General features: G+C 70.0%; 44 protein-coding genes. 27 read left to right on the top strand and 17 right to left on the bottom strand.

The window, feature by feature from the left end; all coding sequences use genetic code 11:
- Positions 1–23: 23 nt before the first annotated feature.
- The gene (locus ACWGPE_RS02200; RefSeq protein WP_231429859.1) at positions 24–704 is read right to left on the bottom strand and encodes a DUF305 domain-containing protein; all 681 of its coding nucleotides are present in this window, start codon (positions 702–704) and stop codon (positions 24–26) included.
- A 152-nt stretch (positions 705–856) separates the two neighbouring features.
- Entirely contained in the window at positions 857–1924 is a 1068-nt protein-coding gene (locus ACWGPE_RS02205) for a LacI family DNA-binding transcriptional regulator (RefSeq protein ID WP_452048018.1), read from the bottom strand.
- Between the two features lie 228 nt (positions 1925–2152).
- Between ACWGPE_RS02205 and ACWGPE_RS02210 the strand changes: the two genes are divergently transcribed.
- The 5 genes from ACWGPE_RS02210 (at position 2153) to ACWGPE_RS02230 (ending at position 6992) form a co-directional block, all read left to right on the top strand.
- The gene (locus ACWGPE_RS02210) at positions 2153–3016 is read left to right on the top strand and encodes an ABC transporter substrate-binding protein (protein WP_452048019.1); all 864 of its coding nucleotides are present in this window, start codon (positions 2153–2155) and stop codon (positions 3014–3016) included.
- An 84-nt stretch (positions 3017–3100) separates the two neighbouring features.
- Entirely contained in the window at positions 3101–3889 is a 789-nt protein-coding gene (locus ACWGPE_RS02215) for an amino acid ABC transporter permease (RefSeq protein WP_231429861.1), read from the top strand.
- Positions 3886–4656 carry an amino acid ABC transporter ATP-binding protein gene (locus ACWGPE_RS02220; protein WP_231429862.1) on the top strand — a complete coding sequence of 257 codons (771 nt, stop codon included), beginning with the start codon at positions 3886–3888 and terminating at the stop codon, positions 4654–4656. The genes ACWGPE_RS02215 and ACWGPE_RS02220 overlap by 4 nt, the downstream gene beginning before the upstream one ends.
- Complete coding sequence (locus ACWGPE_RS02225; RefSeq protein WP_231429863.1) at positions 4656–5732, top strand: Gfo/Idh/MocA family protein; 1077 nt, start codon at positions 4656–4658, stop codon at positions 5730–5732. The genes ACWGPE_RS02220 and ACWGPE_RS02225 overlap by 1 nt, the downstream gene beginning before the upstream one ends.
- A gap of 84 nt (positions 5733–5816) precedes the next feature.
- Positions 5817–6992, top strand: coding sequence for an NAD(P)/FAD-dependent oxidoreductase (locus ACWGPE_RS02230; RefSeq protein ID WP_452048020.1), 1176 nt, complete (start codon positions 5817–5819; stop codon positions 6990–6992).
- A gap of 448 nt (positions 6993–7440) precedes the next feature.
- On the opposite strand, the gene ACWGPE_RS02235 is transcribed toward ACWGPE_RS02230, so the two are convergent.
- Genes ACWGPE_RS02235 through ACWGPE_RS02250 form a run of 4 tightly spaced genes read right to left on the bottom strand, consistent with a single transcriptional unit; the run spans position 7441 to position 11567 of the window.
- Entirely contained in the window at positions 7441–8445 is a 1005-nt protein-coding gene (locus tag ACWGPE_RS02235) for a TIM barrel protein (RefSeq protein WP_452048021.1), read from the bottom strand.
- On the bottom strand, positions 8442–9275 hold the full coding sequence (locus ACWGPE_RS02240) for a carbohydrate ABC transporter permease (protein ID WP_231429866.1): 834 nt from the start codon (positions 9273–9275) through the stop codon (positions 8442–8444). The genes ACWGPE_RS02235 and ACWGPE_RS02240 overlap by 4 nt, the downstream gene beginning before the upstream one ends.
- Positions 9275–10198 (bottom strand): carbohydrate ABC transporter permease, encoded by a 924-nt coding sequence (locus tag ACWGPE_RS02245; protein ID WP_255679847.1) that lies wholly within the window; start codon positions 10196–10198, stop codon positions 9275–9277. Before ACWGPE_RS02245 ends, ACWGPE_RS02240 begins: the two co-directional genes overlap by 1 nt.
- 49 nt (positions 10199–10247) lie before the next feature.
- Entirely contained in the window at positions 10248–11567 is a 1320-nt protein-coding gene (locus ACWGPE_RS02250) for an ABC transporter substrate-binding protein (protein ID WP_452048022.1), read from the bottom strand.
- 287 nt (positions 11568–11854) lie between these two features.
- On the opposite strand from ACWGPE_RS02250, the gene ACWGPE_RS02255 reads away from it, so the two are divergent.
- The 5 genes from ACWGPE_RS02255 (at position 11855) to ACWGPE_RS02275 (ending at position 17777) form a co-directional block, all read left to right on the top strand.
- Positions 11855–12856, top strand: coding sequence for an SIS domain-containing protein (locus tag ACWGPE_RS02255; protein WP_231429869.1), 1002 nt, complete (start codon positions 11855–11857; stop codon positions 12854–12856).
- Between the two features lie 51 nt (positions 12857–12907).
- Positions 12908–13792 (top strand): PfkB family carbohydrate kinase, encoded by an 885-nt coding sequence (locus ACWGPE_RS02260; protein ID WP_231429870.1) that lies wholly within the window; start codon positions 12908–12910, stop codon positions 13790–13792.
- Positions 13793–13820: 28 nt separating this feature from the next.
- Positions 13821–14921 (top strand): LacI family DNA-binding transcriptional regulator, encoded by a 1101-nt coding sequence (locus tag ACWGPE_RS02265; protein ID WP_231429871.1) that lies wholly within the window; start codon positions 13821–13823, stop codon positions 14919–14921.
- Positions 14922–15356: 435 nt separating this feature from the next.
- The gene (locus tag ACWGPE_RS02270; protein WP_231429872.1) at positions 15357–15776 is read left to right on the top strand and encodes a VOC family protein; all 420 of its coding nucleotides are present in this window, start codon (positions 15357–15359) and stop codon (positions 15774–15776) included.
- Between the two features lie 165 nt (positions 15777–15941).
- Positions 15942–17777 (top strand): hypothetical protein, encoded by a 1836-nt coding sequence (locus ACWGPE_RS02275; protein WP_452048023.1) that lies wholly within the window; start codon positions 15942–15944, stop codon positions 17775–17777.
- Between the two features lie 65 nt (positions 17778–17842).
- Here the strand turns inward: ACWGPE_RS02275 and ACWGPE_RS02280 are convergent, their stop codons facing one another.
- Together ACWGPE_RS02280 and ACWGPE_RS02285 are read right to left on the bottom strand one after the other, a co-directional pair.
- Positions 17843–18328, bottom strand: coding sequence for a GNAT family N-acetyltransferase (locus ACWGPE_RS02280; protein ID WP_231429874.1), 486 nt, complete (start codon positions 18326–18328; stop codon positions 17843–17845).
- A 17-nt stretch (positions 18329–18345) separates the two neighbouring features.
- Positions 18346–20802: a glycoside hydrolase family 5 protein gene (locus tag ACWGPE_RS02285; protein ID WP_452048024.1), complete on the bottom strand. Its 2457-nt coding sequence runs from the start codon at positions 20800–20802 to the stop codon at positions 18346–18348.
- Between the two features lie 430 nt (positions 20803–21232).
- Here ACWGPE_RS02285 and ACWGPE_RS02290 point away from each other — a divergent pair, with 430 nt between their 5' ends.
- Positions 21233–22528 carry an ABC transporter substrate-binding protein gene (locus ACWGPE_RS02290; RefSeq protein ID WP_231429876.1) on the top strand — a complete coding sequence of 432 codons (1296 nt, stop codon included), beginning with the start codon at positions 21233–21235 and terminating at the stop codon, positions 22526–22528.
- A gap of 124 nt (positions 22529–22652) precedes the next feature.
- Positions 22653–26468, top strand: a complete 3816-nt coding sequence (locus ACWGPE_RS02295) for a polysaccharide lyase family 8 super-sandwich domain-containing protein (protein WP_452048025.1) — start codon at positions 22653–22655, stop codon at positions 26466–26468.
- A gap of 182 nt (positions 26469–26650) precedes the next feature.
- On the opposite strand, the gene ACWGPE_RS02300 is transcribed toward ACWGPE_RS02295, so the two are convergent.
- The 3 genes from ACWGPE_RS02300 to ACWGPE_RS02310 form a co-directional block, all read right to left on the bottom strand.
- Positions 26651–27667, bottom strand: a complete 1017-nt coding sequence (locus ACWGPE_RS02300) for a glycoside hydrolase family 130 protein (protein ID WP_452048026.1) — start codon at positions 27665–27667, stop codon at positions 26651–26653.
- Positions 27668–27769: 102 nt separating this feature from the next.
- A complete protein-coding gene (locus ACWGPE_RS02305; protein WP_231429879.1) occupies positions 27770–28642 on the bottom strand; it encodes a carbohydrate ABC transporter permease in 873 nt (290 codons plus the stop codon).
- A complete protein-coding gene (locus ACWGPE_RS02310) occupies positions 28639–29580 on the bottom strand; it encodes a carbohydrate ABC transporter permease (protein WP_452048027.1) in 942 nt (313 codons plus the stop codon). The genes ACWGPE_RS02305 and ACWGPE_RS02310 overlap by 4 nt, the downstream gene beginning before the upstream one ends.
- 212 nt (positions 29581–29792) lie before the next feature.
- Between ACWGPE_RS02310 and ACWGPE_RS02315 the strand changes: the two genes are divergently transcribed.
- The 6 genes from ACWGPE_RS02315 to ACWGPE_RS02340 all read left to right on the top strand — a co-directional run bounded on the left by ACWGPE_RS02315 (position 29793) and on the right by ACWGPE_RS02340 (position 43583).
- Complete coding sequence (locus ACWGPE_RS02315) at positions 29793–30905, top strand: LacI family DNA-binding transcriptional regulator (protein ID WP_231429881.1); 1113 nt, start codon at positions 29793–29795, stop codon at positions 30903–30905.
- Positions 30906–30916: 11 nt separating this feature from the next.
- Complete coding sequence (locus ACWGPE_RS02320; RefSeq protein ID WP_231429882.1) at positions 30917–31699, top strand: HAD-IIB family hydrolase; 783 nt, start codon at positions 30917–30919, stop codon at positions 31697–31699.
- A gap of 369 nt (positions 31700–32068) precedes the next feature.
- Positions 32069–33235 carry an RtcB family protein gene (locus tag ACWGPE_RS02325; RefSeq protein ID WP_231429883.1) on the top strand — a complete coding sequence of 389 codons (1167 nt, stop codon included), beginning with the start codon at positions 32069–32071 and terminating at the stop codon, positions 33233–33235.
- 322 nt (positions 33236–33557) lie between these two features.
- Positions 33558–41438 (top strand): DUF7507 domain-containing protein, encoded by a 7881-nt coding sequence (locus ACWGPE_RS02330; protein ID WP_452048028.1) that lies wholly within the window; start codon positions 33558–33560, stop codon positions 41436–41438.
- A gap of 222 nt (positions 41439–41660) precedes the next feature.
- Positions 41661–42977, top strand: coding sequence for an MFS transporter (locus tag ACWGPE_RS02335; RefSeq protein WP_452048029.1), 1317 nt, complete (start codon positions 41661–41663; stop codon positions 42975–42977).
- Positions 42978–43115: 138 nt separating this feature from the next.
- Complete coding sequence (locus ACWGPE_RS02340; protein WP_452048030.1) at positions 43116–43583, top strand: pyridoxamine 5'-phosphate oxidase family protein; 468 nt, start codon at positions 43116–43118, stop codon at positions 43581–43583.
- A gap of 29 nt (positions 43584–43612) precedes the next feature.
- On the opposite strand, the gene ACWGPE_RS02345 is transcribed toward ACWGPE_RS02340, so the two are convergent.
- Complete coding sequence (locus ACWGPE_RS02345) at positions 43613–43822, bottom strand: hypothetical protein (protein ID WP_452048031.1); 210 nt, start codon at positions 43820–43822, stop codon at positions 43613–43615.
- Positions 43823–44212: 390 nt separating this feature from the next.
- Here ACWGPE_RS02345 and ACWGPE_RS02350 point away from each other — a divergent pair, with 390 nt between their 5' ends.
- Complete coding sequence (locus tag ACWGPE_RS02350; protein WP_452048032.1) at positions 44213–45397, top strand: hypothetical protein; 1185 nt, start codon at positions 44213–44215, stop codon at positions 45395–45397.
- A gap of 418 nt (positions 45398–45815) precedes the next feature.
- Here ACWGPE_RS02350 and ACWGPE_RS02355 read toward each other — a convergent pair whose 3' ends face one another.
- From ACWGPE_RS02355 to ACWGPE_RS02365, 3 genes are all read right to left on the bottom strand, one after another.
- The gene (locus tag ACWGPE_RS02355; protein WP_452048033.1) at positions 45816–47474 is read right to left on the bottom strand and encodes an FAD-dependent oxidoreductase; all 1659 of its coding nucleotides are present in this window, start codon (positions 47472–47474) and stop codon (positions 45816–45818) included.
- Positions 47475–47562: 88 nt separating this feature from the next.
- On the bottom strand, positions 47563–47853 hold the full coding sequence (locus tag ACWGPE_RS02360) for a metal-sensitive transcriptional regulator (RefSeq protein WP_452048034.1): 291 nt from the start codon (positions 47851–47853) through the stop codon (positions 47563–47565).
- Between the two features lie 106 nt (positions 47854–47959).
- Positions 47960–48319, bottom strand: a complete 360-nt coding sequence (locus tag ACWGPE_RS02365) for a rhodanese-like domain-containing protein (RefSeq protein WP_452048035.1) — start codon at positions 48317–48319, stop codon at positions 47960–47962.
- 44 nt (positions 48320–48363) lie between these two features.
- On the opposite strand from ACWGPE_RS02365, the gene trxA reads away from it, so the two are divergent.
- The 3 genes from trxA to ACWGPE_RS02380 all read left to right on the top strand — a co-directional run bounded on the left by trxA (position 48364) and on the right by ACWGPE_RS02380 (position 50459).
- Positions 48364–48732, top strand: a complete 369-nt coding sequence (trxA, locus tag ACWGPE_RS02370) for a thioredoxin (protein ID WP_231429893.1) — start codon at positions 48364–48366, stop codon at positions 48730–48732.
- Entirely contained in the window at positions 48729–49004 is a 276-nt protein-coding gene (locus tag ACWGPE_RS02375) for a YgaP family membrane protein (protein WP_255679849.1), read from the top strand. Before trxA ends, ACWGPE_RS02375 begins: the two co-directional genes overlap by 4 nt.
- Before the next feature lie 105 nt (positions 49005–49109).
- Positions 49110–50459: a hypothetical protein gene (locus ACWGPE_RS02380; RefSeq protein WP_231429895.1), complete on the top strand. Its 1350-nt coding sequence runs from the start codon at positions 49110–49112 to the stop codon at positions 50457–50459.
- A gap of 179 nt (positions 50460–50638) precedes the next feature.
- Here the strand turns inward: ACWGPE_RS02380 and ACWGPE_RS02385 are convergent, their stop codons facing one another.
- On the bottom strand, positions 50639–51352 hold the full coding sequence (locus tag ACWGPE_RS02385; protein ID WP_452048036.1) for a hypothetical protein: 714 nt from the start codon (positions 51350–51352) through the stop codon (positions 50639–50641).
- A 573-nt stretch (positions 51353–51925) separates the two neighbouring features.
- Between ACWGPE_RS02385 and ACWGPE_RS02390 the strand changes: the two genes are divergently transcribed.
- The 4 genes from ACWGPE_RS02390 to ACWGPE_RS02405 all read left to right on the top strand — a co-directional run bounded on the left by ACWGPE_RS02390 (position 51926) and on the right by ACWGPE_RS02405 (position 55746).
- Positions 51926–52867 carry a DMT family transporter gene (locus ACWGPE_RS02390; RefSeq protein ID WP_452048037.1) on the top strand — a complete coding sequence of 314 codons (942 nt, stop codon included), beginning with the start codon at positions 51926–51928 and terminating at the stop codon, positions 52865–52867.
- Between the two features lie 63 nt (positions 52868–52930).
- Positions 52931–53323, top strand: a complete 393-nt coding sequence (locus ACWGPE_RS02395; protein WP_376930542.1) for a hypothetical protein — start codon at positions 52931–52933, stop codon at positions 53321–53323.
- Between the two features lie 556 nt (positions 53324–53879).
- Positions 53880–55187, top strand: a complete 1308-nt coding sequence (locus ACWGPE_RS02400; RefSeq protein WP_452048038.1) for an FAD-binding oxidoreductase — start codon at positions 53880–53882, stop codon at positions 55185–55187.
- A gap of 184 nt (positions 55188–55371) precedes the next feature.
- Positions 55372–55746, top strand: coding sequence for a PH domain-containing protein (locus ACWGPE_RS02405; protein WP_452048039.1), 375 nt, complete (start codon positions 55372–55374; stop codon positions 55744–55746).
- A 76-nt stretch (positions 55747–55822) separates the two neighbouring features.
- Here the strand turns inward: ACWGPE_RS02405 and ACWGPE_RS02410 are convergent, their stop codons facing one another.
- On the bottom strand, positions 55823–56881 hold the full coding sequence (locus tag ACWGPE_RS02410) for an Ltp family lipoprotein (protein WP_452048040.1): 1059 nt from the start codon (positions 56879–56881) through the stop codon (positions 55823–55825).
- 225 nt (positions 56882–57106) lie between these two features.
- Here ACWGPE_RS02410 and ACWGPE_RS02415 point away from each other — a divergent pair, with 225 nt between their 5' ends.
- Positions 57107–57631 carry a hypothetical protein gene (locus ACWGPE_RS02415; protein WP_452048041.1) on the top strand — a complete coding sequence of 175 codons (525 nt, stop codon included), beginning with the start codon at positions 57107–57109 and terminating at the stop codon, positions 57629–57631.
- Positions 57632–57671: the final 40 nt, after the last annotated feature.

Here is a 57671-nt window from a genome sequence, read left to right on the forward strand (position 1 = left end):
GTCTCGTCGGTGCCGCCCGTGCCTCAGCCGGTGCGCTCGGCGAGCATCTGCTGCATGCGGGCGATCTCGATGCCCTGGTCCGATTCGACGTGACGGGCGAACTGGTCGGTCGCCGACTCCTGGCCGCCGCCGTCGGCGTAGAGGTCGTCGACCATCTGCACTGCGCCCTCGTGGTGCTGGATCATGTACTCGAGGAACAGCAGGTCGAACTCCTCGCCCGTCGCCGCCTCGAGCTCGGCGAACTGGTCGTCGCTCAGCATGCCGGGCATCGACTCGGCGTCGTGCGCCTCGTGGCCGCTGCCGTCGCCGTTGACGGGCACCGATCGCTCCTGCAGCCACGTCGTGATCTGGGTCTTCTCGTCCTGCTGACTCACCGACATGCGTTCGGCGAGCAGGCGGATGTCGCGGTCGTCGGTGCGATCGTCGACGAGATCGGTCATCTCGATCGCCTGCTGGTGGTGGCGGATCATCGCGAGCATGAACGCCGAGTCGACCTCGGAGAACTCGGGCGACCCGAGGTTCGCCGCCTCGTCGGGGGAGAGCGTGCGGTTCGATTCGCCGGGCGCACCGAGCTGCACGACCGGGCTGGTCGGCTCGGGGGAGTCGGGCCCGGTCGGCGTGCAGGCGGTGAGCGCGACCGCGAGCAGGAGCGGCGAGGCCGCCAGGAGGGCTGTGCGTGCGCTGTAGGGGCGCCGTGTCGTCATCCGCATACCTCGTCTTCGTCGATGGGCAGTGCACTCGCAGGATCGTCCCGCGGCAGTGCGCACGATGTCTCCATCTAACCCCGAGTCGTGTCGACGCGGGAACCGAGCGGTCGATGCGGGTGGCGGGCACGCGGGCGAAGCGCTCCGTGCGCCTACGGCCGGCCGGGAGGTGCGATCGAGCCGCGTTCGACGAGGTGCTGGTCGAGCACCTTCGTCACGGGCGGCGCGCCGTCGCCGCCGATGCGGCGGATGAGCAGCCGCGCGGCCTCCGCGCCGATCTCGTGGATGGGCTGCGCCATGACCGTCACGCCCGGGGTCGTGAGCTCGGTCCAGTCGGCATCATCGAACGCCACGAGCGAGAGCTCGTCGGGGATCGACACGCCGAGGCGTCGTGCGGCCCGGAACGCCGCGAGCGCGACGAGGCTGTCGGAGGCGATGATCGCGGTCGCGGGTTCTGCCGAGCCGAGGATGCGCTGCACGAGCACCTCGACGCCGTCGCGGCGGGCGTTGAGGTGCACGTACTGATCGGCGTTCGGTACGCCCGCCTCGGCGAGCGTCGCCGTGAAACCGTCGACGCGTTCGGCGACCGAGGTCGACGCGAGGGTGTCGCCCAGCCGATAGTCGCCGTCGTGCGCGATCGTGGAGATGAACGCGATGCGGCGGTGTCCCGCGTCGAGCAGCAGGCGCGTCAGCCGGCGGGCGCCGGTGCGGTTGGCGGCGATCACCGTGTCGACCTCGAGTTCCGGCACGGCGCGGTCGAAGAGCACGAGCGGCCGGCCCGACTCAACGACGGGGCGGAGGTTGGTCGGATCGATCGACGATGCCGGTGCGACGAGCAGGCCGTCGACGCGCTTTGCCAGCTGCACGCCGATGGCCTTCGCCTCGGCGGCGGCCTCCTCGTCGGAGTTCGAGAGGATGAGGTCGAACCCGGCCGCGACGGCGACGTCGGCGGCGCCGCGGGTGGCCTGCGCGAAGAACGGGTTCTCGATGTCGCCGACGACGATGCCGAGCGTGTGCGACCGACCCGTGCTCATGGTGCGGGCGAGGGCGTTCGGCCGGTAGCCGAGCTCTTCGGCGGCGCGTTGCACGCGATCGCGGACCGCGTCGCTCACGGCCCCGTAGTCGCCGAGCGCGCGCGCGGCGGTCGCCTTCGAGACCTTCGCGGCGGCGGCCACGTCGCTGACCGTCACCTCGCGGCGACCGTTGCCCGGCTCGCTCATGTCACCTCCGTTGGAATGGGCGTCTCCTGAAACTACTGGTTGACGTGCGGCAGATGCGCGGGTACTCTCCGAGGAAACGAATTGAGACCGGTCTCACTCTACGAGACTGAGACCGGTCTCAACAAGTTCCGGCCGACACCTCGGCCCGTGAGACGCCCACACGCACCATACGAATCCCACGCACCCATCACCCCACGCACCACCGCAGTTCAGAGAGGAACCACCCCCATGAGCATCCGCTCCACCATCCGTCGCGCAGCGCTCACCGCCGCGGCCCTCACCGCGGCCGTCGCCCTCGCCGCCTGCTCCTCCGGCGGCGGCAGCACGTCGACCGAAGACGCCGACGACAACCCCTACGGCCTCATCACCCCGGGCCAGATCCGCGTCGCGAGCCTCGGCGACGCGAAGCCGTACACCTTCACCGACGAGTCGGGCGAGTTCACCGGCTTCGACGTCGAGCTCTTCACGGACGTCGCGGACCGCATCGGCATCGACGACGTCGTGTTCACCGGCCAGGATTTCTCGGGCCTGCTCGCCGCCGTCGCGAACGGCCAGTTCGACGTCGGCGTCGCCGCGATCGGCATCACCGACGAGCGCAAGGAGACCGTCGACTTCTCCGACGGGTACCTCGCCGGGTACCTGACCGTGATGGCTTCGCCCGATTCGGGCATCACCGATGAAGACAGCCTCGCCGGCAAGCGACTCGGCGTCGTGCAGGGCACCCTGCAGGAGGCGTACGCCGTGAAGCACTTCACCGACACCGAGCTCGTGCGCTTCCCCGACAACAACGCGGCGATCTCGGCCGTGAACAGCGGCTCGATCGACGCCCACTTCCTCGACTACGAGGCGGCCAAGGAGTACGCCGAGCAGTACGGCCTCGTGAACGCGATCGACATCCCGTCGTTCGACGCACCGGCCGGCTTCGCCATCGCGAAGGGCAAGCCCGAGTTCCAGGCCGCGCTCAACGAGGCCCTGCACGCCGCGATGGAGGACGGCACCTGGAAGGAGCTCTACGAGAAGTGGTTCCCGGGCTCGCCGATGCCCGACCAGTACCTGCCGTCGGCCGAGCAGACCGAGGCACCGGCCGAGTAGGCCGCAGCGTGCGGGTCGGATGTCGCGTCGGCATCGACCCCGCGGCATCCGACCCGTACGCCCCTTCGACAGAGAGAGCACCTCATGGACTGGCTCGACAACCTCATCAAGACCTTCCTCGACTTCGATGCAATGTGGCAGGTCATGCCACAGTTGCTGGGCATCGGCCTCGTGAACACCCTCGTGATCTCGATCTGGGCGACCGTCATCGGCGTCGTGCTCGGCATGGTCATCGCGATCATGGGCATCTCGCCGTCGCGCTGGCTGCGAGTGCCGGCGCGCATCTACACCGACATCTTCCGCGGCCTTCCCGCGATCCTCACCATCCTCCTGATCGGCCAGGGCTTCGCCCGCTTCAGCCAGCAGGTCTTCGGCCCCTCGCCGTACCCGCTCGGCATCCTCGCGCTGAGCCTCATCGCGTCGGCGTACATCGGCGAGATCTTCCGCGCCGGCATCCAATCGGTCGACCGCGGCCAGCTCGAGGCGTGCCGCGCGCTCGGCATGAGCTACGGCAAGGCGATGCGCCTCGTGGTCGTGCCGCAGGGCGTGCGACGGGTGCTGCCCGCGCTCGTCAACCAGTTCATCGCGATCGTGAAGGACTCGAGCCTCGTGTACTTCCTCGGCCTCCTCGTCTCCGAGCGCGAGCTGTTCCGCGTCGGGCAGGACGCCGCGGTGCTCACCGGCAATCTCTCGCCGCTCGTCATGGCGGGGTTGTTCTACCTCATCATCACCGTGCCGCTGACGCACCTCGTGAACTATTTCGACAACCGGTTCCGCACGGGTCGCCGCAAGGCGGCGCCGCCGAAGTCGGGCCTCGACGAGGTCGAGGAGCAGAACCCCACGCCGACCCTCACCTACGGGGAGAACTCATGACCTACACGTCACCCGTGCCCGTCGCCGACGGCCACTTCTACGAAGGCTCGAGTCTCGAGCTTCAGGGCCTCAGCATGGCCTACGGCGACATCGAGGTGCTCAAGGACGTCTCGATCAGCGTGCCGCCCGGCACCACGACTTGCATCATCGGCCCCTCGGGTTCGGGCAAGTCGACCCTGCTGCGCGGGGTGAACCGGTTGCACGAGCCGAAGTCGGGCGAGGTGCTGCTCGCCGGCGAGAGCGTGCTCACCCAGAAGCCCGACTCGGTGCGCCGGCGCATCGGGCTCGTGTTCCAGCACTTCAACCTCTTCCCCGACCACACCGCGCTCGAGAACGTCGCACTCGCATTGCGCAACGTGAAGGGCTTCTCGAAGGCCGAGTCGCGACGCGTCGCCCGCGAGCGCCTCACCGAGGTCGGGCTCGCCGAGCGTGCCGACCACCGTCCGCGCGACCTCTCGGGCGGACAGCAGCAGCGCGTCGCGATCGCCCGCGCGCTCGCGATGGAACCCGAGGTCATGCTCTTCGACGAGGCGACGAGCGCGCTCGATCCCGAGCTTGTGAAGGGCGTGCTGAACCTGATGGCGAGCCTCGCGCAGCGCGGCATGACGATGCTCGTCGTAACCCACGAGATGGGCTTCGCCCGCAAGGTCGCCGACCAGGTCGTGTTCATGGACGAGGGCCGCGTCGTCGAGTCGGGAAAGCCCGCCGACCTCTTCGACCGCCCGCAGAGTGCCCGGCTCCAGCGCTTCCTCTCGGAGGTGCTGTGATGGCATCGGTCCCCGAGCGCGTCGAGGGGGATGCCTCGGCGTCCGCGCCGATCCGCGCCGCCGTCGTCGGCTTCGGGGTATCGGGCCGCGTGTTCCACGCGCCGTTCCTCGCCGCCGACCCCGCATACTCGCTCGACGCGATCGTCACGGGCGACCCAGCTCGGACCGCCGAGGCGGCTGCGTTGCACCCCGGGGCATCCGTGCTCGCCAGCGTCGACGAGCTGTTCGCGCGCGCGGGCGAACTCGACCTCGTCGTGCTCGGATCGCCGCCCGGTACGCATGCGGCGCTCGCCACGCGAGCGTTCGACGCGGGACTCGATGTCGTGGTCGACAAGCCGTTCACGGTGACGGCGGCCGAGGGTCGCGAGCTGATCGCGCAGGCGGCCCGCCTCGGCCGCCGGTTGACCGTGTTCCAGAACCGGCGCTGGGACGGCGACTTCCTCACCGTGCGGCGCCTCGTCGCGCAAGCCGCGCTGGGGGAGGTGCGACGATTCGAGTCGCGCTTCGAGTGGTGGAAGCCGGAGCCCCGCGCGTCGTGGAAGACGGAGGCGACCGTCGCCGACGGCGGCGGCATCCTCTACGACCTCGGCACCCACCTCATCGACCAGGCGATCACCCTGTTCGGACCGGTCGACGACGTGCGCGCCGAGCTCGCAGTGCGGAGGCACGGCGGCCTCGCCGACGACGACGCGTTCGTCGCGCTGCGGCACGAGTCGGGCACGATCTCGCATCTCTGGATGAACTCGATGGCTCCACAGTTCGGGCCGCGGTTCCATGTGCTCGGTTCGCGGGCGGGCTACACGACCCACGGGCTCGACGGTCAGGAGGCGGCGCTCGCCGCAGGCGTGTCGCCCGCCGACCCCGGGTTCGGCGCGACGCCGCCCGATCGCTGGGGCGCCTTCGGCATCGAAGGCGGGCTCGAGCCGCTGCCGACCGAACGTGGCGACTACGGCGCGTTCTACCGCGACCTCGCCGTCGCGATCAGCTCCGGCGGGCCGGTGCCCGTCGACCCGGTCGACGCGGTCGGCGTGCTCGACCTGATCGAGCGCATCCATGCCGAGACGCCGCTTGCCTGAGCGCTCGCGGCACCGGGCTCCCGCTCGCCGAGCCCGTCGAGCGCGACCGACTTCCCTGAACGACGCAACACGAAGGAACATCCCATGACCAACCAGCAGGCCACCCACGTCGCCGTCATCGGCGGAGGCATCCTCGGAGTGTCGACCGCCGCCCACCTCGCGCGCGGCGGCGCACAGGTGACCCTCGTCACCGCCGGCGCGCTCGCCGACGGCGCCTCCGGTCGCTCGATCGCGTGGCTGAACTCGTCGGGCGACCGTTCGGCCCCGTACCACTACCTGCGCCTGCTCGGCCTCGACCGCTACCGCACCCGGCTCGCGCGCCACCCCGAGAGCCGCCACTACCTGCGGTTCGACGGCGCCCTGAAGTGGGCGGCGCCCGACGAGAGCCTCCGCCAGACCTTCGATTACGAGCGCGCGGGTGGGTACGACGCGATCTGGCTCGACCGGGCGGGGGTCGCCGAGCTCGCGCCCGACGTGAACGCCGACGCCGTCGCCGCCGAGGGGGCGATCTTCAACCCGGGTGAGGGCTGGGTGAACCTGCCCGACCTCATCGCGGCGCTCGCCGCCGAGGCGGTGGCCGCGGGAGCCCGCATCGTGGAGCAGGCCGGGCACGCGCGGGTCGACGTGACCGACGGCGTCGCGACGGGCGTGGTGCTCGGCGACGGAACCGTCCTACCAGCCGACCACGTCGTGCTCGCGACGGGCGGTGACGTCCCGGCCCAGCTCGGGGCGCTCGGCGTCTCGGTACCGGATGCCACGCCGTCGGCCTTCGTGCTCTTCACCGACCCGGTCGACGTCGAGGTGAAGACGGTGCTCAACACTCCGCGCGTCGCGATCCGCCCGACGCCCGACGGGCGCCTCGTGCTCGATGCCGACTGGGCCGAGAAGTCGGTCGTCGTCGGTGACGACGGCGCGATCACCGTGCCCGAGGAGTCGGTGCAGGGACTCCTCGACGAGGCCTCGAAGGTGCTCGCCGGCAACCCGAAGCTGACCGCGCACCGCGTCGGCGCGGGCCTCAAGCCGATTCCCGGCGACGGCGACCCGGTCGTCGGCGCCGTGCCGACCATCGACCGCCTGCACGTCGTGTTCACGCACTCCGGCGCGACGCTCGGCCTCATCCTCGGCGAGCTCGTCGCCGAGGAGGTGCTCACCGGTGCGCCGTCGCCCGTTCTGCGAGCGTTCGGCCTCGACCGCTTCACCGACGGGGCCGACCTCGGCGAGGTGGGCATCGGCGCCTGGGCTCCCGTGCCGCAGCGCTGAGCGTCATTCCGGTGGTCGAGCGCGACGGCCCCGGTGGACGAGCACGACGGCCGCTGGACGAGTAGCGATGAAGGAACGTATCGAGACCTCGAGTGGGTCTCGAAACGCTTCGCTCCTCGCCCCACCGGACGCTCGCTTCTCCGACTCGACCACCGCTCGCTACTCGACGACCACCGCGGCGGTCGCGCTTCGTTCGCGGACGTGTCGCGGCGCACTGCAGCCGGTACTCGTACAGCAGCTCCGCAAGAGCAGCCGGGCGTGGTGGCGCCGCGGAGCGGAGTCCATTCTGAACTCGTGTGGATTTGTGGATTTGTGGCCTGGGTCCCCGCGCGGACACCGATCCCCGGACGGTCGGCGGCCCTGGAGCGGGTCTCGCCACGTCTGTATCGACGACGTTTCGGAGCAGGGACCATTCGCCTCGGAGCTGAGACCATTGCGCGGGCGACCCTCATGTGGTCGTGCGGTGGCCCGGGGTGTGGTCAAGTGGTCGTGGGGTCGCCTTCCCCCGGTCGACCTCGGGCTGCGGGGTTGGTACCGGCTGCCGGGTAGGCGCCGGCTGCGGAAGCACCGTCGACCGCCGGGGTGGGGCCGGCCGCGGGGGTGCGCCTGCCGCGGCGATCGCGGCGAGCGAGCGGGCGAGGGCCGGCTTCGGGTCGAGGGCGTAGGTGCCGTCGCCGAAGAGCTCGACGGTGGCGAGGCCGGCGTAGCCGTTGCGATCGAGCGCGGCGACGATCTCGCGCAGCGGCAGCCGTCCGTCGCCCCAGGCGAGATGCCCCGCAGGCGTGCCGTCGATGAGGTGCACGTGCTGCACCCGATCTCCGAGCACGGCGAAGTAGTCGTCGACCGAGTCTCCCGCGACGACGGCGGCGACGGTGTCGAGGGCCACGCCGAGGTTCGGCGCCGCGATGTCGTCGAGCATGCGTGCGGCGTCGGCGGCGGAGTTCACGAGATTCGACTCCACGCGCTGCAGCGGCTCGAGCACGCAGTCGAGCCCGAGCGAACGGGCGTAGTCGGCGATCTCGCCGAGCGCGTCCACCGAGCGCGCCCAGCCGGCCGACCGCGGCTCGTCCTCGCCCCCACGACCCGCGGTGAGGAACAGCAACCCCGCCCCGAACTCGACGGCGAGCTCGGCCGCGCGCCGGAACATCCTGACGCTCTCCGCACGCAGGCGGGCGTCGGGCGACGCGACGTTCACCGGGTACATCACCTGCTCTGGAGTGAAGCACACGATCTCGAGGCCGCGAGCGGCGGCGGCATCGCGGATGCCCCGGGCCTCGGCATCGGTCAACCACGGCGCGTGCGCGTGCGGTGCGATGCCCCAGAGCTCCATCCGGGTGCGTCCGAGCTCGGCGAGGTCGTCGAGGCAGCGGGCGAGCGGCAGGTGCTGGTAGGCGAAGTTCGACCCCGTGACCCGGTCGAGCAACGCCGTGCCCGAGGCATCCGCCCCCGTCACTTGCCGATGCCTTCCGAGAGGCCCTTGATGAAGTACCGCTGGGTCGCGAAGAACAGCACGATCACCGGCAGCGCGGCGATCACCATGCCCGCGAAGACGACGGGATAGTCGGTGCCGTGCTTGCTCATGAGGCTCGTGAGGCCGACCGGGAGCGTCTGGATCGACGTGCCGCTCGTGAACACCATGGCGAAGAGGTATTCGTTCCACGCGAACAGGATGTGCAGCAGCACCGTCGAGATGAGGATCGGCTTGCACATCGGCAGGGTGATGCGCCAGAACGTCGTCCAGCGGCTGGCACCGTCGACCTCGGCCGCCTCGTCGACCTCGCGCGGCAGGTCGATCATGTACGCCCTGATGAGGAATGTCGTGAACGGGATGCGGAAGGCCGTGTAGAGGATGAGCAGGGCCCAGAACGTGTTGTACAGCCCCATCGCCTGGAACATGCGCACGAGCGGCACCAGTGCGACCGCCGGCGCGAGCATGAGCCCGCCCAGGATGACGCCCGAGACGACCTTGCCGAACGGCATGCGCACCCGGGTGAGGCCGTACGCCGCCCATGCGCTGATCAGCACCGTCGTGATCGTCGAGGTGACGGTCACGAGCACGCTCGCCGTGAGGTAGTCGCTGACGCCGCGATTCCAGGCGTCGACGTAGTTCTCCCAGTCGAGCTGCAGCGGCAGGGCGAACGGGTCGCCGAAGAGCTCGGCGTTCGTCTTGAAGCCGTTCATGACCATCCACAGCAGCGGGTAGACGACCACCACGACGAGCGCGAGCAGGAACGACCAGACGAAGACCCGGCCGATCGCCCCCAGGAAACCGAGACGACTCATCAGAACTCCACCCTTCGGCGTCGCGTGTACCAGAGCTGCGCGAGCGCGATCAGCAGCGTCACCACGAAGATGACCGTCGCGATCGCCGCCGCATAGCCGAAGTCGTTGCGGACGAATCCGCTGCGGTACAGCCAGGTGGCGAGCACCTGGGTCGAATTGTTCGGGCCGCCGCTCGTCATGACCATGACCTCGTTGAACACCTGGAAGGCGCCCGAGATCGTGACGATGATCATCAGGCCCGTCATCTCGCGCACGAGCGGCAGCGTGATGTGGAAGAAGCGGCGCACGTGGCCGATGCCGTCGAGCGCGGCCGCCTCGTACAGCTCCGACGGGATGCGCTGGATCGCGACCGCGAACAGCAGTGTCGAGTAGCCGAAACCCTGCCACTGGCTCATCGCGATGATCGCGAGCATGGCGGTCGACTCCTGCCCGAGCCACGGCTGGGCGAGCTGGCCGAGGCCGATCGCCTCGAGCAGATGGTTGAGCAGGCCGAGGTTCGGCTCGTAGATGAAGTAGAAGAGGAGGCCCGCGACCGTCAGCGAGATCGCAGCGGGCACGAAGTAGATCGCGCGCAGCGCCTTGCGCCAGCGCAGGCTGCGGAGGCTCTCGATGAGCGCGGCGAGCACGAGCGCCGCGAAGACCTGGAACACGATCGAGAGCACCGCGTAGAGCACGTTGTTGCCGAGCGCCGTCCAGAAGACGGGGTCGCCGACGAGCTTCTCGTAGTTCTCGAGGCCGACGAACTCGGTCGCACCCGAGTAGATGTCCCACTCCTGGGTCGAGAAGCCGAGGTTCTGCACGAGCGGCAGGTAGACGAAGACGGCGAGCACGACGAGGGCGGGCAGCACCCAGACGAGCCCGGCGACCTTCGGGTACCAGCCGCGCGCGTTGCGGTCGACCGGCCCGCCGGGCGCGTTCGACATCGCCTTCGTGAGGGTCGGGGGCCGGTCGAAACCGGCCCCCGACCGCGCATCACTGCGCGTCGGCGTTTGCTGCCTGGACACTCTCGAGCACCTCTTCGGGAGTCGCGCTGCCGCTGATGATCGCCTCGCCGCCGGCGAGCCACGCATCGGCCACTTCGGGGACGGTCACCGTGTCGAGCCAGCCGACGAGCTGCGAGGCCTCGTTGACCTTCGTGATGCCCTCGTAGACCGCGCGGCTCGAGGTCTCCTCGGTCACGGCGCCGACGACCGCGCTCGGCTGGCCGTACGGCGGGGCCGAAAGGGTCTTCGCGTTCTCGAGCTCGGTGACGAACTTCATGAAATCGACGGCGAGTGGCGCCTGCGCCGACTTGGCGTTGATGAGGTACCCCTCGGGGGCGCCCTCGATGGCCGCCGGGTCGCCGGCGGCCCCGTCGGGCGCCGGCAGTTGGAAGATGCCGAAGTCGTCGGGCGACAGCGACGAGCCCTCGGCGGTGATCGAGTCGAACTCGAGGACCTCCTGGTAGTACATGGCGGCCTTGCCGCCCGCGAGCGCCTCCTGCGCGGTCGTGTAGAGCACGCCGTTGGTGCCGCTGCCCGTGTCGGTGCACTCGTCGACGAGGGTCTTGAACTGCTCGAGCGAGTTCACGTAGCCGGGGTCGTCCCATTTCGCCGTCTCGGGGTCGAAGTCGGCGTGCAGCACGTCGCTCGGCACGTTGTAGGCGAAGAGCTGCTGCAGGTAGTGCAATGCGGGCCAACCGTCCTTGTTGCCGAACGCGATGGGCTCGTAGCCGGCGTCGCGCAGCGGGCCGCACGCGTCGACGAGTTCTTCGAAGGTCTGCGGAACGTCGACGCCGGCCTCGGCGAACGCCTGGGTGTTGTAGCCCATGAACTTGCCGTTGTTGTAGAGCGGGATGCCGTAGTACTTGCCGTCGTACTGGAAGGCCGAGAGGGATGCCTCGCCGAACGTGTCGCCCCACTCGGTGCCGGGCGCGATGACCTCGCTGAGGTCGGCGGCGAGGCCGCCCGTGACGAAGTTCTCGGCCCAGTCGCCGGTCCAGGTGAAGTAGATGTCGGGCAGCGCCTGCGACGCGGTGAGCGTCTTGGTCTTGTCCTTGATCGATTGGTCGGTCTCCTGGATGAGCTCGACGTCGACGTCGGGGTGCTCGGCCTCGTACGCGGCGGCGAGGTCCTCGAAGTACGGCTCGAGCGGTTCGCCCGCGAACTTCGTCAGGATGCTGAGCGTGCCCTCATAGGCCGGCTCGGCCGTGACGTCGGCCGCCGGCCCGGCGGGGGCGCCGCCGGCGCAGCCGGAGAGTACGAGGGCGCCGGCCGCTGCCGCGGCGAGCGTGAGGGTGCGTGTCCTGCGCATGGTCTGCCTCTCTCGGGGCGACGGAGCGACTGCCGCTGGGATCGCGGCCACCGATCCGCCGTTGGATCTTCGGTGAATGCCTTGGCTGGCGAGTGTAGCGAGAATCTGATACCGGTACCAGTTCTGAGCACAAGAATTTCTCGAATTTGTCGAGATGGCCGAGTTCATGCGGATGTTTGACGGATGGGCTGACCTGTGTCAGCATGATGGCGATCTGACACCGGTACCACAACCAGCCTCGAGGCGAGCGCAGCCGCCTCGGGATCCGTGCGAAAGGACCCACCCACATGCTCGGCTTCGACGAATCCGCATTCCGCAGCCAGACGGCCAGCGCCGTCGCCCTCCGCCCGCGTATCGAGGCGCTCGTCGACGAGCTCCTCGCGAAGGGCGTCGACAACGTGCTGCTCGTCGGCTCGGGTGGCACGTACGCCCAGATGTGGCCGTACGAGCTGCTCGCCCGTGAGCGTTCGACCCTGTCGGTGCGCGCCGCGATCGCCGCCGAGCTCGTGCTCACCGGCGACGCGCTGCTCGGCGAGACGTCGGCCGTCGTCTTCACCTCGGTCTCGGGCACCACGGAAGACGTCGTCGCGGCGATCGATGTCGTGCGCGCCACCGGGGCGACGACGATCGCGTTCACCGGCTACGCCGACTCGCCGATCGCGCAGGGAGTCGACCACGCCCTCATCAGCGAGCCGAAGACCTGGCCCTTCGACATGCAGCTGCTGCTCTTCGTGGGCCGGCTGCTCGATCGCCGCGGCGAGTTCGACGGCTACGCCTCGCTCGCCGACGAGCTCGTGAACCTGCCCGACGCCCTCGTCGCGGTCGCCGAGCAGGCCGAGCCGGTCGCGTCGGCGTTCGCCGAGGCGCATCGCGACACCGACTACTACTTCCTCATCGGCGGCGGCCCGATCTGGGCGTTCACCTACCTGTACTCGATGTGCATCCTCGAGGAGATGCAGTGGCTGCGCACCACCCGCGTGCACAGCGCCGAGTTCTTCCACGGCTCGCTCGAGCTGCTCGAGGAGGACACGGCGGTCATCCTGTTCCAGGGGGAGGACGCGACGCGCCCGCTCACCGACCGTGCCGAGGCGTTCACCAAGCGCATCACGAACGATGTCACCGTGTTCGACACGCGCGACTACGCGCTCGAGGGCTTCAGTCCCGAGAACCGTGCGCTCATCGCGCCGATCGTGCTCGACACCGTCATGGGCCGGGTGTCGAAGCACCTCGAGCGGGTGCGTGAGCACTCGCTCGACCTGCGCCGCTACTACCGGGTCATGGACTACTGATCCGGGGCGGTAGACCCATGCTCCCCCTGATCGATCGCAGGTGACGAACTGATGCGTGTGCTCGGCTTCGGCGACAACATCGTCGACCGCTTCCTCGACCGCGGGCTCGACTACCCCGGCGGCAATGCCGTCAACGTGGCCGTCTACGCGGAGCGCCTCGGCGCGCACGCCGAGTACCTCGGCGTGTTCGGCGACGATGAGCTGGGCGGGTTCCTGCGCGCATCGATCGAGGACGCGGGGGTCGGCACCGCACGCAGCGTCGTCCGCAGGGGGGAGTCGGGGGTCTCCTCCCTGCGGGTCGTCGACGGCGACCGCGTGTTCCTCGGCTGGAACGGCGGCGGGGTGACGGTGCGCGAGCCGATCGACCTCGACGGCGGCCGCGAGGCCTACGCCGCGAGCTTCGACGTGGTGCACTCGAGCGTGTACTCGGGCACCGAGTCGCAGCTGCCGCGGTTGCGCGGGCACGACGTGCTCGTGAGCTTCGACCTGTCGAGCGAGCCCGAGTTCCGAACGCCCGCGTACCTCGACCGGGTCGCGCCGTTCGCCGACCTCGTGCTGCTGTCGTGCTCCGAGCTCGACGACGCGTCGTCGCTCGCGCTGCTCGACGACGCGGTGCGCCGCGGCGCCGGCATCGCGCTCGGCACGCGCGGCACCGAGGGCGCGATCGCGACCGACGGCCGCGCGTGGTGCACCGCTCCGGCACGGTCGATCGCCGGTGACGCCCGCATGATCGACACGATGGGATGCGGCGACGCCTTCGTCGCCGGTTTCCTGGTCGCCCTGCACGGCTCGGGCTGGCGGCGCGGGCGCGAGCTCGAGGCATCCGCCCTGCAGCCGGCACTGGAGGCGGGCGCCGACGCGGCCCACGACCAATGCTTCGTCGAGGGCGCCTTCGGGCGCAGCCGGCCGACGAGCGCCGCCGCTAGCATGTGGTGAACCGGTGACGCGGAGAGGGGCGAGGGCGATGACTTCAGAGCGCGCCGCGCCGCCGACGATCTCCGAGGTCGCCGCGGAGGCCGGTGTCGGCAGGTCGACCGCGGCACGCACCCTCGGCGGCTACGGCTACGTGAGCCCCGAGCTGCGCGAGCGCGTGCTCGCCGCGGCCGAGCGCATCGGCTACCGCGCCAACGCGCTCGCCCGCAGCATGTCGACGGGCGTGAGCCACACGATCGGCGTGATCGTTGCCGACATCGCCAACCCGTTCTTCGGCGGGGTCGTCCGCGGCATCTCCGACGCCGCGCGGGCCCGCGGGTTCGACACCCTCGTCGTGAGCACGCACGAAGCCCTCGACGAAGAGGTCGCCGCGACCGACCTGCTGATCGACAAGCGCGTCGACGGTCTCGTGGTCGCCTCGGCGGCGCTCGATGCGGCGTCGGCGGCGCACCTCGAGCGGGCGCGTGGCCACGGCATCCCCGTCGTGCTCGTCGACCGCGCTGTGCCGGGGCTCGACCTCGACGCCGTGGTCATCGACAACCGCGAGGCGACGCGCGAGGCCGTCGCCCGCCTCATCGGCGAGGGGCACCGTCGCATCGGGTTCGTCTGGGGCCCGCCCGTCGACGAACGACCGCGTCGGCGGCGCGACCTCGTCGACGCCGCCGCACGCGATCTCTGGACCGACGGCGAGCGCCTGCAGGGGTACCTCGACGCGCTCGACGACGAGGGCCTGGCGTTCGACGCCGAGCTCGTGATGGTCGGGCCGAAGACCGAGCAGCGCGCCGAGCTCGAGGTCGGGCGCATGCTCGCGCTGCCCGAGCCGCCGACCGCCCTGTTCTGCACCGAGACCGACGCGATGACCGGGTCGCTGCGCGCGCTGCGCACAGCAGGACTGCGCGTGGCCCGCGACGTGTCGCTGATCGGCTTCGACGACAGTTCGTGGGCGGCCGTGATCGAGCCGCCGCTGACCATGATCGAGCAGCCGATGCTGGCGCTCGGCACGCGTGCCGCCGAGCTGCTCTTCGCGACGATCGACGGTGAGCGCGAGCGCACCGAGCTGCACACGCTCGAGACCCGATACATCGCACGGGCGTCGGTCGCGCCGCCGGCTCAGCCGGCCCGGGTCGAATAGCGACGCCGCGGACGCGCGCCACCCGACCTCCACCGCCCCGATGATCGCGCATCGTTCGCGGACGTGTCGCACTCGTGCCGCGGCTGAGCGAACGCCAGCGGACTGCACGTCGGCGTCGTGGGGCGGGCTGCTGAGCTGAGTCCATTCCGGACGCCTGTGGATTTGTGGACTTGTGGCCTGGGTTGGTGTGGATTTGTGGATCTGTGGCCTGGTTTCGTGTGGATTTGTGGACTCGTGGACTCGGTCTCCGGGGACCCTGGCCCCGGGAACGTCAGTCGAGCGTCGGCGGCCGCTGGAGCGACCGTCGACACGACTCGTTCGACGATCGTTCGGAGCTGAAGACCGTTCGCCGCGCGATGCTCCGCACGGCGGTGTGGTCGTGCGGCCGCCCCGTGTGTGGTCGTCGACCAGTGAACCCCGCCGTAGGCTGCCCGCATGACCGATGCTGAAGAGACCCCGCGCCGTGTGCGCCAGTTGCGCCTCGTGGTCGAGGCCGACGACTGGGAGGCCGCCGTCGCGTTCTACCGCGACGTGCTCGGACTGCCCGAGGAGGAGGCGTACGAGGCCGAGGGCGGGGCCCGCGTGATGATACTCGACGCCGGCCGCGCGACGCTCGAGCTCTCGAATCCCGCGCAGGTCGAGTACATCGACAGGGTCGAGACCGACGGGGTGCGCAGTCCGCACCTGCGGGTCGCATTCGAGGTCGCCGACACGGCCGCCGTGACCGACGAGCTCGTCGACGCTGGCGCCGGCCTGCTCGCGACCCCGCGCGAGACTCCCTGGCGCTCGATCAACTCGAGGCTCGACGCGCCCGCGGGCCTGCAGGTGACGATCTTCCAGGAGCCGGAGGACTGACGCGTAACCGGCATATCCCGAACTCGAGGCGATCGAGCGCGACGAAGAACCGACCCGCTCGCGAAGTTTCTCGAATCCGGGGCGGGAAGCGCCTACCATCGGAGAGGCGTGCCGCTCCCCACGGCCGCAGCCCCACCGCCCCGGCGCCCACCCCCAGGAGCCACGATGACGATCCACGCCGACGAGCCGTCTGCACCGGGCGACGGTGCGTCGGCGAACGATCTCACCTCGCGCGCGGCACGCCGCAGTGCCGAGCTCGGTGGAACGCTGCGCCCCCGTCGCCTGCCGACGCCCGCGGCGAGCGGATGGGCTCCGCCCGCGCCGGCGCAACCCCGCCAGACGCCGCCGACGCCGCAGCCTGCCGAGTCGACCCCGACGGCGCCGACCTCGCCCGCGGCTGCCCCGGCGCCGGCCTTCCCCTCCTCGGCGCGCGCCGTGCCGATCGTCACGACGGGTGCGGCCACCGCCGCCTCACCCGAGCAGCAGCGCTACTACCTCTGCTGCGAGGTGCCGAGCGGCGATTTCGTCGAGGTGATCGTCGCGGTGACCGACGGCGCCCGGCGGCGCTACTTCACGACGAGCGACGGCGCCCGGCTCGTGGAGGTCGACGAGGACTACTTCGTGCATCGCAGCCTCGGTGACGCTCGTTCGCTGCTCGAGCTCGACGCCCGCGAGATGGCCGAGCTCGAGGCCGAACTCGGCTTCGTGCGCACCGTGCGCGGCCGCGACCCGCTCGCCGAGGTCGAGCTCGAGGCGCCCGCCGTCGAGAACGCAGAGCCGGATGCCTCGGGCGCGGCGCCGATCGCCGGCCCCGAGCCGGTCGCCGTGATCGAGGAGATCCAGCCCGCGGCCTCCGAGTCGCAGGTGGAGCTCGCGCCGCAACCGGAGCCCGCTGCGCCGGCGCCCGCTGCACCGGCATCCGCTGCACCGGCGCCCGCGGTGCCCGAGCTCGAGCTCGAGCCCGAGTTCGAGTTCGGCTTCGACTCCCTGTTCGATCCCGCGCCGGCGGTCGAGGCCCGACCGGCTCCGACGATCGAGGAACCGGTCGCCGAACCTGCCCCTGAACCGCTCCTCGAACCCGAGCCGCTGCTCGCGAGCCTCCTGCCCGTCGCTCCGGTCGACGCGGAGCTCGACGACCATGAGATGCGCGAGGCATCCGCCCCGGCAGAGCCCGAACCGCTGCGCGTCGCGCCCGAGGTCGAGTGGCCGTTCGACGCCGAACCCGACCCGGAGCCCGCCGCGGCTCCGGTCGCCGGCACGCCCTGGTGGCTCGCACCGGCGCCCGCGGCGGCCGCGCCCATCGAGCAGCCCGCCGACGTCGCGCCGCCGATCGCCGACCCGATGCCGCAGCCTGCCGACGTCGCGCCGCCGATCGCCGACCCGATGCTGCAGCCTGCCGGCGCGTGGCCCGCTCAGACCGACCAGACCGAACGAACCGATGTGAACGAGGAGACCGACCGAATGGTGACGGGAACGACGAACGCTTTCGAGCCGGCCGGCGCCGGAGCACCCGTGACGCCCATCTGGGCCGTGGAGCCGCTGCCCGACGCCGACGCGGTCGTCGCCGCGGCTGCGCAGGTGGCGCTCGCGAAGGGCATCGCGTTCGTGGCGCACCGAGGTCAGACCGACAAGGTCGGGGCGGCGTACATCGACCACCCCGGTCGGGTCGCCGAGCGTTTCGATCCGATCGCCGAGCCCGTCGCGACCTCGGCCGCCTGGCTGCACGACGTGCTCGAAGACACCGGCCTGACGGCGCGTGAGCTGCTCGAGGCGGGCGTGCTGCCCGAGGTCGTCGAGGTCGTCGTGCTGCTGACCCGCACCCCCGAGGTGCCCGAGGCCGAGTACTACGGGCGCATCCGCCGTCACGCGATCGCACGCAGCGTGAAGATCGCCGACGTCGACGACAACTCGGCCGCCTGGCGAGTGCGCAAGCTCGACTTCGAGACGCAGCAGCGCCTCGCCGAGAAGTACCGCCACGCGCGGGAGATGCTCGGGGCGTAGAACCCTTCGGCAGCGGATGTCTCTGACGAATGCGGACGGTGGCTACAGGCGTCAGCTCGACGGAGTCATCGCGCGACCCGGAGGTCCTTCGCGAACCAGTGGTCGGCGTACGGGCTGTCGTTGAAGGGCTCGACCTCGGCGTAGCCGAGCTTCGCGTAGAGGGCACGGGCTTCGACGAGGTCGGAACGCGTGTCGAGCCGCACGGTGCGCCGCCCGGTGCGACGGGCCTCGGTCTCGACAGCGCCGACGAGCGTCGCGGCCAGCCCCAGGCCGCGCGCCGCGGGGGCGACGAACACCCGGGTCAGTTCGGCCGTGTCGGCGTCGACCCAGCGCACACCGGCGCAGCCGAGGCATCCCTCGTCGCCCGTTGCGATGAAGAACGCACCGAGGTCGCCGCGCAGGTCGTCGTCGGGATCGCCGGCGAGCTGCTCGTCGATCTCGGCGGCGGTCGCGGCCCGGCCGTAATAGCGCGTGATGATGTCGTCGTAGTAGCGGCGCAGGATCGCGACGGCCGCGGGGCTCAGCGGGTCGACGTGGGCGATCTCGGGCACCGCACCACCCTACGTCGCTACTCGGCCGGCTTCACGTCGAGCGCGTACGCGCCCTCGGCGCAACCGGTGAGCAGCCAGCCGCCGGGCACCTCGTCGACGGCGACGTCGCCGAGGCCGCTCGACTCGACGGCCGGCTCAGCCGACCCGGGGATCCAGACCTGCAGCCCGCACGTCGCCGAGGGGGCCTCGCCGGTGAGCGACATCGTCGCCGCGGCATCCGGCGTGCCCGTGACTCCGGCGCGAAGGCTCGTGAGCACGCCAGGGGCTTGCTGCGGGTACGCGCGCGACAGGATGCCCAGCAGGTGCTCCTTGCGCGGCGCCTCCTCGCCCGTCGCGCAGACCTCGGAGAGCAGCCCGTTGCCGAGCTCCTGGATGCCGTTCTGGGGGTCGCCGCACGCCTGCTTCCACACCCAGTAGGCGCTGCCGAGCATGCGCGCGTCCTCTTCGGCGGCGTATCGCGAGAGGTGCGCCGCGGTCGACTCGTCGTCGCCCCAGTACCCGTACTCGCCCGACCACATCGGCATGCCGAGCTCGTCGGCCACGCGCTGGCCGAGCTCGAACTGGCGCTCGGTGCTGACGATCGTGGGGAGTCCGAGCGAGGCATCCATGGTGATCGACTCGGCGTAGAGGTGCGGCGAGAACGCGACGTTGAGGTCGTCGGTGAAGCCGCGCGCGGGACCCGAGTCGAAGCCGAGCCCCGACCACAGGATGCTGGGCTCGACGAAGACGATCTGCGGCGCGCCCGCCTCCCGGATCGCCGCGATCGCCTTCGCCGAGTATTCGCCGTTCTTCTTCGAGGTCGTGACGGGCGCGGTCTCGCCGAAGCCGGGCTCGTTGAGCAGGTCGAAGCCCGCGACGGCCTTCTCGTCGGCGAACTCGCCGGCGAGCTCGCCCCACGTGCGGGCGAGCGCCGTCTGGATGCCGTCGGTGTCGAACCAGAAGTGCTCGAACGCCCGGTCGCCCGCGGGCGAGATGTCGCGGCCCGTGAACGAGCAGCGCGGGGCGCCGTCCCAGTGGGTCGCCCACTCGGGTGCGCCGTCGTAGCCCCACATCGGGTCGGTGCCGGGCCGGCACACGGTGCCCTCGGCGGTCGGCAGGTTCGACCAGCCGTCCTGGTGCATGTCGAGCACGGTGCGGATGCCGTACTTCTCGCCCCACGCGACCGCCTGCTTCACGGTCGCGAGGTAGTCGGGGTCGAGCTCGCCGCGCGTCGGCTCGAGTGCCGACCACGAGAGGCCGAGCCGCACGACGTTGAACCCGTACGTCGCCATGTCGGCGAAGTCCTGCTCGGTGAGCTCGCGGGTCGCGGGCACCTCGGGGCGCGCCTGGTAGAAGTCGACGAGCTGGTTGACGTTGACGCCGCGCAGCAGCACCTGGTGGCCTTCGCCGTCGGTGAAGCGCCCGTCTTCGACGCGCAGGAACCCGGCGGGCACGGATGCCTCGTTCGCGACGGTCGCGACCGCGGGCGCCGCCGGGGCGAGCAGCGAGGCGGTGACCGCGGTCACGGCGACGACGGCCACGCCGATGCCGACGCCCGCGGCGATGCGTGCCGGCGAGGCGTCCCGTCGCTCGTTCAGTTCGCCCGCCGTCGGGTCTGCCGCGCTGCGTGCCGCTCGCCGCGCCATGACGCGGTCGGCGACGAGTGCGACGACGGCCGCGATCCAGCCGGTGCAGGCGGCGAAGGCGAGCCCGTCGGCGACGTGGATGTAGGCCGCCATGAGCGGCCAGAGGTCGCCGCGGAACCCGTCGTCGACGACGAGGCCGACGATCGACTGCGCGAGGCCGAAGACGCCGCCCGCGACGAGCACGCCGAGCCAGGTGCCGAGGAACCCGGGCACGCGTCGGCGCATCCACCGGATGCCGAGCCACGCCGCACCGATGAGCAGCAGCACGGCGACGACCATCGCGATCGGGCCGTCGTCGGGCCTCGGCGTCGGGATGCCGGGCGCGTACGTCGCTCCCGTCCACCAGGAGCCCGCGAGCAGCGGCGCCACGGCGCCGGCCGCGATCGCCGCCGGCCAGACCGTCAACGCGTCGGCCGATGGGGCGCGAAGCGCCGTATCGAGGCCACGGCGCCGCGCCACCACCCGCTCGACGACGCGCACGACCCCCGCCACGATCAGCGCCGTGGGCACCGCCTTCGCGGTCACGAAGCCGCCGGCCCACGCCGACAGCGCGACATCCCCGGTCATCGCCAGGCACGCCGCGAACTGCGCGAGCAGTGCCGCGAGCACGACGCCCGCGGTCAGTGTCCAGAAGCGGTCGCCCGCGCGCACCGCGGCCCACCAGACGACGGCGAGCATGACCGGCACGAACACGACGTAGCGGGCGACGGGCCACCACAGGTCGAACCGCGGCGTGCCGCCGGGCCAGCCGACGAGGGCGAGCAGGCCGGTGGGGTCGATCACGGCCTGAACGACCAGCAGCAGGGATGTCGCGGCGACGGCGACGATCGGACGGCGCAACGCGCGCATGGCACTCCATCGTGTCGTGGGTTCGGGTGCAGCCATCCTCGGTGCTCGATACGAGCGGGTCAATAGCCGAGTGGGACAAGTGACCCAGTTGTGATCTTCCGGTGGAGGCCGTGACCGGTCGAATGCCTCGACGATGGGCGGCAGCGAGGCGCCTCGTTCGGCCTTAAAACGAGAGTTTAGGTGAGTTTAGCTGGAGTGGTACCGCCCAAAGTCACCGCTATCCGCCATGAATTCGCGCAACTTGGCGGCGAGATGATCCAGGAAATGAGACCGGTTGACTTTGCCGACCAAAACCGGTTTACTATCCGTGTTCAATCCCTTACCCGGAGGATGCGAGCACCTCGCGCACGTGTGGGCGAGTGGCAGGGGAAGGGCCCCAGCACAGCAGGAAGAGCGCGCGAGCGCCTTCCAGACGAAGGAGTTCCTCGCAATGAAGCGTTTAGCAGCCACCGTTGCCCTGGCGGCCCTCGCCGTGCCGCTCGCGGCATGCGCGTCGTCGGGCGCGCCCGACAGCACCGAACTGACATCCGGCCCGATCAGCATCTGGTACTCGACGAACGAACAGGAGATCGCGTGGGCGGAGGCGGTGGTCGACGCATGGAACGCCGATCACCCCGACGAGCAGGTGACGGCCGAGGCCATTCCCTCCGGCAAGTCCTCGGAGGACGCCATCGGAGCCGCGATCACCGCCGGCAACACGCCCTGCCTGGTCTACAACACGGCGCCCGCCGCCGTGCCCGCCTTCCAGAAGCAGGGCGGCCTGGTGAACATCTCTCAGACGTTCGAGGACGGCGAGTCCTTCATCACCGAGCGGTCGGGCGAGGCTGCCGACGGATTCCGCTCTCCCGACGGCGACCTCTACCAGGTGCCGTGGAAGGCGAACCCGTTCATGCTCTACTACAACAAGGACGTCTTCGAGGCGGCCGGACTCGACCCCGAGAACCCCGATCTCGCGACCTACGACGACGTCCTGGCCGCCGCGGAGGCGATCAAGAAGAGCGGCGCGGCCGACTTCGTCCTGTATCCGCCGGCCTCCAGCGACTACACGAACGCGCTGTTCGACTTCTACCCGTTCTTCCTCGCCAACTCGGGCGGCACCCAGCTGGTCACCGATGGCAAGGCATCGTTCGCGAGCGAGGAGGGGCTCGAGACGCTCGAGTTCTGGAAGACCCTCTACGCCGAGGGCTACTCCTCGGCGGAGCCGTACAGCGGGGACGCGTGGGCCGGTCCGTTCGCGGACGGCGTCGCAGCTCTCGGCATCGCCGGCCCGTGGGGTGCCGGAGCGTTCGACGGCAAGGTGGACTACGGCATCGTGCCGCTGCCGACCGCCGACGGCACGCCGGCGGCCGACACCTACACCTTCGGCGACTCGAAGAACGTCGGCCTGTACACCTCCTGCGAGAACAAGCAGACCGCGTGGGACTTCGCGAAGTTCTCGATGGATGCCGACAACGACCTGGCACTGCTCGAGACCACCGGGCAGTTCCCGATCCGCGGCGACGTCGATGAGATCGCCGGCGAGTTCCTTGCGACGAGCCCGGTGCTCTCGACGTTCGCAGAGTCCGTGCCGCTCACGGTCGACGTGCCGAACATCGCGAACGCCACGGAGATCTGGCAGACCTTCCGCGACGCCTGGGGGCAGGCGGTGCAGGCGGGCGACGGCGACCTCGAGGAGACCTTCAAGACCGCGGCCGACGAAGTCGACACCTTGATCTCGCAGGGCTGACGCCCTCCCCGGGGTGCGTGGCTGCGCTCCGCACCCCGGGACCCGTACCACCCCACGATCGAGCGCCGGCCGGCTGCGTCCGCGCGCTCATCAGCATCCGGCAGAACGGCAAAGGAGCCCCGCCATGCGACGCTTCACCACATCGATCGCCATCACGGTCGCCGCCGTGATCGGCGCCACCGGACTCGTCGCGGCGCCGGCCGCCGCGGCCGACGACGACGTCGCGACGGTCGTGTCGCGCCTCGAGGAGTACTACCTCGAACAGGGCGACGAGATCATCATCGCCAACGGCATCTACCTGGCGCGCACCTCCGAGGCGATGGACTACGTCGCGTCCCAGAACGAGGACGGGTCGTGGTCGGATGTCGACTACGCCGACCGGACGAGCTCGGCCAACGGTTCGGTCTGGTCCCCGTACATCGCGCTCTACCGCATGCTCGCGATGACGCAGGCGTACCGCGATCCGCAGGCCGAGGGCCATGGAGACCGGCGGCTCGTCGACGCCGTCGGGCGCGCGCTGCTGCAGTGGGATCGCGTCGACCCCGGCAACCAGAACTGGTGGGAGACCGAGATCGGCGAGTCGATCGCGATGGGCCGGATCTCGATGTTCCTCGGCGACGAGCTCGACGACGCGGCCTTCGACGTGAGCCTCGAGCACAACACGGGCAAGCTCGATCCCGTCGGGGCAAACGGCGCCTGGCGCACCTCGAACTACCTCTTCGAGGCGCTCGCCACCCATGACCTCGAGAAGGTCGCAGAAGGTTTCTCGACCATCGTGGCGACGATCGCCGTCGACCACTCGGGCACGGTGAAGGAGGCGGTCCAGCCCGACGGGAGCTTCTGGGCGCACGGCGCGCAGCTGTACAGCGAGGGCTACGGCATGGTGCTCTTCACCTACGCGGCGCTCTGGGCCGACGTGGCGCGCGGGACCTCGCTCGCCTTCTCCCGTGACCAGCTGGACTCGATCGCGTTCTACATCATCAACGGCACCCGCTGGCTCATCCGCGGCGAGATCGGGATGCTGTACCTCGACTACCGGCCGCCGAAGACGATCCAAGGCGTCACCAGCCACGCGTCCGAGTTCATCGAGCCGCTGCAGCGGATGGTGCGCACCGATGCCCTCTACTCGACCGAGTACGCGGCCCTGCTCGACGGCATCACCGGCGAGACCCGCACCAACGGCGTCACCGGCGACAAGTACTTCTGGCGTTCGGAGTTCAGCTCGCACCTCAGGGCGGACTACGGCATCTTCACCCGCCTGAACTCGTCGCGCACCTTCGGTGCCGAGCTGCGGACCGGCTATCGCGATGAACTCGGGAACCCCGTGTACTGGAACGCCATGGGCTCGACCGCGATCCAGGTGAACAACCGGGAGTACCTCGACCTCGGTCCGACGTTCGACTGGTGGCACTACCCGGGAGTGACCGCACCCGACGAGAAGCGCACCGAGCGCGGCTTCGAGAACCGTGGACGCAACGGCGACGGGGCGAGCTTCACGGGCGGCGTCTCGAACGGTGAGTTCGGCGCGAGCGTGCTCACGCTCGACACCGCCGGAACGAACGCGCAGAAGAGCTACTTCACCTTCGACGACGAGCTGGTCGCCCTGGGCGCCGGCATCCGTTCGACGAGTGCCGCGCCGGTGCACACGACCCTGAACCAGGCGGTCGCCAAGGCGAACGCCACGGTCGGCGGGAAGGCGGTCGACCCGGGCACCGAGGCCGTGAGCGTCTCGGGTGCGACGTGGGCGTACAACGACGAGGTCGGGTACGTCTTCGCCGCCGACCAGGACGTGAAGGTGTCGAACACGACGCAGAGCGGGAGCTGGGAGGGCGAGGACCCGGTCAGTCGCGACGCGTTCACGCTGTTCGTCGACCACGGCACCAAGCCGACCGCCGCGACCTACGACTACACGGTGCTGCCCGCCGCCGAGCCTGGCGAGGTCGAGGCGTACGCCGAGCGGCCCGCCGTACGGACGCTGCGCAACGACACCGAGGTGCAGGCGGTGCGGCACGACGAGCTGCGCCTGACGATGGCCGCCTTCTACCGCGCCGGCTCCGTCGAGCTCGGAGACGGCCGCACCCTGACCGTCGACCAGCCGAGCGTCGTCATGCTCGACGAACGCGGCAAGACGCCCGTGGTGAGCATCGCCAACCCCGACCGCCCCGGACTCACGGTCGCACTCACCATCACCGGGAAGGGCAAGGACTGGAGCGGTGTCTTCGGCCTCGGCTCCGGCGAGAACACGGGCAAGACGGTGACCGCGGCACTCGACAAGGGCCGGCTGAGCCCCCCCTCCGATTTCACGGCCAGCAGCACCGCACCCGGCCGTCGCGTCGCCTCACTCGGCGACGACGACCCGAGCACGGTCTGGGCCTCGCGCAGGGAGGACCTGACCTGGGTCGACAGCCGGCTCGAGCGCGGCTCCTGGGTCACCGGGGTCACGATCGACTGGGCCGACGCGTTCGCGAGCGACTTCCTGATCCAGACGTCGCAGGACGGCGTCTCGTGGACCGATCGCACGCATGTCACCGACGGCACGGGCGGCGTCACCGACGTAGCCGTCGAACCGACGCCGGCGACGCACGTTCGCGTGCTGATGCTCGACGGCGAGGGCGGAACGTTCGCGATCCGTGACCTGCAGGTCGACCGCGGCGTCAACCTCGCCATCGACCGTGCGACGCGGGCATCGGGCTACTCGGGCTACAACCTCGTGTACACGCTGGCCGACGGCGATCCGACCACGCGCTGGCGGGGCAACAACTCCGACACCGCATGGGCGCAGGTCGACCTCGGCAGTTCTCAGGCCGTCGGCGCGGTCCGGCTCAGGTGGGAGGCCGCCTACGCGAAGTCGTACAGGATCCAGCTGTCCGACGACGGCGCCACGTGGCGCGACGCGTACACGACGCCCGGCGCGGGCAGTGACGGCGGCGTCGACGTGATCGCGCTCGACGGCGAGACCGCGCGCTACGTTCGGATGCAGACCGTGAAGCGGGCCCTCAACTACGGGCCGTCGCTCTGGGAGTTCGAGATCTTCGCCGATCGAGCCGTCGTCGACGCCCCGAGCGTGCCGGGCGGCCCTGAGAACCTCGCCCTGAACCGACCCGCCACCGCCGACAGCGTCTACAACGACAACCCGACGATCGTCGCCTCCAAGGCGACCGACGGATCGCTCGGGACGAAGTGGTCGTCGGCTCGGCAGCGCGCCGAGCACTGGCTGCAGGTCGATCTCGGCAGCTCCCGGTCCGTGACCCGGGCGGTCGTCAACTGGGAGGCGGGCACCTCGAACGACTACCGCGTCGAGGGTTCGGTCGATGGCGTCGAGTGGGCCGAGCTCGCGCGGGTGACGTCGGTGCAGCCCTCGCTGAAGCACGTCCACGACTTCGGTCCCGCCGATGTCCGCTACGTCCGCGTGGCCGGGCTGCCGGCCACGCAGTACGGGCTCAACATCTGGGAGCTCGAACTCTACGGCGGCTACACGTTCGACTGCGCCGAGGCGCTCGTCGCCGAACGCGACGGCACGGCCGTGCTCGCCGGTGTGGTGTCGCCGGTCGATCAGCAGGACGCCTTCACCGCCGAACCGGTGGATGCCTCGGTCGTGACGATCTCCGAGACGCCGCGCCTCGGCGATGACGGCCGGGTCGAGGTCGGCATCGAGACGCACGAGCCGGGCGCCACCCGGGTACTGCTTCGTCACTCGGGTGGCGACGAGCTGGCGTGGTGCGACGTGACCGTCACGGCCGACCGGGCGGCCCTCGTCGAGCAGGTCGACGCCGCCGACGCGCTCGACAGCCGCGAGTACACCGCGCCGACCTGGGCGACGATGGTGCGCGCACTCGAAGCGGCGAAGGCGATCCTCGCCGCGACCTCCTCGACGCAGGCGCAGGTCGACCGCGCCACGGCCGATCTCGAAGCCGCAGTCGGCGGCCTCGACGGGCGATGAGGCGGTGACGCGGCCCCCGACCGCCCCGTGAACGACGGACCCCGATCCAGGTGCTGGATCGGGGTCTCGTCGTGCCGGATCCCGTATGACCGCGGCACGAGGGCTCGGGAGCGACGGGCCCGCCGAACGATGCAGCGCCCGGGACTCGAGTCCCGGGCGCTGCATCCTGCGGGTTTCGCCGCTCACTCCAGGCGGGTCAGCTCCGCGACGCCGATCGACGAGTCCGCCATTCCGTAGAAGACGAAGCGGCGGTCGCCGATCTGCTCGATCGCGGTGGGGAAGACGACGTTGCCGAGCGTGCCGTGCAGCTCCTCAGAGGTCTCCGGTTCGAGCAGCGGTTCGGCGGAACGGGCGATGACGCACCGTGGGTCCGCAGCGTCGAGCAGCATGGCGCCGGCCGAGTACCGCGATCCATGGGCGAGCTCGAAGCCCTTGGGCGTCGCCCCCGACACCCCGTGGTGCAGCAGCAGCCAGCCCTCGGGCACGCGCAGCGGAGAAGGGCCGGCACCGATCTTCGCGGTCTCGTACGCCATCTCGGGAGCGGCGATCATCGACGAGCCGAGCACCCGGGTGAGCGCCGCGGGGTCGCGCTGCACGGCTTCGAGGTCGACGTAGCCGATCCAGATCGAGGGGCGGTCGTCGTCGATGCCCGCGGGCGTGCGTGCACCCTCACCCGGACGAAGCCAGTCGAGGTCCCACATCGGTCGGTGCAGCAGTGCGAGGCTCTGACGTCCGTCGGGCGCCGTGACGAGCTCGGGGAAGAACACGATGTCCTTGTTCGGGAAGAGATTGAGATCCGTCTCGAGCTCGGGCTGGTACTCGAAGTGGATCGGCCCGAGCCGTCGCCACTCGATCGTGTCGCTGGAGATCGCCAGCGCGGGCTTCGGCCCGAGCGGACCATAGGCGATGTACGTCATCACGTGCAGGCCGATGGGCTCCAGGAACGTGATCCTCGGGTCCTCGACCCCGGCGTTCCGCCGGCCGTGCTCCCACCGCTCATCCGGTGAGAGCACGATGCCGAGCCGCTCGACGCCGACGGGGACCCCGTCGACGATCGTGACCCGGGCTCGGGCGATGCGCGAGACGTTGCCGGCGGCGACGACGCGCGGGTAGAGGTAGAGCTCGCCGTCGGCGCCCCAGGCCGTGCCCGGGTTGAGTACGCCCTCTGCCTCGAGCGGGTCGCCCGGGTCCGCGGACATGATCGTTCCGAGGCGACGGAGTGCGTAGGGGACTGCGGTCGTTCGTGTCTGGTCGTGGAGTCGGGTCATTACCTTGCCTTGGAGGGTGTCGGAGTCGTCGGCTCAGCCCTTGATGGCGGAGCCGAGGTTCGCAGAGGTGAAGTTCCGCTGGAACAGGAGGAAGAGCACGACGACCGGCACCGCGAGCACGCAGGCACCGGCGAGCACGGCGCCCATGGGGTTGTCGAGGAACGCTCCGTTGGTCTGTGAGAAGTTCGCCAGGCTGACGGCGAGGGTCTGCTTCGAGGCATCCTTGGTCACCAGGAACGGCCAGAGGAACTCGTTCCAGGGGCCGATGAAGGTCACGAGCATCGCCGTGAGCACGGCCGGACGCACGAGCGGCACCGCGATGGAGACCAGGATGCGCAGCTCGCTCGCGCCGTCGATCCGCGCCGCGTCGAAGACGTCGCGGGGGATCTGCAGGAAGTACTGCCGGAAGATCAGCACCGCGACGGAGTTGATCGCGAACGGCAGGATCATGCCGATGAAGCTGTCGGCGAGGCCGAAGTACCGCACGACCATGACGTACAGCGGGATCATGAGGAGCTGGAACGGGATCGTCTGCACGAGGAGCACGAGCGCGAACACGACCCCTCGACCGCGGAACGAGAGCACCGCGAGGGCGTATCCGACGAGCAGCCCGAACACGAGGGTGCAGCCGACGACCCCGATCGTGAAGATGAGCGAGTTCATGAGCGACCCGACGAGATCGACCGACTCGTTGATCTCGATGAAGTTGTTCAGCGTGAGGTTGCCGGGCAGGGGCAGCAGCCCCAGCGGGCTCGTGTCGCGCTCGCGCTGCAGCGCGCCGATCACCATGTAGTAGAACGGCACGAGGGCGAGGAGCGCGCCGACGAGCAGCAGCGCGAAGCGGAGCACTCCGACCACGCGGCCTCGGTGGGCGGGGCGCTCGGCTCTCGGGGTCGATGCGGTCATCGGTCCTTGCCCTCCGTGATGCGTCGTGAGATGAGCGAGACGATCAGCACGGCGATGACGAGGATCATCCCGATCGCGGCGGCGATGTCGGGCTTCCCCTGCTGGATGCCCAGCTGGTACATGAGCAGCGCGGGCGTCATGGATGCGCCGTTGGGACCGCCGCCCGTGAGGAGGTAGGGCTCGGTGAAGATCTGCGCGGTGGTGATGATCGACAGCAGCACGACGAGCGAGGTCACGGGGCGAACCGCAGGCAGCGTCACCGAGCGGAAGCGCTGCCATCGTCCGGCGCCGTCGAGCTGCGCCGCCTCGTGCAGCTCGCTCGGCACGTTCTGGAGCGCGGCGAGGTAAAGGAGGATGTAGAAGCCGAGGTTCTTCCAGGTGACGTACAGCGCGATGAGCGGCATGATCAGCGTCGGATTCGCGAGCCACGAGGGTTCGGGAGCGAGCGGGCCGAGCAGCGAGTTCACGACGCCGTTGCTGTTGAACAGGAAGATCCAGACGGCGAGCGTCGCGACTGATGCCGTGATGTACGGGACGTAGTACGAGACGCGGAAGAACCCGCGCCAGTGCACCGCGGCATCCAGCCCTGAGGCGAGCAGCAGGCCGAGGACCACGGTGAGCGGCACGTTGATGACGAGGAAGATCAGCAGGTTGCCGAACGCCTGCTGCACCGCGGGATCGTTGATGACCGTCGCGAAGTTGTCGAACCCGACGAACGGATGCGGGACTTCGACGCCGGGAGCCGTGAAGTAGAAGTCGTGGAACGACATCCAGACCCCGAACCCGAACGGGATCAGGAAGACCACGATCACGAAGATCGCGTACGGCGCGCTCAGCAGGATGCCGAGGGGATTCTCGCCGAGCCAGCGGCGGAGGGCACCGCCGCTGCGGCGAGGGTGGGCGCTGCCCGGATGATGCGCTGGCGCGGCACTGCCCATCGCGATGCTCCTCACTTCGGTACGACCGATGGTCGGCGACCTCTGCGAGGAGTCCGGCCATCGGTGACGAGTCCCTAGTAAACCGGTTTTGGTGACATCGGTCAACTCTCCCGGGCAGCGCGGTTCGGATCTCTGCGCTTCGCCGGTATTCTGGGAGATTCCGTGATCGAGGGTGAGCTAAAACGCGCTAAACACCCGCTATGCTTCGGAGCATGGACGTCACACCCACCGACGAGGGGAGCCCGAGCGGCTCGGCCGCTTCCGGCATCAGGAACGGGCAGCGGGATCGCAAGGTCACGATCGGCGACGTGGCCGCGCGGGCGGGCGTGTCGAAGAGTGCGGTCTCCTTCGTGTTCAACGGGCGCCCGGGGGTGGGAGACACCGCGAGGGAGCGGATCCTGGAGGCGGCCAGGGAGCTGGATTGGCGGCCGGACGCCAGGGCGCGTGCGCTCTCCAGGAGCCGCGCTCAGGCGCTCGGCCTCGTCATCCGGCGCGAACCCGAGCTGCTGAGCACCGACCCGTTCTTCCCGCAGTTCGTCGCCGGCGTCGAGAGCACGCTCTCGACCGTGGGCTACGCCCTCGTGCTGCAAGTGGTGGAGAGCGAGCAGGCGGAGCGCGACGCCTACTCGAGGTTCGCCCACGAGGCACGCGTCGACGGCGTGTTCCTCACCGATCTCCGCATCGAGGACGGGCGCCCCGCCGCGCTCGAGGCGCTGGGCATGCCGTGCGTGCAGCTCGGCTCGGCCGAGGACGACCCCTCGCTGATCGGACTCGACGACGCCGCCGGGGTCCGACGCGCAGTGCGTCACCTCCACGCCCTGGGTCACCAGCGGATCGCGCACGTCGCGGGGTCCGACCGCTACGTGCATTCGCGCGTGCGCCGTCAGGCGTGGGCCGACGAGATGACGCTCCTGGGGCTCGAGCCCGGACCGGTCGTCGTCGGCGACTTCACCGGAGCGTCGGGCGCGCGCGCGACCCACGAGCTCCTCGACCATCCGCAGTCGCCGACGGCGATCATCTACGCCAACGACATCATGGCGATCGCCGGCGTCTCCGCCGCGATCGATCGCGGTGTGCGGGTGCCCCGTGACCTGTCCATCGTCGGGTTCGACGACATCCCGCTCGCGCCGTACGTCATCCCACCGCTGACGACGGTGCGTCAGGACGTGTTCCAATGGGGCAGTGCCTGCGCTCGGACGCTGGTCGCGATCGTCGAGGGTGAGGCGCCGGCGCCGGTCGAACTGCCGCCCGTGGAGTTCGTGGTCCGCGGGAGCACGGCTCCGCCGCGGAACCGCGCCGACCAGACGCCCGGCGTCGACGATTGAGGAGACGCCCGATGCCGACCCCGCGCCTCGTCGCCTTCGACCTGGACGACACGCTCGCGCCCTCGAAGACGGCGATCGAGCCCGCGATCGGCGAGCTCCTGCTCGAGCTCGCCGACCGCGTCGAGGTCGCGATCATCTCCGGCGGGCAACTCGGCCAGTTCAGGTCGCAGGTGATCGACCGGCTCCCCGACGCCGGGGCTGAGCGGCTCTCGCACTTCCACCTCCTGCCCGCCTGCGGCACCCAGTACTACCGCGTCGGCATCGAGGGGGTCGCCGAGGTCTACCTGCATCCCCTCACCGACGACCAGAAGTCGCGTGCGCTCGCCGTCGTCGAGGCCGAAGCGCGCCGGCTCGGGTTGTGGGAGACACGCACCTGGGGCGACATCCTTGAGGACCGGGGTTCGCAGATCACGTTCTCCGCGCTCGGGCAGCAGGCCCCCGTCGCTGCGAAGTCGGCGTGGGACCCGACCGGTGAGAAGAAGGACGCCCTGCGCAGCGCCGCCGCAGCCCTGCTGCCCGACCTCGAGGTGCGTTCGGGAGGGTCGACCTCCGTCGACATCACCGACCGCGGCATCGACAAGGCCTACGGCATGACCCGGCTCGCCGAGCAGACCGGAATCCCGCTCGGCGACATGCTCTTCGTCGGCGACCGGCTCGACGAGCAGGGCAATGACTACCCGGTGCTCGCCATGGGCGTCGAATGTCATGCGGTGAACGGCTGGGAGGACACGGTCGCCTACCTCGAGGTGCTCGTTCCGACGCTGCCGATGCGCACCGTCGCCGTCGCGCGGTGATGCCATGGCGTCGACCCGGTGTTGACCCCTGCCCCGAAACCCCGCTAGTGTGCCAAGGCCGCGCCGACCGCGCGGCATCCCCGGAATCTGGAATGGAGGCGGCCATGGGCGTGCATCTGCAGCGCACGAACAAGCCGGCCTTCGTCGAGCCCGCGAACCAGCCCGCCCAGCGCGGGTTCACCCGTGAACTCGACCAGCTTCTCGACCAGGCACCCTGACGCCCGCGACCACTCGCGAATCCGTCACCCCGTGCCGCTCGAGGCCCGGGGTGTTTCTCTGTCTGCGCGCGACGAGACCCTCGGGCCCGAGGAACTCGAAGTCGGCCCCGCAACGCGGAGCCGACGCGATTCAACCAGACAGGAAAGGACCATGGAGAAGATCTCCGATCGGCTCGTCTCGTGGGCGAGCCTGCTCGACGAGCTGACCGTCGAGCAGGCCCGCGTCTCATCGACGATGCCGTTCATCTACCCGCACCTCGCGCTCATGCCCGACGCGCACCTCGGCCTCGGGGCCACGGTGGGCTCGGTCATCCCGACGCTCGGTGCGATCATCCCCGCGGCCGTCGGCGTCGACATCGGCTGCGGCATGATCGCGGTGCAGACGCAGTTCGAGGCATCCGACCTGCCCGAGGGCCGCAGGGAAGTGCGGGAGCAGATCGAGCGCGCGATCCCGCTCTCGGCCGGCAAGTACAACCGCAAGATCGTCGCGACCGCCGAGCCGCGCGTCGCCGAGCTCGAGGCCCTCGCCGAGGCGAAGGGCTTCGACCCGGCCCGGTACGCGGGCAACTGGCGCGAGCAGCTCGGCACGCTCGGCAGCGGCAACCACTTCATCGAGGTGTCGCTCGACGAGGCCGACCGGGTGTGGCTGTTCCTGCACTCGGGCAGCCGGGGCGTGGGCAACAAGATCGCGCAGCACCACATCAAGGTCGCGCAGCGGCTCGCGAAGCAGTGGTGGATCGAGCTGCCGAACCCCGACCTGGCCTACCTCGTCGAGGGCTCGCCCGAGTTCACGCGGTACATCGCCGAGCTCAGGTGGGCGCAGCACTTCGCGCTGCTCAACCGTGAGGAGATGATGGACCGGGTCATCCGGCAGGTCTCCGAGTGGGTGGGCACCCCGGTGGAGGAGCGGCAGCGCATCAACTGCCACCACAACTTCACCGAGAGCGAGGAGCACTTCGGCAAGCGGGTGTGGGTGTCGCGGAAGGGCGCCATCCAAGCCGACGTCGGTCGGCCGGGGCTCATCCCGGGCTCGATGGGCACCGCCTCGTACGTCGTCGAGGGGCTCGGCGACACGATGTCGCTGAACTCGTCGCCGCACGGCGCCGGCCGGGAGTACTCGCGGTCGAAGGCCCGCAAGACGTTCACGCACGAGCAGTTGCGTGAGGCGATGGTGGGCATCGAGTTCCGCGACACCGACGCGTTCATCGACGAGATCCCGCAGGCGTACAAGCCGATCGACCGGGTGATGGCCGACGCGGCCCCGCTCGTGAAGGTGCGGCACACGCTGCGGCAGATCGTGAACGTCAAGGGCGACTGAGGGTTCAGCGGGTTGAGGGGGCGCGACGCGCCGCCTCGATACCCGCGACGGATGCCTCGGCCGCGGCCCGCGCACAGGGGGAACGTGCGCGGGCCGCGGTGGGGCTCGCCCACGGCGGGGAGTGGCTCCCCCCTCGCCGGGGGTCGTGCCGGTCTTTCACCTAGACCGCGTGATGTCGCGAGCAGCGTCCACCGGCAGGATCGGCGAACGAGCGCCCGGTGCTTCCCGCGAAGCCCGTGCGAAGGTTCGGAGGGGGATCCGAACGTCATCTCGGAGGGGGTTCCGAATGTCATCGGTCGACACGCGGCGCACGAAGCGGTGGGTGGCTTCCTGGCCTCGCCCGGTCGTGGTGCTCATCACGTCCGTCAGCCTGCTGGCGATGGTGCTGGTCGCACCGCAGCCGGCGTTCGCGGGCCCGGGCAGCCTCGTGGGCGGGCTGGCGTGGGCGGACGTGAATCGCGACGGCGTGCGAACCCCCGACGAGGCCGTGAAACCGGGGGTCGCCGTCGAGCTGCTGTCGTCGCCGACCGGCCCCGTGGTCAGCACGACGACCACCGGCGCGAACGGCAGGTACAGTTTCGCGAACGTCGCCGACGGGAGCTACTACGTGCGGGCGACCGCGCCGGGGCCGTTCGTCTTTCCCGCCACCGCGCAGGGGCAGAACGTGTTCACCCGTGCGGGCGTGCCGGCGGTGGGCAGTCCCGAGCGCGGCATCACCGGTCCGATCACGATCGCCGGCGCGACGCAGGCGACCAATCTGGACGCGGGGCTGCAGCCGCTGGCGACCCTGCAGACCGAACGGCTGCAGATTCCGAACTCCTGCGAGACGTACGCGACGACCGGCACGCCCCCGTGGGACGCCACGGACGGCCCCGGACTCGACACAGGGCCCGCCAACTGCATCGTGCGCGTCGGCGACACGGTGCTGCAGAACTACTCGGTGTCGCTGACGGGCCTCCCCACCGGGGTCAGCGTGCCGAACGTCGTCATCGAGATGACGATCAACCCGGTCTCGAACCCCGACGACCCGAGCGATGTCGCCGACTCCCGGCTCCAGCTGGCCGGCCCCGGCACCAACGGGCTGCCTGCGGGATGCCTCGCGGCGGTGAACGGGGCGAACCCGCCGTCGTCGGCGACGACGAACGCGAACGGCTCGATCACCGTGGTCTGCAACCTGGGGTCGATGTCGTCGAACGTCGGCACGGTGCAGCTCGCGTACCGGTTCGCCGACGACACGCCGATCCCGGGCTTCGCGTCGGTCACGGCCAGCGCCTACGCGGGTCAGGACGACGCCGCTCCGTCGAACACCGTCTCGGGCCCCGTCGTCCAGGTGACCGGCACCGCGCAGTGGGAGGCGAAGAAGTTCCTGCAGAACGGGCCGATCCGGGCCACGCGCACCGTCAACGGCGTCGCCACCCCCGGGTTCGACCACTACTACTGGATCGATCTCATCAACGTCATGGGTGCGATCGGTGGATCCGACCTGCAGTGGCCGATCTCGTTCACCGACCGGATGACGAAGTTCCCGAACGCCGTGCTCTTCAGCTGCTCGCCGAGGATTCCGGGCAACGACGTCGCGGTATCCGACTGGAGCGTCACCTGCCCGCTCAACCAGGCGGCCGGGACGACCGGATGGAACATGACGGCGTCGAAGCCGTCGACCTCGCGGCAGGAGAACACCCGCATCCTCGTCGGCGTGTTCGTACCCACCGCCGACGCATACCGGTCTGTCGACCCCGACTGGCAGCCGGGCGACACGCCGCCGGCGGGAACGGTCTCGTGGGAGAACCAGATCCGGGACACCAACGGCTGGCACATGATCGGCGGACAGCTCAACGATCCTCCGGGCAGTGTCGGGCCGGGGTACGAGCCCGGCTGGGACGGCACGACCGCGAGCGGCGACAACGTCGTGGCGCGCCAGTTCAACATCACCGAGCCCCGGTGGGACCTGTCGAAGACCAACACGGGGAATCCGTCGTTCCAGGAACGTGACCTCGACAACAACCCCGCCACCCCCGCGGTGCCCGGCTTCAACGTGGCGTACCAGTTCACGGTCAGCGAGTCCAACGGCAACATCCTCAGCAGCAACATCGACCGCATCGCGTTCAAGGACGTGATGCCGCAGTACCCGGGTGCCGTGCTCACGGGCTGCCTGGGCCACTCCGGAAACTTCAACACGGGCACCCCGACATGCGAGACCGGGGTGCAGCCCACAGACGGCTGGGACATGAGCTTCACGCCGAACGCGAACGGCAACAACACCAAGACCAACACGTGGCAGGCGTTCTTCTTCGTCCCGACCCCGACCATCCCCGACCCGTGCCGTGCGAACGTGAACGACACCATCTCGGTGCGCAACGAGGCGACCGACACCGACGGCTGGACCGCCGGCGGCTGGCTCATCAACAACACCGGACTCGAACCCGGGTGGGACGGCACGACCGCGACCGGCAACAACGTCGTCACCCGCACGTTCAACGTGCGCAGCACCGTCAGCGACTGCGGCACCCTGCGCGGCGACAAGCAGTACGAATCGCTCGCCGGCGGGTTGACCGCTTGGAACCAGTTCTCGCTCGGCGACGTCGTGAACTCGCACGTCTGGACGACGGCGAGCACCAACCGCATCTCGCTGACCGACCCGACGGTGTGCGACGTGTTCGACGTCTCGGTGTGGCGCGTCTCGGGCAACCCGCTCACCCCGGTCACCGGCGCCGACCCGAACCCGCACCTGCAGGCGAACCCGACCAACCCGAACTTCGATCGCAACGACTACGTCATCGAGTACGCGGTCGGCACCAATGACGTCGATACGCAGACCGGGGTCGGCAACGGGCTCGACAACACGGCGAACGTGACCGATGCCCGGGCCTGTCGTGACTACCCGGGCCCCTGGACCACCGACCCCGCCGCCACCTTCGGAGCCGACTGGCGCGACGAGGTCAACATGGTGCGGGCCAGGCCGGTGAACGCCGGCCACGTCGAGGTCGGCCCCTTCACCCTCGGGCTGTACCTGCCGCTGCAGTCGCGCTGGCAGTACAACGGCGGGCCCAACGCGGGAGAGGACATCCCGCAGGGGGTGCTGCTGAACAACACGGGTGCATGGCCGCAGATCGAGGCGAACGGGTCACTCGCGTGGCGTGACGTCTCGCGGCAGCTCACCGCGAACCTGCCGCTCAGCGGTCGCAAGTCGTACGCGACCGAGGCGGGCAACCAGTGGGCCGACAACGCGACGGTCGCCGCGGGAACGAAGGTGCAGTCGATCGTCGAACTCGGCGCCGACCGCGTCCTCCTCGGCGCCACGACCGGTCCGCCCAACGGCGTGCAGGCGCCGGGTGCGCCCGACACCCTCGGATTCCCGGTCGACAATCCCACGGTGTGCGACGCGTTCGACGTGTCGGTGTTCCAGCTCGATCGCCTCGGGTGGTCGACCTCGTCGGGCATCACCCAGAGCGACTACGTGATCGAGTACGCCGTCGGGTCGAACGCGGTCGACACGCAGGCCGGCCCCGCATCGGGCGGGCTGTACCCGGTCGACCGGACGTCGCTCGTGGCCGACGCGACGGACTGTCGCGAGTACGACGGCCCCTGGGTGACCGACCCGGCGCAGTTCGGGTCCGACTGGCGCAACAAGGTGAACATGGTGCGCATGCGCCCCATCGACACCGACTACGTCCAGCACGCCGCGTTCGCCCTCACGCTGCGCACCATGCTCAAGGCGCGCGGCGTGTACAACGGCGGGCCCGATGCCGGCAAGCCGCTGCTCACCGGCGTCCGGCTCTCGAACGTCGGCGGCTGGTCGGCGGGTCCCCGCGGTGACCAGTGGGCCACGATGCAGAAGGAGGTCCGCTACCAGGGCATGCAGCTCATCGTCGCGAAGTCGGTCGGCCAGGCGACCTACCTGCCCGGGCAGGACGCGATCTGGAACCTCAGCGTGGGTCTCAACAACGCCGAGGTCGGCGCGGTGATGGAGAACATCCGTCTCGTCGACACCGTTCCGCTGGGGCTCACGTACAACTCGACGTGCACCCGATCCCGGCTTCCGGCGGGCGTCACCGTGAGCTACAACGCGGCGACCCGCGAGGTCACGTTCATCCTCGGCGATGTCACGGCCACGGCCGCCAACTACTGGATCCGCACGGGGGCGACCGCGCTGCAGCTGTGCGCCACGCTCGAGACGGTGGCGCAGCCCGGCGACACCTATGTGAACCAGGTGCGGGCGCTGGCGGACAACTCCGAGAACTCCCCGACGGCGACCGCGACCACCACGGCGACCGGGTCGGGCCAGCTGGGGCTCGTGAAGAACGTCGACAAGGCGCTCGTGGCGAACGGCGAGACCTACACCTGGTCGGTGGACTGGGCGAACACCTCGACGGTCATCTCCTTCCTGCCGACCGATCTCATCGACGTGCTGCCCTGGAACGGCGACGCCGATCCGGCCGCCGGCTCGGCGCGCGGCCAGTACGCGTCCGACTACCAGGGCCTCTCGCAGCTGACGGACCCGCTCGCCGCGCCGACCTACGTCCGCGGCGGCACGGGCAACGTGCCCGGCACCTGGTACTACTCGACCGCCAACCCGTCGACCATCAACCACGACCCGCGCAACCCCGCGAACGCCGACCCCGCGGCACCGGGCGGCCTGTGGCAGACCGCGGCCGAGATCGCCGACATCGGCGACGTGACCGCGGTGCGTTTCGTCTCGAGCACCGCACTCGGCACCGGTACGCGCGTACGCGCGCTGATTCCCATGGTGTCGACGAGCAACGAGCTCGACAACGTCTACGTGAACCGCGCCGAGATCTACTCGGGCACGTTCCCGAACCAGCCGCTCCTGTCGAACGAGCCGTACGTCGTCATGCCCGGATTCACGGTCGGTGACCTCGTGTGGCTCGACGAGAACGGCGACGGGCGCTTCGACGACGGCGAGCAGGGCATTCCCGGCGTGACGGTGCAGGTCCTCGACGCCGACGGCGAGATCGTCTCGACCGAGGTCACCGACGCGACGGGCCGCTGGGTCTCGGAGGCCGTCCCGGCCGGCACGTACACGGTGCACATCCCGGCTTCGATGTTCGCTCCGGGCGGCCCACTCGCCGGCACCGTCGTGCGCACGGCCGGGTCGAGCGCCGCCAACGCCGTGAACGAGCGCGGCGACAACAACAACACCGCCGCCGCCGATCCCGCAGCCACGGGCCTCAGCAGCTCGCCGGTCACGCTCTCGTACGTGCGTGACACCCGCGGGTTCCTGACCGGTGCGAACGGGGCGCTCGGCGACGACGTCGCGGGTCTCACCAACCCCCTCATCCCCGACGAGTTCAGCAACTTCACGATCGATCTGGCTGTGATGCCCGAGCCCGAGGTCGATATCGAGAAGTCGACGAACGGGCAGGATGCCGATCAGCCGACGGGGCCGAACGTGGCGGTGGGCGGTGTGGTGCGGTGGACCTATGTGGTGACGAACACGGGCGGGGTGGATCTTGCGGACGTGACCGTCACCGATGACCGGGTGGATGCCGCGGCGATCGACTGCGGCGGCACCGGCTCGAACATCGTGGTCGGGCCGCTTGCGCCCGGTGGGTCGTTCACGTGCGTCGCTGAGGGCACCGCGACCGAGGGGCAGTACGAGAACCTGGGTTCCGTCACCGCCTTGGACCCCACCAGTACCCCGGTCGCCGACGATGACCCGTCGCACTACTTCGGTGCGACGCCGGCGGTCGACATCGAGAAGTCGACCAATGGTGAGGACGCCGACGAGCCGACGGGGCCGCTCGTGACGGTCGGCGGCGAGGTGCGCTGGACGTACGTGGTCATGAACACGGGCAACGTGCCGTTGACGGACGTCACGGTCGTCGACGACCAGGTCGACGCGGCCGACATCGACTGCGACGGCACCGGTTCGAACGTCGTGCCCGGTCCGCTGGGCCCTGACGAGACGTTCACCTGTGTCGCGTCGGGTGAGGCGAGCCCCGGGCAGTACGCGAACCTCGGCACGGTGACGGGCACCGGCCCGGAGACGACTGATGTCGACGGCAACGCGGTGGCCGGGCCGACCGTCACAGATGAGGACCCGTCGCACTACTTCGGCGTCGAGCCCGCGGTCGACATCGAGAAGGCGACCAACGGCCAGGACGCGGACGAGGTCACCGGCCCGGTCGTGGCCGCAGGCGGCGAGGTGCGCTGGACGTATGTGGTCACCAACACCGGCAACGTGCCGCTGACGGACGTCACGGTCGTCGATGACCAGGTGGACGCGGCCGACATCGACTGCGACGGCATGGGTGGCAACGTCGTTGCCGGGCCGCTCGCACCGGGCGCGTCGTTCACGTGCGTCGCGACGGGTGAGGCGACGCCGGGGCAGTACGAGAACCTCGGCACCGTGACCGGTATCGGCCCGGAGACGACCGATGTCGACGGTGAGACCGTCGCCGGCGAGGAGGTGACCGACGAGGACCCGTCGCACTACTTCGGCGTCGCCCCCGCGGTTGACATCGAGAAGGCCACCAACGGTCAGGACGCGGACGAGGCCACCGGCCCGAACGTGACCGTCGGGGGCGGGGTGCGGTGGACCTACGTCGTCACGAACACCGGCAACGTGCCGCTGACGGACGTGACGGTGACCGACGACCTGGTGGATGCCTCGGGCATCGACTGCGACGGCACCGGGAGCAACATCATCGCCGGTCCGGTGGCTCCCGGTGACACGTTCACGTGCGTCGCGAACGGCACGGCGACCGCGGGGCAGTACGAGAACCTCGGCACCGTGACCGGTATCGGCCCGGAGACGACCGACGTCGACGGCGAGCCCGTCGCGGGCGAGACCGTGACCGACGACGACCCGTCGCACTACTTCGGCGTCGAGCCCGCCATCGACATCGAGAAGGCGACGAACGGCCAGGACGCCGACGAGCCCACCGGTCCCATCGTGAACCGGTTCGGCGAGGTGCGCTGGACCTACGTCGTCACCAACACGGGCAACGTCGTGCTGACCGACGTGACGGTGACCGACGACCTGGTCGACGCCGACGACATCACCTGCGAGGGCGGCGACGGCAACGTCGTCGCCGAGCTCGAGCCGGGCGAGTCCGTCGAGTGCACGGCGACCGGCACGGCGATCGTCGGACAGTACGCGAACCTCGGCTCGGTGACCGGGATCGGTCCGGCGACCACGGATGTCGACGGCGAGACCGTCGCGGGGGAGACCGTCACCGACGATGACCCGTCGCACTACTTCGGCGTCGAGCCCGCGGTCGACATCGAGAAGGCGACGAACGGCCAGGATGCCGACGAGTCGCCCGGCCCGCTCGTCGCCGCGGGCGGCGACGTGCGCTGGACGTACGTGGTCACCAACACCGGCACGAGCGACCTCACCGACGTCACCGTGACCGACGACCAGGTCGACGCCGCCGACATCGACTGCGACGGCACGGGTGGCAACGTCGTTGCCGGGCCGCTCGCACCGGGCGCGTCGTTCACGTGCGTCGCGACGGGTGAGGCGACGCCGGGGCAGTACGAGAACCTCGGCACCGTGACGGGTATCGGCCCGGAGACGACCGATGTCGACGGTGAGACCGTCGCCGGTGAGGAGGTGACCGACGAAGACCCGTCGCACTACTTCGGCGTCGCCCCGGCCGTCGACATCGAGAAGGCCACCAACGGCGAGGACGCGGACGAGCCGACCGGCCCGAGCATCACCGTCGGCGGCGATGTGGAGTGGACGTACGTCGTCACCAATACCGGCAACGTGCCGCTCACCGACGTGGCGGTGACCGATGACCGGGTGGATGCCTCGGGCATCGACTGCGACGGCACCGGGAGCAACGTCGTCGCCGGGCCGCTCGAGCCGGGTGCGTCGTTCACGTGCGTCGCCACCGGCACCGCCGTCATCGGCCAGTACGCGAACCTCGGCACCGTGGTCGGCACCGGCCCGGAGACCACTGACGTCGACGGCGGCCCGGTGGCCGGTGCGGTCGTGACCGATGAGGACTGGTCGCACTACCTCGGCACGGTCACGTCGACTCCCCGGCCCGGCGACCCCCCGACTGGGAACCCGCCGTCGGGCGAGAACCCGCCGCCGGCCACGAGCGACGACGACCCGCTCGCCAGCACGGGCTTCGCGATCGGCGTGCCGATCGCCCTCGGAGCCGTGCTCCTCGGCGGTGGCCTCCTGTTCGTCCTGATCGCCCGGCGCCGCAGGTCGTCATCTCGATGAGTTGAGGACGCGCGGAGCGCCGTCCGGAAACGCGCGACCGCGCCGGTCGAGGAGCGACGAAGGAGCGTATCGAGACCCGCCCTGAGCAGGTCGGCGTGGTCTCGATACGGTCGCTGCGCGCCCCCTCGACCGACGGATGTCGATCTCGACCCTGCCCGTTCGACGCATGAGTAGAAGCGCCTGCTTCACGAAGCATCCGAACTCTCGGCAAGGAGCACGATCATGACTGCACCTCGGGCCCTCCGCCCCCTGCGGAACCCCGCCTACCGGTGGCTCGCCGCCGCGCTCGTCGCATCGATGATCGGCGCGGGCATCTGGATGGTCGCCCTCGTCTGGCAGATCGTCGCCATCGGCGGCGGGGCGGCCGAGCTGTCGTTCGTCGCCGGTGCGTCAGCGGTCGGGATGCTGCTCACGACGCTCCTCGGCGGCGCGCTCGCCGATCGCATTCCGCAGCGGCGCATCCTCATCACGGTCGAGGTCGTGCGAGCCGCGAGCGTCGGGGCGGTCGCCCTGCTCGCGCTCGCTGGAACCCTCGACGTCTGGCACCTCGTCGCCGTCGCCTTCGTCGGCGGTGTGATGGCGGGCCTCTACTACCCGGCGTACTCGGCGCTGCTGCCGAGCGTCGTGCCCGAAGAGGAACTGCTCGCCGCCAACGGCTTCGAGGGCATGGCGCGCCCGGTGCTCATGCAGGCCGGCGGCCCGGCGCTCGCGAGCGCGCTCATCGCGGTCTCGTCGCCGGGTGCGGCGCTCGCGGTCGCCGCGCTCACGGGCGTGGTCGCGGCAGTGTGCCTCAAGCGGGTTCCCGACCAGCCGCTGCGTGGCGAGCGAGCGAGCGGAACGAGGCATCCGGCCGTCGCCCTGCTCGTCGACGTGCGCGACGGATTCGCCTACATGGTGCGCACGCCGTGGCTGCTCGGCACCCTGGCGTTCGCGTCGCTGCTCATCCTCATCATCATGGGGCCGTTCGAGGTGCTCGTGCCGTTCGTCATCAAGGATGTCGCGGGCGCCGGCCCCGAGGGCCACGCGCTCGTGCTGGCCGCGTTCGGCATCGGCGGCGCGGTCGGGTCGATGGTCGTGGCATCCCTGCGGCTGCCGCGCCGGTACCTGACCGTCATGAACCTCTTGTGGGGGCTCGGCTGCCTGCCGCTGCTCGTGTTCGGCCTGACCGACCAGCCGTGGGTGATGGCACTCGCCGCGTTCGCCGTCGGCGCCGCGTTCAACGGCGGCGTCGTCATCTGGGGAACGCTGCTGCAGCGCCGGGTTCCGCCCGAGATGCTCGGACGCGTCTCGAGCCTCGACTTCTTCGTCTCGCTCGCGTTCATGCCGGTGTCGATGGCGATCGCCGGGCCCGCGGGCGAGCTCGTGGGACTGCCCGTCGTGTTCCTCATCGCCGGCGTCGCCCCGCTCGTGATCGGCGTCGTCGCGATCGTCGCGGCCCGCATGCGCCGCGACGAGCTCGCGAACCCCCTGGATGCCGCAGAGCCGGCCGACCTCGACACGGTGGATGCCTCGCCAGAGCCCGAGCCGGCGTTCGCCTGACGCTCGTCGTCGAGTAGGCGCGCAGCGCCGTATCGAGACCACCCGTCGGCCTCTCGTCGGTCGAGCAGCGACGAAGGAGCTATCGAGACCACGGACCCGCGCACTCCCTCTTACGGCATCACCCAAGAGCTGATACCCATGAACATGCCCTCAGACGTGAACGCATCACCTGCTGAAGCCGCCCGCCGCGTCGTCGACGCCAACACGTACATGACCCTCGCGACCGCCGATGCTTCGGGCAACCCGTGGGCGACGCCCGTCTGGTTCGCCGAGCACGAGCTGCGCGAGTTCGTCTGGGTCTCCCGCTTCGCGACGCGACACTCCCAGAACATCGCCGCTCGTCCCGAGGTCGCGCTCGCGATCTTCGACTCGACGGTCGCCGTCGGCAGTGCGATCGCCGTCTACGTCGAGGGCGTCGCCGGCGAGCTGCCCGACGACGAGCTCGATGCCGCGCTCGCCGTGTTCGACACCCGGTCGGTGGTGCAGGGCCTCCGCAGCTGGACTCGTGACGACGTCACCGGCACGGCACCCTTCCGTCTCTACCGGGCGACGGCGACGCAGGTCTACGTGCTCGACGAGCTCGAGCGGCGGGTTCCTCTCCTGTAAGCGGCACCGACGCGGGCGGCGCCGCGCGCCTAGGTCACGCGCTTCGCCGCGTGCCGCGCCGCGCGCCGCCGTTCGAGTGCGGCATACCCCTTGAACATCATCGGCATGACCCAGTAGGCCGCGATCGGCACGACGATGAGCGTGAGTACGAAGGCCCGCAGCACGGGATGCCAGCCCCTCGTGAACGGTTCCGACAGCATGCCGACGATGGCGACGAGCGGAAAGATCGTGAGCCACACGATGAGCGCCGAGACATGGATGTTCGGCCGCGCAGGAGGCGGGGCGGGCTGCGGCAGGGCAGCCTGCGGCGGGGCGGACTGCTCGGTCTGTTCCGAGGTGCGGCGCGGGTACGTCGTGCTCAGGCGGTGTGGTCGACATCACGGCCTCCGTGATCGGGGCATGGCCGCGGGCGGCGGCGAGACACGCGGGCGCGGCCGACTCGTTCCATTCTCCTCCCGAGCGGAGTGCACCGCTACGATCCTGCCGGGGTCGGCACCGCCGCGCCGCCGCGCCGGCGGCTCGCGACGCACGATGGCGGGCCCTGAGTCGCGATCTTATGATGGAGCATGGCCTGGTTCGGGGTCAGGCGCAGACGCGATGCGCACGAACTCGAGGTCCACGACGCAGACTTGGCGAAGCGGGCTGGATCGGCCCTGTTCGCCTGCGATGAGCGCATCCGGGTCGCCATCGACGAACTCGCGTTCGCGGAGGCCGAACTGGGATCCGACTCGACCGATGGATTGAGCCAGGCGATCGCTTCGGGTCGAGGACTCCTGAGCGAGGCGTTCCGAGTGAACCGGGCCAATCGCGACGTGGTGCGCGGCACCCCCGACGAAGTGCGTGCCCGCGACGCTCGCATCATCGAACTGTGCACGTCGGCAGTGAGCGCGCTCGACGAGCAGTCCTCCACGCTCGCGCGTCGGCTCGCGCTGGCGCGGCGGGCACCCGAGGTCATCGCCGGCGTCCGAGCCGATGCTGCACGCATCCGCTCGCGGATCCCGCAGGCCCGCGACATCCTCGAGCAGTTGGCCGCCCGCTACTCGGGCGAGGCGCTCGCCGAAGTGGCGGCCAATCCCGCCGAGGCGGAACAGCTGCTCGACTTCGCCGAGCACACTGCGCGCGTGGCGGAGCGGCGGCGTGCGGCCGGGCAGCGGGAGCAGGCGAATCTCGCGCTCGAGGCATCCACCGAGGCGGTGCGCCGGGCCGCGGCCGCGCTCGATGCGGTCGAGACCTACGAGGTCGAGGCGTTGCACGCGGAGTCCAAGCTGGCAGCGCTCGTCGACGAGTCCCGCCGTGGCCTCGCCGCCGCGCTGAAGGAGCCGCAGTCGCGCGGCGTCGCCAACGCGATCGCCGAGCTCCGGGCCGCCCTCGCCGACCTTCCGGAGGTCGGCGTGAACACCGACCCGATCGCCCGCCTCGACCGGCTGCGCGCGGCGAACGAGGCATTGGATGCCGCGATTGCGGCCGTTCGCGAGCGTGCGACGCACCCGGTCCCCCCGCCCGAGCACGTACGCCACGTCATCTACGACGCCGACAAGCAGCTCGACCTGGTGCGTGACACCGTCGCCGGTCACCCGGGCTGGGTCGGCCCCGAGGCGTTGGCGCAGCTGGCCCAGTCCGAGCGCGTTCGGATCGATCTCGGCCACTACCTCGGCAGTTCGACTGCGCCGATCACCCTGACGGACGAAGACCACCGAGCGCACGTGATCGCGATGGCGCAGCATGTCGCCTACCTCGCGAGCGAAGCCCTGCACCTGGCGCGGCGCGACATTCGAGCGGGCCGATTGCAGGACGCCGGGCAGCGGCCTTCGTGACCCTCGGTTCGACGTCGAAGAGCGTCAGCGGCCGAAGAGACGGGCGAAGAAGCCCTGCGACGGCTCGTGCTCGTGCCCGGCGCAGCGCTGCGCGCGCGGGACGCCGCGCATGACTTGATCGACGTGCTGGCCGCAGCCGGCCCAGGTCGTCTTTCCGCACTTCCGGCAGGTGACGGTTCGGCACATGGTGAATTCCTCGGGGTTCTCGGGTCGGGTGAACGGACGGGTCTCAGCGACGGTGATCGCCGTCGCACCATTGCTCGACAGGCACGTGGGCCTTCACCTCGGCGACGTGCTGGCCGCAGCCGGCCCAGGTCGTCTTGCCGCAGGTGTCACAGGTCACAGGGCTGCACATGGGTGGTTCTCCTCAGGGGTGGTTGTCGGTGATCGGTGGAACGGCGGAGTTCGGGTCCGCCGGTCAGGCGGCGGCCTCCAGTACACGACCGGGCGCGTCATTGCCCGCCTTCCAGGTGAGGTAGCCGCCGTCGAGGTTGACGGCGTCGCGGCCGTGCTGGGCGAGCAGGCGCACGGCGGTGTGGCCGCGCTGGCCCACCTTGCAATGCACGATGAGCCGGCCGCCGGGAAGCTCGTCGAGGCGGTCGCGCAACTCGTCGAGCGGGATGCGCACCGAGCCGGGGATGGCGCCGTCGGCGACCTCGCCCGGGGTGCGGATGTCGAGCACGATCGCCCCGGCGGCCACGGCCGCATCGACCTCGTGCCACTGGATCGACGGAGTGAGCCCATCGGCCGCGTTCAGGGCGACGTAGCCGAGCAGGTTCACCGGGTCCTTCGCCGACGAGTACTGGGGCGCGTAGGCGAGCTCGAGGTCGGCGAGGTCGGCGGCGGTCAGTCCGGCGGTCATGGCGGTCGCGATGACGTCGATGCGCTTGTCGACGCCATCGCCGCCGACGCCCTGGGCGCCGAGGATGGCATCAGTCTCCGCGTCGACGATCAGCTTCAGCGACATCGGCTCGGCGCCGGGGTAGTAGCCGGTGTGCGACGCCGGGTGCGTGTGGATGACCCGGAGGTCCCGCCCGCGCGCCCGCAGGAGCTTCTCGTTCCACCCGGTCGTGGCCACGGTGAGGCCCATGACCCCGACCACGGCCGTGCCGAGCGCGTCGCGAACGCGGACCTCACGGCCCGTGATGGCGTCGGCCGCGAGTCGCCCGTGGCGGTTCGCGAGGCCGGCGAGGGCGACGATCCGGGGCTCGCCGGTGATCGCGTCGGTCTTCTCGACGGCGTCGCCGATGGCCCAGATGTTCGGGTCGCTCGTCTGCAGGCGCTCGTCGACGCGGATGCCGCCTCGAGCGCCGAGCTCCAGGCCGGCCGCCACGGCGAGCGAGGTCTCCGGCCGCACCCCGACCGAGCCGAGCACGAACTCGGCCGGGATCACGGAACCGTCGTCGAGGACGGCGGTGTCGGAGCCGAGTGCGACCACCTTCGTGCCGAGGCGCACATCGACGCCCGTGTCGATGAGGTGCTGGGCGACGGGAGCCGCCATCTCCGGGTCGATCGGCGGCAGCACCTGGTCGGCGAGTTCGACGAGGGTGACGTCGAGTCCGCGGTGCATGAGGTTCTCGACCATCTCGAGGCCGATGAAACCGGCACCGATGACGAGTGCGGTGCGGGGCTTCACCTCGAGCGCGCTCATTGCGGCGTCGACGTCGTCGATGTTCCACAGGGTGAGCATGCGCTCACCGCCGTCCATCGGCGGCCGAACCGGTGTCGATCCGGGCGAGAGTACGAGCGCGTCATAGCGGAGCACCTGCTCCTGCCCGCTCGTGAGGTCGCGTGCCGTCACGGTTCGTGCCGCGCGGTCGATCGCGACCGCTTCGGTCCTGACACGCACGTCGAGCCTGAACCGGTCGGCGAGCGAACGGGGCGTCTGGAGCAGGAGACTCGAGCGCTCCTCGATGACTCCACCCAGGTAGTACGGAAGGCCGCAGTTGGCGAACGAGACGTGGCCGCCGCGCTCGAGGACGATGATCTGCGCGTGCTCATCCAGCCTGCGCAGCCGGGTCGCGGCGGACATTCCGCCGGCGACGCCGCCGATGATGACGTACTGCTTGGAGATCATGCTGCCACCGTAACAATACCCCGGGGGTATTGTCAAAATACACCGGGGGTATTGCATGCGACCGATGGCGACGGGGTGACGGGTGGCGTCAGGCGAGGGAGAGGAACAGCTTCTCCAGCTCGTCGAGCGTGAGTGGCTGATCGGACGCGTCGCCGGAGGGGTCGGTCGATTCCTGCTCGGTGACGCAGTCCTTCATCGCGCTGGAGATGATGGCGAAGCCCGCGCGATCGAGCGCAGACGAGACGGCCGAGAGCTGAGTCACGACCGTTCGGCAGTCCGCGCCCGATTCCACGGCTTCGATCACGGCATTCAGTTGGCCGCGAGCGCGCTTCAGGCGGTTCGCGATACGGCGCTGGGGGTCGAGCGATGCGTTGGTCATGATGTGCCTCCGGTGTCTCGGTCCGACGTGTGATCCCGTGGGGTCGGACCCAGCCCTGCGGGGGTGGTGGATGGCCCCGTCGCCGACGGGGCCGCTCGATCTGTGCTCATGGGACGACCGGGAGGCCGGTGGCGGAGGCAGCCTGCTGCATCGATCCGGCGTCGGTGACGACGAGGCCCGTGTCTTCGAGGAGTTGTGCCGCCTGGCTCGAGCGATTGCCCGACTGGCAGTAGACGACGTAGTCGGAGTCGTCGTCGAGTTCGGGGAGCCGGTCGGCGAGCTGGCCGGACGTCAGGTCGAGATTGACGGCGCCTTCCAGGTGTCCGGCGGCGTACTCGTCGGCGGTGCGTACGTCGATGACGACCGTCTCGGCCGTCAGTTCGATGGGGTCGGCCGTGGCGCATCCCGTGAGGGCGAGGGCGGCCGCGCCGGTGGCGGCGAGAAGGGCGGTTCGCAGTCCGTGCATGTCCTCAACAATACCCCATGGGTATTTTCTGGTATCCTCGAGTCATGGCTTCCGTGAACATCACCCACGACACCATCGAGTCCACCGTGCGCAACAACGATCTCGTGCTGCTCGACTTCTGGGCCGAGTGGTGCGGCCCCTGCCGTGTGTTCGGCCCCATCTTCGAGCGCGCCTCCGAGCAGCATCCCGACGTCGTCTTCGGCAAGGTCGACACCGAGGCCGAACAGGCGCTGGCAGCCGGGTTCCGCATCACCTCGATCCCCACGCTCATGGTGTTCCGGCAGGGCATCATCGTCTTCGCCCAGCCCGGCGCGCTGAACGCGGCGCAACTCGAGCAGGTCGTCGAGGGGGCGAAGGCGCTCGACATGGACGACGTGCGCCGTCAGCTCGCGCAGCAGTCCGACGTGGCATGACCCTCCCGTCTCGACGGGTCGGGTCGCGGGCCTGCACCGTCAACCGCGGTGAGCGTGTCGTGCGGGGCGTCATCGCCCTCGTACTCGCGGCGTTCGCGGTGAGCAGTCTCGACACCCTGTGGTGCGCGATCCCAGCTGCCGCGTGCGCGGGATTCCTCATGGTCGGAGCGATCACCGGCTGGTGCCCCACCGATCTGCTCGCGCGCACCTCCGGCGGAGTCGAACCCAACGACCTCGGCTACCCCGAAGCCCCTCAGCAGCTCATGCCGTGATGGTTCGGGCGCTGGCGAACCCCGCCATCCGACCGACTCGAGCCCCGAGGCATCCGTCTGCGAAGCCCACAGTCGCCTTCAAGCACCGCCCGTAGGATCGAGGGCATGGCCGGATTCTGGGGCAAGCGAAAGCGCGACGAGCAGGAGCTCCAAGCTCAAGACGCCGACTTGGCGAAGCGCGCCGGCAGCGCCCTCGTCGAAGCCGACGAGCGCGTGCGCGTCACCGCCGACGAGCTCGCCTTCGCCGAGGCCGAGCTCGGGCACGAGGCGACCGCCGAGCTGAGCCAGGCGCTCGCCGCGGTGCGCGAGCACCTGGGCGAGGCGTTCCGGCTGAATCAGCTGAACTACGACGAGATCCCCGACACCGTCGAAGAGCTGCGCATGCGCAACGCCCGCATCGTGCAGCTGTGCGACTGGGCCGAAGACGTGCTCGACGAGCGCACCGCCGCCCTCGCCGACAAGATCGCACGGGCGCGTCGGGCTCCCGAGATCATCGCCGGGGTGCGAGCGGATGCCTCGCGGCTGCGCTCGCGCATTCCGCACACCCGCGACACCATCGAGCGGCTCGCCGCGCGCTACTCGCACGAGGCACTCGCCCAGGTCGAGGTCAACCCCGCCGAGGCCGAACAGCTGCTCGGGTTCGCCGAGCACAGCGCCGGCGTCGCCGAGCGCCGGCGCGAAGCCGGGCAGCGCGAACAGGCGAACCTCGCGCTCGAGGCGTCGACCGAGTCGGTGCGCCGCGCGGCGGCGCTGCTCGACGCGGTCGAGACGTTCGAGGTCGAGGCGCTGCGCGCCGAGGCCACGCTCGCGGCTATCGTCGAAGACTCGCGCGCCGACCTCGTCGTCGCCCTGAAAGAGCCGGCGACGCCCGGCGTCACGTCGGCGATCGCGACACTGCAGGCGGCACTCGCCGCGATGCCCGCGGCCGGCGTCAACACCGACCCGTTCACCCAGCTGAGTCGCCTGCGCGAGGCCAACGCCGGCTTGGACGCCGCGATCGCCGCCGCCCGCGAGCGTGCGTCGCGCCCGATTCCGCCGCTCGAGCACGTGCACCACGCCATCGACGACGCCGACCGGCAGCTCGCGATCGCGCGCGACGTCATCGCCGGCCACCGCGGCTGGATCGGCGCCGACGCCCGCACCCGACTGGCCGAGTCCGAGCGCATCCGCCTCGACCTCGATCACTTCCTCGGCGCGCCCGCCGCAGCCGTCACCGTCATCGACGAGGATCACCGCGAGCAGGCGATGCTCATGGCCCGCCGCGTCGCCCAACTCGCCGCCGCTGCACTGCAGCTCGCCCAGCGCGACATCGACGCCTCGCGCCCGCAGGGCGGCCCCGGCCAGTGGGGCGACCCGGGCTGGGGCGGCGGACGGCGCGGCGGAGGCTCCGACCTCATGGGCGGCATCCTCGGCGGCCTCGTCATCGGCAGCGTGCTCGATGGGATCTTCGACTGACCCGATCGTCGGTCGAGTAGCGACGAAGGAGCGTATCGAGACCACGCGCCGTTCGGCGATGCCGAGGAACCACACCAGAACAGAGGCGTGAGCCCGTACCGTGCGCGACGCGCAGGCTATCACCGGCAAGCAGGTCGAGAACTGCTCGCTGCCGTACAGCTCGATCAACATGTGCGACGCTACTGCAGGTTGGTTTGGATCACTCCGCTGGTTGACACGTAGGTCGCAATCGCGCCGCTCGGCCCGATCAGGGTGAGCGAGTACTTCAGCCGATCGGATGACGTCGAATAGATCACTTGAGTACCGGCCGGCATCGACGCGAGGATGACTCCGTCAGGAGACATCACGGCCGAGGCGTCCGTCGTCACCAGGAGGGACGCAGGCCAGGTCCCGTCGGATGAGGCCGTCTCCTGAAGTACGTACGCGGCTGTGCCGAGCGACTGGCTCAGCGCAAGCCGCTCCGCCTCGAGACTGCTGACTCGTTCTTCTCGCGGAGGAGGCGGTAGTTCCGAGGTGCCTGCAACCGAGCCGGGTGGGTCGTCCTCCAGGTTGGCGTACTCAGGTGCGGCCTCCTCCACAGAAGGGGCCGTGCCACCCGTCCATTGCGCCATGGCGGGCAGCGCGCTCCCTGAAGGTCCGATCGAGATCGCAACGAGCGCGTAGCCCATCACGGCAATCGTGGCGATCCCGACGGCAATACCGAAGCGGGCAAGGAACTTCGGTCCTCGACCCACCTGACGAATACGCGCGATTGCCATTCCGCCAGCCCACACCGCGACGGCACCGAACCCCGCGATCCAAACGGTTCGTGCGAGGTCGTCGACCAGTGGTGCGTTCAGCGCCACGATGAACGCGACGACGCCAACGACGAAACTCAGCGCGGCGAATATCACGGCCCAGTCATACCCATCGAGGTGTCCACCACCGCGAATCGGGCGATTATCTGAGCCGCGAGCTCGCCCGCTCGCAACATCGTCATCAGGTGGCAACCAATCGCGCGGTCCGGGCGGCGAGAGCGGCATGAGCAGGGCTGCCTTCGGGTCGGGGTACGGGTCAGTCGATGCTCGCAGGGTTGCGTTGCCGCTCGGGAGTCCCCGAACGCGGGGTACGGGCTTGGCGGTCAGCGCACCATCGACGACACCGCCGATGTCCACGCCGCGAGCGCGCCGACCGGGAGCGCAGCGAGGATCGTGAGCAGGCCGGCGATCGCCCACGCACGACGTCGGCTGTGCTGGCGCGCTCGAAACCTGAATATGTGGGGCTGAGTACCGGCCACGGCGTTCGCCTCCTCACACTCTCTGATCGTGGCCACCTGGGCGAGTGGCTTGAGCTGACCGTATTGCTCGCAAGGGTCTCGCCGTGAGCCCCCGTTCGCGTGTGAATTGGTCACGACGTTGGCGCGATCTCGCGCCACTTCGGCGGTCGAGTGCGGACGTGACGTCGGAGGTGCGCGGCAGAATACTCAAGTGACTCGCCGTGGACTGCTCCTCTTCATCGCGCTCGGAGTCGCGTGGGGCATCCCATATCTCTTCATCAAGGTCGCCGTGTCGGAGCTCGACCCGGGCATGGTGGTGCTCGCCCGCTCGGGGCTCGCGGCGATCCTGCTGCTGCCGCTCGCGCTGTTCCGGCATGAGGTCGGGCCGGTGCTGCGCCGGTGGAAGCCGATGCTCGCGTACACGCTCGTCGAGATCGTGCTGCCGTGGTACTTCCTGAGCTCGGCCGAGCAGACGCTGCCGAGCTCGACCGCCGGGCTGCTGCTCGCCGCGGTGCCGCTCGCGGGCGTCGCCATCGCCTTCCTCATGGGGCGGCCGGCGCGCCTCTCGGGCACGAACTGGATCGGCATCGCGCTCGGCATGCTCGGCGTCGCCGCGCTCGTCGGCCTGGATGTCGCGGGCTCCGACCTGTTCGCCGTCGCTCAGATGGCCGTGGTCGTCGTCGGCTATGCGCTCGGCCCGGCGATCCTCGCGCGCTGGATGCCCGACCTGCCCGGCATCGGCATCGTGGCCGTCTCGCTCGCGGGCGCCGCCATCGCATACGTGCCGTTCGTGCTGCTCACGGGCGGCGTGCCGACGGCCTGGCCGTCGCCGCCCGTCATCGTCTCGGTGATCGTGCTCGCCGTGGTCTGCAGCGCGCTCGCCTTCCTGCTCATGGTCGGCCTCATCGCCGAGATCGGCCCGGTCAAGGCGACGACCATCACGTACGTGAACCCGGCCGTCGCGATCATCGCCGGCGTCGTCGTGCTGGGGGAGCGGGTGACGGTGTGGACGATCGTGGGGTTCGTGCTCGTGCTGCTCGGGTCGTACTTGGTGACGCGGCATCGAGCGGCCTCAGTCGAGCCGACAACTGACGCCGTAGGGGCAACCGCGGAGGAACCGGTATCCGGTCAGGGCGGCCAGTCCAGGTCCTGATCTCGGCTAGGGATCGCATGTGGATATCTCACCCTCTGCGACCTGGTCACCTAGGCTCGGACCGTGGCGCGAGGTGAGGAACAGTGGCTGGCACGTAGTGTCGCCGACCGCAAGGTCCTCCTCACCGCCATGGAGGAAGGCTTCGTCGCCGAGCTGCTGTACGAGTTCTTCGTGATCACCGAGGCTGGCCGCCAGCAGGCTTTTCCCGCCCTCGACCTACTGACGGCTCGCGCTGCTCTTCGGCGGATGATCGAACTCGGTCTTGTGGGTACCTACCTGCTCAATTCCGACAACGAGTACCTGGGAATTGCTGCGGTGGCGTCAGTTGAGCGGGATGCGGTCTGGACTACACCCGGAAGTGAAGGGCTCTGTCTCTACTTGACAGCGACGGGCGAGGACGCAGTCGGCATCCGTGAGGTACCAACGAATGCCGACTCATCGGATCAACCGTCCTAGTCGCCGGTCTCCCGCGTCACCCAGCATCGCCCACTTCAACGGCCGACGTCTCTTGATCGATTCGAGAGCGCTTCGGCCCTGATCGCACGTGGGCCGGCGTTCATACTCGTGTTCAGTGGGTTCGCCTTCATGGAGCAGATTGAGCGGGTTGAGGAGCGACGAAGGAGCGTCTCGAAACCCACCGTCCGAGCGGGGACACGAGAGAGAGTAGGACGGATTTCCCGCCCTACCCTCATGTCGGTGAAATGGATCATCCTCGGGTCAGTTGCTCGAGGAGTACCAATTCCTGATCATCAACGCCACCACCAGTGCCCCATCGACGCCACCTCCTCGTGCTGTCAATCTTCACGATCACTGGGCGAAAGTCGCCCGCTGTCCGCTATCCAACCGATGCCGCAAACCGAGCGCTAGCCCCAGATCGGCCCCTCCGTCGAAGATGATTCGGCTCCCGTGACGTGGAGCCGCGCCATGGTGGCGATGCTTCAACGGAGGGCGCCTCTTGACGCCGGCGCCCGTCCGCGGCATCCTCGGGCGCGGAGCGAACGGGGGAGATCGCATGAAGACGCTCGAACCAGGTGACGACGGCTACGACGACGCGCGGCGCGTATGGAACGCGATGATCGACCGCAGACCCCGGTACATCGTCGCCTGCTCGAGCGCCGAGGACGTCGCCGAGGCGATCCGCTTCGCGCGCGCGAACGACCTCGAGATCGGCGTGCGCTGCGGCGGGCACAGCATCGTCGGGCACGCCGTGCCCGACGGCGGGCTGATGATCGACCTGCGGCCGATGGGGTCGGTCGAGGTGGATGCCGCGGCGCGACGAGCCCGCGTGCAAGGTGGCGCGCTGCTCGGTGCACTCGACCGTGCGGCCCAGGCGCACAGCCTCGCGACGACGGCGGGCAACGTCTCGCACACCGGCATCGGCGGGCTCGCGCTCGGCGGCGGCATGGGCTGGCTCGCCCGACAACACGGACTCACGTGCGACAACGTCGTCTCGTTCGAGGTCGTGACCGCCGAGGGCGAGATCCTGCGCGTCGACCGAGACCACCACCCCGAGCTGTTCTGGGCGCTGCGCGGTGGCGGCGGCAACTTCGGCGTCGTGACCGAGTTCGAGCTGGTGCTGCACCCCGAGCCCGGAAACGTGCTCTCGGTCGAGTACCTCTACCCCGCGGCATCCGGCACCGCGGCCATGCGTCGCTGGCGCGACGAGAGCACCCGGGCCGACCGCCGCGCGACCTACAACGCGACCATCTCCGACGGCACGCTCTCGCTCGGCTTCGTCTGGGTCGGTGACCCGGTCGACGGCGAGGCCGCGGCAGCCGCCCTCGCGACGAGTCTCGCCGAGGTCGACGCCGGCTTCGAGCGGGTGATCGTGCCGATGACGTACCTCGAGCTGCAGACCCGCGAAGACGACGTCGAGGCGCACGAGTGGCGCCGCTACTGGAAGGGCCACTACTTCAGCGAGCTGAGCGACGACGTTATCGATGCGGTGCTCACGCGTGATGGCGATGACCTGCCGAACGTGAGCCTGCAGGCTTATGGGGGAGCGATCGCCGCGGTTTCACCGGGTGAAACTGCGTTCTCGCGGCGGGATACGGCGTTCGAGTTCGTGTGTGCGTCGAAGTGGGTCGACCCGGCTGACGACGAGGCGCGCGTCAGGGGCACACGTCGGTACGCCGCGACGATGGAGCCGTTCGCGAGCGGTGCGTATGTCAACGCGCTCTCGGATGAAGGATCAGCGGGCGTGCGCCGCGCGTATGCGCCCGAGCACCTCGCACGGCTGACGGCAGCGAAGGATCGCTACGACCCAGCGAACGCGTTCCACCTGAATCAGAACATTGCGCCGTCGACCTCAGCGGGTTGAGGAGGAGCGGAGCGACGTCTCGAAACCCCCAGCCGACCCCTCACGATCGACCCTCACCCCAGAACTGGGGCACCTGAACGCTCAGCCGTCAGTCGGGCGCCTTCGAACGGCTGTCCGCCGCTAGGCTCCGAACCGTGCGCCTCGATCGGCGCCTGATGATGACCCGACGACAGAGAGGCCGCTCATGGCAGAGACCGCACCCATCCTCGCGTGGACGCTGCAGAACGAGATCCCGATTCCCGCAGACGTGAACGCGCTGCTCGTCGAGGGCGAGCAGGCGGTCGCCGCGTTCAAGACGTTCCGCGACTCGGCGACGTTCACCACGAAGCGGCTCATCGTGCGCGACGCGCAGGGCATCACCGGCAAGAAGGTCGAGATCTACTCGCTGCCGTACAGCGCGATCAACATGTGGTCGACCGAGAATGCCGGCGGCCTGCTCGACCGCGACGCCGAGGTCGAACTCTGGACCCGCGCCGGCCACATCAAGGTCAAGCTCACGAAGGGCGCCGACATCCGTCGCATCGACAGCCTGCTCGCGTGGGCGGTGCTGCAGCACTGAGCCGCGGGCCACAATTTCGCGCCGACCCGGCTGCGAGCGCGTTTGCCCGCAGCCGGGTCGATGTTTCGGCGGGACTTCAGTACCCGTTGGCGCTCGCGCCGTGCTCGGCCTGCTCCTGCGTGAAGCCCTCGTAGACGAGCTGCTCGATGAGCCCCTCGCGCGAGAACGACATGGTGTCGAGGTACGACCTGGCCTTCGCCGCGGCCTGCGCGTTCCAGTCGGGGGCGATGTGGTCGACGGCGAACGTGGCGTCGGCGTTCGAGAAGCCCTCGTACTCGAGCTGCTCGATGAGTCCCGTGCGCGAGAACGCCATGAATGAGAGGTAGTCCTCGGCCTTGCCGACGGCCTGCTGCTGGCCCATGGTCATCGCCGGCGGCTGCTCGACGGTGAGCGTGATCGTGGTGCCCGCCTCGACCTGGGCGTCGGCCGGGCTGATCGAGAGCACCTTCGCAGTGGCGTCGCCGTCGTACACGACTGTGAGGCCGACGGCCATCAGCGCCGCCTCTGCGTCGGTGGCGGTCATGCCGACGATCCCGCCCGGAACGGCGACCAGCACGGGTCCGGGTGCCGGCTCGGCCTCCTCCGGTTCAGCGTCGGCCGCGGCATCCTCGGATGTCTCGGCGACAGCCGCGGGCTTGTCGGCGCTGCTCGATGCGACGCGCGCCGCGCCGACCCCGCCGGTAATGATGTTGATGATCAGGCCGAGGGCGACGACCGCGCCGGTGACGATCCAGGCGATCTTCTTGTGCTGCTGGTAGCCCTGCAGGCGGAATCCCTGCTGGTCGCGCTGCGCACCGGCCAGCACCAGGATCAGGTCGACGAGCCACCAGATGCCGAGGCCGCCGAGGGTGAAGAGCTTCGCGAGGCCGGTGCCGATCTTGCCGAGGTAGAAGCGGTCGATGCCCCAGAACCCGACGAGCCATGAGAGCAGCCACGTCGCGATGAACGACTTCTGGCCCTCGGGGGCGTCGGCGGGTGCGCCGGGTGCAGGCGCCGCGCCGTAGGGCTGCGGCGGCGCGGGCGGGGCGGGCGCCGCGGGCTGCGCGGGCAGCGGAGGCGCCGGCGGAGCACTCGGCGGCTGCGCGGGCTCGCCCTTCGGCGGGTTCGGGAGCGGAGGGATGGTGGGTTCAGACATGAGCCGGCCTCTCAATGAAATGGATGCTGTGTTGTCACCCGGCGGGTGACGATCCGAAGCTAGTGACGGGGTGCGACAAACGAAGGCTTCAGAACGCCCGAACCGGATGCCTCGGGGTTCCCGCGGCCTGCGACATCCGCGCCGTTGCTGGGAAGAGCGCGGCTGTTGCCCCAGTACGGGGGTCAGGTGGTTCCGAAGACCGATTTGCGTCGTACAGTCGGACTCATGAGTGAGCACAACAGTGCGGGCTCAAGCAGTGCCCGCCCTTGGTACTTGCGGTGGTGGGTGATCCTCATCGGGATCGCTCTGGTCATCTGGGCGATCAACGGTCTTCTGAATCCTGGAGGATCGGCAGACCCCGAGCCTGCTGGCGATTCGAACTCAGTGGATCAACCGCCGCCGGTCGAGGAGTTCGTCGACCCACCATCCACTGACGCAGCCGTGGAGGTCGAGTCGCCTGCGCCACCACCAGCCGCGACGGAAGCTCCGACCGCCACATCGACCGGCCTCACGGCGACGTACGCGCAGGCGGCGTGCGACGCAGCCATCACGGACTACCTGTATCCCGATGCGTGGAATCCGGCGTGGGTGCTCGGCAAGCTCGCGGAGCAGATCGAGGACGACCGATGGTTCTTGAAGGTCGAAGGTGAGGTCGAATCCGCCGCGGGGGGCGAGCTCCAGGTGAATGCCGAGTGCTACGTGAGCGGCACGAACGAAGCGCCGGTCGTCGACATCGTCAACGTGTACTGACTTTGATCGCTCGACGGTGCCCCAGGACAGAGATGGAGCC

The sequence above is a fragment of the Agromyces sp. NPDC055658 genome (assembly GCF_053618155.1).

What these genes read in the sequence shown, in the direction of transcription:
- ACWGPE_RS02200 (WP_231429859.1), bottom strand. Translation starts at nt 704, where the DNA reads ATGACGACACGGCGCCCCTACAGCGCACGCACAGCCCTCCTGGCGGCC.
- ACWGPE_RS02205 (WP_452048018.1), bottom strand. Translation starts at nt 1,924, where the DNA reads ATGAGCGAGCCGGGCAACGGTCGCCGCGAGGTGACGGTCAGCGACGTG.
- ACWGPE_RS02210 (WP_452048019.1), top strand. Translation starts at nt 2,153, where the DNA reads ATGAGCATCCGCTCCACCATCCGTCGCGCAGCGCTCACCGCCGCGGCC.
- ACWGPE_RS02215 (WP_231429861.1), top strand. Translation starts at nt 3,101, where the DNA reads ATGGACTGGCTCGACAACCTCATCAAGACCTTCCTCGACTTCGATGCA.
- ACWGPE_RS02220 (WP_231429862.1), top strand. Translation starts at nt 3,886, where the DNA reads ATGACCTACACGTCACCCGTGCCCGTCGCCGACGGCCACTTCTACGAA.
- ACWGPE_RS02225 (WP_231429863.1), top strand. Translation starts at nt 4,656, where the DNA reads ATGGCATCGGTCCCCGAGCGCGTCGAGGGGGATGCCTCGGCGTCCGCG.
- ACWGPE_RS02230 (WP_452048020.1), top strand. Translation starts at nt 5,817, where the DNA reads ATGACCAACCAGCAGGCCACCCACGTCGCCGTCATCGGCGGAGGCATC.
- ACWGPE_RS02240 (WP_231429866.1), bottom strand. Translation starts at nt 9,275, where the DNA reads ATGAGTCGTCTCGGTTTCCTGGGGGCGATCGGCCGGGTCTTCGTCTGG.
- ACWGPE_RS02245 (WP_255679847.1), bottom strand. Translation starts at nt 10,198, where the DNA reads ATGTCGAACGCGCCCGGCGGGCCGGTCGACCGCAACGCGCGCGGCTGG.
- ACWGPE_RS02250 (WP_452048022.1), bottom strand. Translation starts at nt 11,567, where the DNA reads ATGCGCAGGACACGCACCCTCACGCTCGCCGCGGCAGCGGCCGGCGCC.
- ACWGPE_RS02255 (WP_231429869.1), top strand. Translation starts at nt 11,855, where the DNA reads ATGCTCGGCTTCGACGAATCCGCATTCCGCAGCCAGACGGCCAGCGCC.
- ACWGPE_RS02260 (WP_231429870.1), top strand. Translation starts at nt 12,908, where the DNA reads ATGCGTGTGCTCGGCTTCGGCGACAACATCGTCGACCGCTTCCTCGAC.
- ACWGPE_RS02265 (WP_231429871.1), top strand. Translation starts at nt 13,821, where the DNA reads ATGACTTCAGAGCGCGCCGCGCCGCCGACGATCTCCGAGGTCGCCGCG.
- ACWGPE_RS02270 (WP_231429872.1), top strand. Translation starts at nt 15,357, where the DNA reads ATGACCGATGCTGAAGAGACCCCGCGCCGTGTGCGCCAGTTGCGCCTC.
- ACWGPE_RS02275 (WP_452048023.1), top strand. Translation starts at nt 15,942, where the DNA reads ATGACGATCCACGCCGACGAGCCGTCTGCACCGGGCGACGGTGCGTCG.
- ACWGPE_RS02285 (WP_452048024.1), bottom strand. Translation starts at nt 20,802, where the DNA reads ATGCGCGCGTTGCGCCGTCCGATCGTCGCCGTCGCCGCGACATCCCTG.
- ACWGPE_RS02290 (WP_231429876.1), top strand. Translation starts at nt 21,233, where the DNA reads ATGAAGCGTTTAGCAGCCACCGTTGCCCTGGCGGCCCTCGCCGTGCCG.
- ACWGPE_RS02295 (WP_452048025.1), top strand. Translation starts at nt 22,653, where the DNA reads ATGCGACGCTTCACCACATCGATCGCCATCACGGTCGCCGCCGTGATC.
- ACWGPE_RS02300 (WP_452048026.1), bottom strand. Translation starts at nt 27,667, where the DNA reads ATGTCCGCGGACCCGGGCGACCCGCTCGAGGCAGAGGGCGTACTCAAC.
- ACWGPE_RS02305 (WP_231429879.1), bottom strand. Translation starts at nt 28,642, where the DNA reads ATGACCGCATCGACCCCGAGAGCCGAGCGCCCCGCCCACCGAGGCCGC.
- ACWGPE_RS02310 (WP_452048027.1), bottom strand. Translation starts at nt 29,580, where the DNA reads ATGGGCAGTGCCGCGCCAGCGCATCATCCGGGCAGCGCCCACCCTCGC.
- ACWGPE_RS02315 (WP_231429881.1), top strand. Translation starts at nt 29,793, where the DNA reads ATGGACGTCACACCCACCGACGAGGGGAGCCCGAGCGGCTCGGCCGCT.
- ACWGPE_RS02320 (WP_231429882.1), top strand. Translation starts at nt 30,917, where the DNA reads ATGCCGACCCCGCGCCTCGTCGCCTTCGACCTGGACGACACGCTCGCG.
- ACWGPE_RS02325 (WP_231429883.1), top strand. Translation starts at nt 32,069, where the DNA reads ATGGAGAAGATCTCCGATCGGCTCGTCTCGTGGGCGAGCCTGCTCGAC.
- ACWGPE_RS02335 (WP_452048029.1), top strand. Translation starts at nt 41,661, where the DNA reads ATGACTGCACCTCGGGCCCTCCGCCCCCTGCGGAACCCCGCCTACCGG.
- ACWGPE_RS02340 (WP_452048030.1), top strand. Translation starts at nt 43,116, where the DNA reads ATGAACATGCCCTCAGACGTGAACGCATCACCTGCTGAAGCCGCCCGC.
- ACWGPE_RS02355 (WP_452048033.1), bottom strand. Translation starts at nt 47,474, where the DNA reads ATGATCTCCAAGCAGTACGTCATCATCGGCGGCGTCGCCGGCGGAATG.
- ACWGPE_RS02360 (WP_452048034.1), bottom strand. Translation starts at nt 47,853, where the DNA reads ATGACCAACGCATCGCTCGACCCCCAGCGCCGTATCGCGAACCGCCTG.
- ACWGPE_RS02365 (WP_452048035.1), bottom strand. Translation starts at nt 48,319, where the DNA reads ATGCACGGACTGCGAACCGCCCTTCTCGCCGCCACCGGCGCGGCCGCC.
- trxA (WP_231429893.1), top strand. Translation starts at nt 48,364, where the DNA reads ATGGCTTCCGTGAACATCACCCACGACACCATCGAGTCCACCGTGCGC.
- ACWGPE_RS02375 (WP_255679849.1), top strand. Translation starts at nt 48,729, where the DNA reads ATGACCCTCCCGTCTCGACGGGTCGGGTCGCGGGCCTGCACCGTCAAC.
- ACWGPE_RS02380 (WP_231429895.1), top strand. Translation starts at nt 49,110, where the DNA reads ATGGCCGGATTCTGGGGCAAGCGAAAGCGCGACGAGCAGGAGCTCCAA.
- ACWGPE_RS02400 (WP_452048038.1), top strand. Translation starts at nt 53,880, where the DNA reads ATGAAGACGCTCGAACCAGGTGACGACGGCTACGACGACGCGCGGCGC.
- ACWGPE_RS02405 (WP_452048039.1), top strand. Translation starts at nt 55,372, where the DNA reads ATGGCAGAGACCGCACCCATCCTCGCGTGGACGCTGCAGAACGAGATC.
- ACWGPE_RS02410 (WP_452048040.1), bottom strand. Translation starts at nt 56,881, where the DNA reads ATGTCTGAACCCACCATCCCTCCGCTCCCGAACCCGCCGAAGGGCGAG.
- ACWGPE_RS02415 (WP_452048041.1), top strand. Translation starts at nt 57,107, where the DNA reads ATGAGTGAGCACAACAGTGCGGGCTCAAGCAGTGCCCGCCCTTGGTAC.